This window comes from Paenibacillus rhizoplanae (genome assembly GCF_042684125.1).
GTDB lineage: Bacteria > Bacillota > Bacilli > Paenibacillales > Paenibacillaceae > Paenibacillus_AQ > Paenibacillus_AQ rhizoplanae.
The window spans coordinates 58,560-116,230 of sequence record NZ_JBHUKY010000068.1; the positions used below are offsets into that span (position 1 = coordinate 58,560).

Here is a 57,671-nt window from a genome sequence, read left to right on the forward strand (position 1 = left end):
TGCCGATAAGTCTGCCTCAAATAATACTTCTAATGGAAGCGCTGGCAATAGCGGCGCTGTGAAGACCGTTAAGATTTTCCAGTTCAAGACTGAGATCGTGGAAGGCCTGAATGAGCTGAAGGTGGAATTCGAGAAAGAGCATCCTAACATCAAGCTGGATATCCAGACCGTGGGCGGCGGCGCAGACTATGGTGCAGCGCTCAAGACCAAATTCGCTTCCGGCGATGCTCCTGATATTTTCAGTAACGGCGGGTATGCCGAAATGGCACTGTGGGCAGACAAACTGGAAGACCTGTCGGACCAGCCTTGGGTGAAGGATCTGATTCCACTTGCAGCAGAGCCTATGACCAAGGACGGCAAAACCTACGGGATGCCAATGAACCTTGAAGGAATCGGTTATGTATACAACAAGGACCTGTTCGCCAAAGCCGGGATTACAGAGACGCCAAAAACCATTTCCCAGCTTGAAGAAGCTGCTAAGAAGCTACAGGCCATTAACGTAACTCCATTCGGCAACGCTTATCAGGAATGGTGGCTGCTGGGGATTCAGGGGATTAGCGTAGCTTTTGCACAGCAGGATAATGTGGATGAATTCATCAAGGGCCTGAACGACGGAACCGCATCGATCGTGGGGAATGAGAAGTTCAAGGATTGGAGCAACCTGTTGAACCTGACGGTAAAATACGGCCAGAAGAATCCTCTGACCACGGATGCCAACACTCACCTGGCGCTGTTCGCTAAGGGCGAAACGGCTATGATGCAGGAAGGCAACTGGGCTCAGACGCTGGTAGACAACATTACGCCGGACATGAACATCGGGATGTTCCCGATGCCAATCAACGATGATGCGGCCATGAACGATAAGCTGTCGGTGGGCGTTCCGGCGAACCTGGTAGTGAACAAGGAATCCGGCTCCAAGGAAGAAGCGAAGACATTCCTGAACTGGCTGGTCACTTCGGATATGGGGAAAGAGTATATCGTGAAGAAATGGAAGTTCATTCCTGCGCTGTCCACCATTCCGGCAACTCCTGAGGATATCGGTCTGCTGGGTGCGGATGTCTGGAATTATGTAAAAGAAGACAAGGTCTATGGATTGCAGGCATCCAAATTCCCTGATGGCGTTACACAGGAATTCGCCAGCTCCATTCAGGAATTGATTGCCGGCAAAGTGGATGAAGCCGGCTGGGAGAAGGGCATGCAGGCTGCCTGGGATAAGCTGAAGAAATAAGCAGCAGCGCTTAAGTAAGCGAAGCAATGAAGGACGCTCCAGTCTCTCTCCGAATAGGAGAGAAGGCAGGGCGTCCTTCGTGTATCCGGTGGCGGAGGGCGATTCATCAGGCGGAAGGATAGCGTTTATTTCCAGAGGTGCGGGAGAGGGCAGGGGTAATCTGCGGAGTCTGGGACTGTGCTTGCCGCAGCCTGTCCAGCAGGTCATAGACGGTGGTAATCTGCTTCGTATCTATAGCTAATGCGGTATCTTCCGGGCTGCCGGGGATCTTGAAATTCCACTGTTTATTTCCCATGAGTATCACTCCTTCTTTGGTATTTTTATCATAAGCTGTGGAGCGGATCATGTATAATGAAGGGAAATGATGGTGGCCATCACTGCGGCTGATGGATGATCCGGGGGGAGCGATGCAGCATGGATACGGGTCTTCTCAAAGTGTTTCTAGCGGTTGCCGAAGAAGGAAGTATCTCAAAGGCAGCTCAAAGCCTGAACTATGTGCAGTCTAATGTGACCGCAAGAATCCAGCAGCTGGAGCAGGAGCTGAAGACTCCGCTGTTCTACCGGCATAGCCGGGGAATCACCTTGACCTCGGCCGGACGGACGTTCCTGGAGTATACGGTCAAGATTCTTAATCTGCTGGATGAGGCCAAGCTGGCGGTACTGGATTCGCCGGTTCCGACAGGCTCTATTAGCGTTGGCTCGGATACGACGGCGGCAGTGTGGCTGCCTGCTATCCTGTCCACATACCGCGGGTGCTACCCGGATGTGGAAGTTCATCTTAAGGTCGGACGGGCGGGAGAGCTTCTCGAGTCGGTTCTGCAGCATAACGTGCAGGGGGCCTTGATGGACGGACCGGTGGAGCACCCGGAGCTTGTTCAGGAGCTGCTCATCCAGGAACGGATCGGGCTGGTGATTCCCGATACGATGGACTATCAGGGTATCCGCTCTGTTCATGACAAGACCCTGCTGATGCTGAATTCAGAATGTCTGTACCGGAGCAGGCTGGAGAGCTGGCTGGCGGAAGAGGGCGGACGGCTGGGCAAGGTAATGGAGTTCGGGACAATGGAAGGACTGCTCGGCTGCGTAAGGGCGGGAATTGGCTATGGGGTGCTGCCGTTATCCTATTTCACGCGGATGAATGTCACGGAGGGTATCCGGATCTATCCGTTCCCCGAGCAGTATGCAGAGGTGCCGACGGTATTCATCCGGCGGCGCGACCTCTATATGACGAGCGCGTTCCGGATGTTCATAGAAGAGCTGAAGGCAGGGCTGCCGGAAGCGGTGAGCGGTACAGAAAGGCTGCAAGGCAGCGGCGGTGCCGTGGAGGAACAGGCGCAGTGAAATTATACACGTAGTATAAGATCATATATTCATGCCGCAAAAGACGGATACCCCACTTAGGTGGAGGGTATCCGTCTTTTGCATGTTCAGGGGTTAGTGCAGCTTCCGGAACTGCTCCGGCGTAACCGCCGACTGCTTGCGGAAGGTGGCGACGAAATGGCTGACATCGCGGAAGCCGACCAGCTGCGAGATGGCCTTGACGGTAAGCAGAGGCTGGGCGACCAGCAGTTCCTTGCTCTTGCGGATGCGTAGCCGGACGAAATAAGCATAGGGCGAGAGCCCGAAGGTCTGCAGGAACAGGCTGTTCAGATATCTGCCAGACACCTCAAGCCGGGAAGCGAGATCACTGAGACCTATCTCGGGATCGCCATAATGGCTGTCCATCCATTTCAGCAGCGGCTGAAGCTTGTCTACATTGCGGGAGATCGCCGTGTTGTTATGCAGCTGCCCGTATTTGTTCAGGGTCAGCAGGAACCGGTAGGCATCGCTGGATTCGCCGAGGCTGAACATGTCATTCGAAGCATCGTGGCGGTCCAGCATCTCCTTCAGCATCCATTGCAGCGGCGCCCCGCTCTCCCAGCGGTAGAACAAGCTGGTGTTCATGCCAAGCGACTCCAGAATATGCCGGGCTGAAGTCCCGCCGAAGGTGAGATAATAGGTGCGCCATGCCTCGGATGAGAGTGCTTCATAGCGGTGCGGAGTACCGGGCATCAGCAGAATGCCGCTGCCTTCGGTGAGGGTGAGCTTCTTGTTGTCGAAGTGGAGCATCCCTTCGCCATACGCCGTTTGCAGCCAGTGATAGGTGTGATAGCCTTGCGGCCGGGATACTTTTTCCTGATCGGGATTATAGCCCATACTATCCAGCGTGATGGGGAGCAGCTGGCCGCTCTCCTGGGCGAATACGATTCTGCGGACGGCATCCAGTGACATTCTGGTTCATCTCCTGTTGTTCCATATTATTATATTCAAATTCATTAATATTATATTTATAGCGATAGAGATAGAGATTAAAATAAGAATATACTTATACTATAAAGGATGTGCGTAGTGTGATCAACGAGAAGTTACCTAAGATCTGGTACGGTGGAGATTATAACCCGGAGCAATGGGAGGCCCCGGTCTGGGCGGAGGACGAGCGGATGTTCAAGCTCGCGGGCATTGACGTAGCAACCATCAACGTGTTCTCCTGGGCACTGATTCAGCCGTCTGAGGATACGTACGATTTCAGCGGTCTGGATGAGTTAATCGACCGCTTATATAAGAACGGCACATATGTATGTCTGGCTACGGGTACCGGAGCACATCCGGCCTGGATGGCTCACCGCTATCCGGAGGTAACCCGCGTGGATGTTCAGGGCCGGAAGCGTAAATTCGGCGGGCGTCACAATTCCAATCCGAACAGCGCAGTGTACCGCAAATATGCGGCTCTGCTGGCCGGCAAGCTGGCTGAGCGCTACAAGGATCATCCGGGCCTGGTGGCCTGGCATATCTCCAATGAATACGGCGGATATGATTACTCTGAGCAGTCCGAGGCTGCTTTTCGCGTCTGGTTGAAGGACCGCTATGGAACGCTGGATGCGCTCAACAAAGCCTGGAACACCCGGTTCTGGGGCCATACCTTCTATGACTGGGAGGAAATCGTTGTTCCGAATGAACTCAGTGAAGAGTGGGGCGGCAACCGGACCAACTTCCAGGGGATTTCTCTGGACTACCGCAGATTCATGTCGGATAGCCTGCTGGAATGCTACATCCTCGAATATGAGGCCATCAAGGAGCACAGCAAGGATATTCCGGTTACGACCAATCTGATGGGTTTCTACCCGGAGCTGGATTATTTCAAATGGGCCAAATATCTGGATGTAATCTCTTGGGATAACTATCCGTCCTTGGACACCCCGGTCAGCTATACGGCGATGACGCATGATCTGATGCGCGGCTTGAAGAACGGCCAGCCGTTCATGCTGATGGAGCAGACGCCAAGCCAGCAGAACTGGCAGCCGTACAATTCCCTGAAGCGTCCCGGCGTCATGCGCCTCTGGAGCTATCAGGCGGTAGCGCGCGGTGCTGACACCGTGCTGTTCTTCCAGCTGCGGCGGTCCATCGGCGCTTGCGAGAAATACCACGGAGCGGTCATTGAGCATGTAGGGCATGAGCATACCCGCGTATTCCGCGAATGTGCCGAGCTGGGCCGGGAGCTGGAAAGTCTGGGCGGCGAACTGCTGGATGCACGCAGTGCGGCGCAGATCGGGATTGTCTACGACTGGGAGAACCGCTGGGCGCTTGATCTCTCCAGCGGCCCGTCTGTTGCACTGAAATATGTGGACGAGGTCCATAAGTATTATGATGCGCTCTATCAGCAGAATATTGAAGCGGATATGATCGGCGTAGAAGAGGATCTGTCGAAATATAAGATTGTCATTGCACCGGTGCTGTATATGGTGAAGCCGGGCTTCGCCGAGAAGGTCGAAGCCTTCGTCCAGGCAGGCGGCACCTTCATTACGACCTATTTCAGCGGCATCGTCAATGAGAACGATCTGGTCACGGTTGGCGGTTATCCTGGAGAGCTGCGCAAGGTTCTCGGCATCTGGGCCGAGGAGATCGACGCCCTGCTGCCGGGCATGAGCAATGAGATCGTGATGAACAAGGAGTGGGGCTCCCTTAACCGTTCATATGGCTGCGATCTGCTCTGTGACCTGATTCATACCGAAGGCGCAGAAGTGCTCGCTGAATATGGTACGGACTTCTATAAAGGAATGCCGGCCCTGACCGTGAACCGCTTCGGCGCAGGCCAAGCCTATTATGTGGCGACAAGCCCGGATGCCGCCTTCCTGCGCGGATTCCTGGGGAACCTATGCGCTGATAACGGCATTGCTCCACTGGTCAGCGCACCGGAAGGCATCGAGTCTGTACAGCGTGTGAAGGATGGCGTATCCTACCTGTTCCTGCTGAACCACGCCGAAGAGGAGCTTAGTGCGGATATCGGCACCGGCGAGCGGACCGATCTGCTTACCGGCAAGAAGTTCAGCGGCTCCACTGTAGTTCCTGGCCGTGGAGTACTGATCCTCTCAGACAAACAGTAATCGACTACAACGACGTTAAAAAAGCAGCGATTCTCCCGTAATAGGAGAATCGCTGCTTTTGTTTTTGTATACTCCAGCATGAAAATGAGCAGCGCGCCTAAAAACAGAACGTCATCTGTTCATCTATTTAACAAATTTTAAGGAAAAACCGAACACAATTGGAGTGGGTGCACCGCGTAGGCCGAATGTAAACGAAAAACCGCTTAAACAGCGGAGAGGACGGAACGAATGTGGAAAAGCGATTGGAACATCGGTCCGTTCACGCAGCGTCCATCCAAGTGCTTAAGTTGTTGATCCTGCTTGGTGCTATAGCGTGAAGGAACCGAAGTCTGTAATCTTCAAATCCACTTCAAGATGAATGGGAGTCCGGCTGAACACCTCATCCCAGTGGTCCTCCAGCTTGCGCCATAGGGCGGGTTCCTGAATCTTGAGCATGCTGGAGAATCCGATGGCATCTGCTTTGTAATCCGACTGCAGCTTGTGAAATAGGCTCTGCATCATCTGCTCCAGCCGCTTATTGAACAGCTTCTCTGCTTTTTGGGGAAGATGTGTGGCCGCAGGGTATTCCTCTTCGTTCCAGGTCTCACTCAGCCGTCCTTCCGTGGTAAGCTTGACGTCGAAGGACAGATGATCACCGTCTACTTTGGCAGTGATTTTACTTTTCATGGCCTTGAGTTCATAGGTGATCGGCTCATTGCTCCAATCATAGGTTTTGATGACACCGCTCTTCCCTCTGTTGGTCAGCCAGGACAGGCATTCGGTATCCTCCTGATTCAGCGCTCCCACCCAGTGCCCGGTATCTCCCTTGATCACCCCGGCTCCAGAGAACTCCACCTCGCCGTTCGCCGTCACCAGGTTCTGCAGCGCATAACTGCGTTTGGAGTACATGAGGGAATCCAGCTTGGATAAAATAACCGGGGCCAGCACCTTGCTGGTTCTCTTCTGATTACGCATCATATCTCTGATGTGAAAGGCAGGGATTACACTCTTTTGATTGGAAATCATTGTATCTTTTGCCCGGCCCTGGCTTATGAATACCATTGTACTGGGGCGGATGTCATTGTCCCGAAGCACAAAATCCATTAGCTGGTTCATGCTCTGCTGCTTAAGCAGCTCGCTGGACACGACAATCACCTTAAGGTGATGCCCGATAATGGGCCGTTCCCGCAGGATGGAATACTGGCGGAAGATCTCCAATACAGAGTCTCCAGTTCCTGTTACATTCATATAAGGAGCTTCGCTGCCGTTTGTACTCTCTACACCTCCTACAGAATTAGCCGGAACCACCTGAACCGTGGCTGTAATCCTATTCCGCTTGGTATAAGTCGAGCCTTGTTCCTCCAGCTTCTGTTCTGTGGGAGACAGCTCCGCAGTATCCATAGCCAGCCCGGCGTATAGGGCCAGATCCTCAATCTCCTTGCTGCTCCAGCAGGAGGTCTGCGTAGCAAGGATCATCAGGCTGCACAGCAGTACCAGAATTCGTCTATACATGCTGCTTCAGCCCCTTCGCCCGGATGAGCCACACTATGGAGAGCAGGACAGGCACGAGCAAGAACAGTAGCGAGCCCAGCTTGCCGATGGCATCCCCGAGTGCAAACAGGTCGTTTAAGGACTTCGGCACCATCGCGGAGATGAACAGAAGCGGAACCAGTGCATAAATAACCGAATGGATCTTAAGCTTGAATATCTGTGAAAGGCCCAGTGAGGCCTGGAAGAAAAAGCTGCTGAAATTGCAGAACATCTGCATCAGCCAGATGACCATGAACGGGAATTCCATCCGCTCGAAGAAAAATCCCGGCACCTCAAAGGTACGCATCAGGTCGATGGTGGGCCAGGTGCTGGTAAGGGCGGAATTAATAGAAATCCCACCGATCACTATAACAACAGTCAGGAGGTAAATTCCCACCATAATCGCCAGACCTCCGAGAATAGCTTTGACAGCTTGCTTAGGGTCCTGCATGAATGCTATAAGCGTCATAGTAACTTCACAGCCTGTGAAGATAAGCACTGTGGATTTCAGGCCTGCGAATACGGGGGCCAATCCATTGCCGAGTACAGGCCGCAGATGCTCGATGTCAAATATCCGCAGGCTGAGGATGAAGGAGATCAGCAGAATCATAATACTAATTGGAAACACAATGGTGTAGACACGGGCTATAGAGTTGATCCCTCCATACACCAGATAGGTGCTCAGCCAGAGAAAAGGCAGAATCACCGCCCAGATAGGGGTCCCTTCCAGCAGGAAGAACAGGGTAACCTCAGCCAGTGTGCGGATCTCAAAGCCGGCGATCGTGATGAAATACAGAATGAGCAGCAGGGACAGGGCTGCCCCGATGAACCGGCCGGTGAGCCGGCCGGCATACTGGAAGACGGTTTGTCCCGGGAACTGCTGGCTGATCTTCACCATGACAAGTACTGCGAGCATTACAATCGCTCCGCCCAGCAGGACGGAAATCCAGCCATCCGGAGTTTTGACAGTCTGGCTTACACTGCGCGGCAGCGTAAGAATGCCCGCGCCCAGCAGCGTATTGTTCAAGAAAACGGCGGTTTGTGCAGCAGTGATTTTGTCATCAGTGCGTATGAACATGATACGTCCTCCTTACGCGCGGGCGCGGTTATGACTTACGTTTGTTCTGCCGGGTCTTCATCATGACGGGCCTGCGTTTCATCATAGCCATCGGGGCGCGCAGGAACAGATCCTTCCAGTCACTTATGCGGAAAGGGGAGATCGGCGACAGATAAGGCACGCCGAAGCTCTTGAGCTTGCTCAAATGGCAGAAGATCAGCAGGAAGAACAGAATGGTACCGTACATCCCCAGCACTGACGCAAACAGCATGCCAACGAAGCGCAGCATCCGCAGTGTGATCCCCGCGCTGTACATGGGAATGGAGAAAGAGGAGATGGCGGTTACAGCAACTGTAATTACCAGGAACGGACTGACGATTCCTGCCTGTACCGCTGCATCGCCGATGATCAGACCGCCGACGATGCCCATCGCCGGACCGATCGGCTTCGGCAGCCGGATGCCGGCTTCGCGCAGGATCTCGATGGAGATCTCCAGAATCAGCACTTCAATTAATGAAGGGAAGGGCACGCCCTGCCGGGTCTTGATGATCGTAATCGCCAGTTCCGTAGGAATCAGTCCCGGATGATAGGAGATGAAAGAGATGTACAGGGCCGGAGCCATCAGGGCCAGGAAGGAGGCGGTGAACCGCAGCAGCCGCAGCAGGGTGCCCGGAAGCCAGCGCTCATAATAGTCTTCCGGCGACTGCAGCAGCATACTGAAGGTCACCGGCGCAATGAGCACGAAGGGCGTACCATCCAGCATAATGGCAATCCGTCCTTCGAGCAGGGCGCTGATGACTCTGTCCGGCCGTTCGGTGTTCTGAAGCTGCTGGAAGGGACTGAGGTAATTATCCTCAATCAGCTGCTCGATATAACCGGATTCGGCCAGGAAATCAAAGTCGATTTTGCAGATCCGGTTCTTGACCTCCTCCAGCAGGTCAGGATTGACGATATCCTTCATGTAGGCGAGCACAATGTCCCGCTGAATCGTGTTGCCTGCCCGGTAAGACTTCATCTCAAGCTGGTCATTGAAGCCCTGGCGGCGGAGCATGGCCGTATTCTCGCTAAGCACCTCGGAGAAGCCCAGCCGGGGGCCGCGGAGCAGCGCTTCGGAGACCGGCTCGCCAATCGAGCGGTTAGCAGATCCGGGCAGCTCTACCAGGAGCCCGCAGGGCAGGCCTTCAATCAGCAGACCGCCATGTCCGAAGAGGAGGAGTTTATTGAAGTTGTCTATAGCCGCCTCTTCTTTAAGCTCACTGAAGGGGAGCAGCCGGCCGGCAATTTCTGCGGAAGACAGAGGACCGGCGGGCAAGTCGTACATCAGAAACTGCATAATTTGCATATTCAGCACCCGGTCATTCTGCATGCCGCTAATATGGATAAGCACGGCCCGTGCACCGGAATGGGCGATCGTGAATTCTCTGAAATGCAGATCGCTGTTGCCTCCGATGGCGGCTTTCACTGCAAGCAGGTCCGAATTGTAGTTACCGCTGAAGGAAGCCGGGCGTGGTGTGTCAGAATGCGCAGGAACGGGCGGCTGTGACTGGCGGGCGGTTTTGGTGCCATAGCCAATCTGCCCCCGGCCGCTTCCTACGAACCGGTAGAGCGATCTGTATATATATCTAAGGAACAATGGAACAAGCAGAGCCGCACCCGCCTGACCAAAGATTGCCCAGCCGGGTATAAACGATACAATGGTAGCGAACAGTGTGATCATCCCCAGCCGTAGAAATTAAGAATCCTTGACGCGAACATATCCTTGTTCATGAAGTTTTCCAAAGTTTGTTTGAATTTAGTCATTTTACCGAAAAATATAAATCAAAACCGGATGAGTTACAGGGTATATAATATTTAATAGAGCTAATTGTTCAGCACAGCGGAAATTATGCGTTCAGGAAAGAGGCAGCACATGAAAACTCTACTAGTCACAGGCTACCGTGCCCACGAGCTGGGTATTTATGATAGCAAGCATCAGGGCATTCCCTATATCAAAAAAGCGCTCACGAACAGGATTGTACCGCTGGTGGAGGAGGGGCTGGAATGGATCATCACGCCCGGCCAATATGGCGTCGATCTGTGGGCCTGCGAGGTGGTACTGGAGCTGAAGCAGCAATACCCCGGACTGAAGCTGGGCATCATTACGGCACATGCGGCGCCGGAGGAGAAGTGGAAGGAAGAGAAGCAGAATGAGTACCGCCGTATTGTTGCCGGAGCCGACTATTACGGTGCCGTAAGTAATGCGCCCTATGACGGAAGCTGGCAGTTCCGGGCCAGAGATGATCTGCTTTTCCGCAAAAGTGACGGGATACTGTTGTTCTATGACGAGGACGCCGCAGAAGGCAGTGCGAAGTTCACTAAGGAGCGTGCCATGAAGCTGCATGCCGAAGGCGAGTATGAGCTGTATCTGATGCACGCGGAGGAGATTCAGAACATCGCTGACGAAGAGAGCCAGCGGCACTATGAATAAGGGGGACCAGCTATCCGCAGCTACGAGCTGCGCACCTGGGGCCTGTCCCGTGAAGGCAACAGGCATATGGGGATAGCCGCAGATTAGGGCGGGGAAGGGTCAGATGAAGCTTTGGAGCGAGGGGGCCTTCCGCACCTTATAGTTCTGTTCATACGCGTAAGCGAGTCTGATCAGCACCGGCTCCTCATAAGCGCGGGCAGAGAAGGTTACGCCGAAGGGGGCACCGGCTGAGGTATAGCCTGACGGCACAACGATGGACGGATATCCGGCTCTTGAGGTAATTCGTGCGCCGAAGTCGGCGGGGAACAGCAGGGCATCGAGCTGATGCTCGCGCATAGTAGCGTCGATCCCTAACTCCTTGCAGAGCCTGAGATCCGTCATGCGGTCACGCAGATATTGCGGCTCAGTGAAGGTGCCGGAAGTCGTAAGTTCGGCATCGAGCAGGGTTGCTTGCCCGAACTTCAGCGTCTGGACCGGATGGGCATGATTGAAATCAATAATATCCTTCAGGGTACGCATGGGTGCACCTGGACCCAGGCGGGCCAGGTAGGCGTTCAGCGAGGTTTTGAATTCATTCAGCACCACGGACGAATAGCCGATCTCCCGCGCCGTGGTAATCTCTGCCGGATCTATGATGGTTGCCCCAAGCTCGCGCATTCTCTCCACAGAAGCATTGAACAGCGCCAACTGCTCCTCTGTCAGCTCCTCGAAATAATAATCGCGCGGAATTCCGATGCGGGCCCCTTGCAGTCCGTTGGCATCCAGGAAGACAGTATAATCCTCATGAACCTTGCCTCTGTTAGTGCCCATGGCGGCATCCTTCTCATCCTGCCCGAGCAGGGCGTTCAGCAGAAGCACAGCATCCCGGACCGTTCGTGCCATAGGTCCGGCGGTATCCTGCGTACTGGAGAGCGGCAGAATGCCGGAGCGGCTGATCAGCCCCACCGTGGGCTTAATACCGATAATAGAGCCGAGATTGCCGGGATTGAGGATCGAGCCGGAGGTTTCTGTTCCAACGGATACCGTGCAGAAATTGCAGGCGACCGCTACCGCAGATCCGGCGCTGGAGCCGCCTGTCGGAGTGGAGATATTGTAAGGGTTAAGCACCTGTCCGCCCCGGGAGCTGTAGCCGGAGGGCATGCCGTTCGTCATGAAGTTGGCGAATTCCGTCATATTGGCTTTGCCCATAATGATAGCTCCCGCCTCGCGCAGCCTGCTGACGATGAAGGCATCCTCTCCGGCAAAAGAATCCGCCAAAGCGAGCGAGCCCGCGCTGGTATGCATGTTGTCCCCGGTATTAATGTTATCCTTCAGCAGCACCGGTATGCCGTGCAGCGGTCCGCGCGGGCCTTGATGCAGACGCTCGGTATCCAGGGATTCAGCGATGAACAGCGCATCCGGATTAATCTCCAGCACGGAATTGACGGTCAGGCCGCTTTTATCATGATCGGCAATGCGCTCAAGATACATCAGGACTAATTGTCTGGACGTAATCTCTCCGGAATCCAGAGCAGCCCCAATCTCAGCAATAGTAGCCTCTACGATTTCAAAACTCATGCGGTCCACGCTTCTTCCCTTTAGGATTTATATAGATTGTTCTTGTAAGTTTTTCGGACCGGGAATGCGTGACTCCAAAGAATGTTTGGCCCTCCGGCCGCTGTTGTCCCCAGATTTCTTAATTTACACCGCTGTATGCGGTAGAAATCCGGTGACTGCTGATGCTTCCGAAGCGAGCTTTCCTGCGGAAAGCTTTCAGGCGGACGCTACCGCTCCTAAAGTTCCAAAATTCTCTTCTGTCACTTTCCTTGTCCTTGTGTTTCCAAATTCAATATATATATTGGTTTCTCCATATATAAGCATAGTTTTGCCTGTCTTCATAGTCTTCTTTTTTCACCTGGACGACCATGACTTTGGATGTAACTTTTAAAATGCTGATTAAAAGGGGTACTCCTGTGGTTAATACATCACAAGATTTAACAATACTACTTGCTGATATTACTAGGAGGAATCGAACTTGAAGAAATGGACTACGATATTTATGGGTGTTATGCTAACTGCTGCCTTGGCTGGCTGCGGCAATAATGAGGAGCTCAAACCATCGGAGGGGGCTGCAACGGCTGCGCCTGCTGGAAATGCAGCTCCGGAAGCGACCGCATCGGTTGCGCCTGCTGAACAGACATCGGACGGAGTGCCAAGTGTGGAAGAACTGATCCAGAAGACGGCTGAAGCGGGAGCTGAGCTGAAGGGCTTCGCTATGGATTCGCAGGTGAAGCAGAAGCTCGTGATGAAACAAGGGGATCAGAACACAGAGCAAGCTACAGATATGACTATTAAATCTCAATTCACGAAGGACCCGCTGCAAATGCATCAGGAGATTGAGATGAAGCTGGCAGGTCAAGGCGATCAGAAGATGGAGCAGTACGTGACTGCGGACGGCTTCTACTCCATGACGAATGGCCAATGGATGAAGATGCCTTCTTCCATGAGTGAGCAGGTCGTAACGGCTATGAAGCAGTCGGCTAGCCCCGAGAAGCAGCTGGAGCAATTCAAGGCGATTTCCGAAAAGACGAAGGTCACCGAGGATGGTGATAACTATATGCTGGAAGCAGAGGTATCCGGTGATGATGTCAAAGAACTGGCAAAGACTTATATGAACCAGGGCGGCAGTTCCGATCCGCAGATGGCTGCCATGATGGAGCAGATGAACATCAAGAGCATGAATATCGCGTATGCGGTGGATAAGAAGACTTACTTCCCGACCCGTACAGATGTTACCATGGTCATGGATATGACCAGCGGAGATCAGACCGTATCGATTGATATGAAGATGAATGCGACCATCAGCGATCACAACAAGGTGGATGAAATCAAGATTCCGCAGGAAGCACTGGACGCGAAGGAAGTTGAAATGCCTGCGGCTCCGGCTGCCCCAACCACTCCGTAACAGGCATACCCAGCTGAATACAAGTGCAACACATGCAACCGGCGCTGCCGCCCCTACTAAGGACGGCAGCGCCGGTTTTGGTGTGCGTTGTCATTTTACAGATTAAACGAGTTGCTTATCATACCAAAGGCTGCTCCGGCTATGACAGAGGTGATCAGCTTGTAGAAAATATATCCGGTCACAATGTTGGCGATGGCAATCGGGTATAAGGTATCAATTCCCCGGCTGCCGGCGGTGTTCAGCGGATATTGAAACAAAGTCGTGTTCATGCTGATGAAGACGAACAGGAAGGACAACGTCAGCATTGTGGTCGAGAAGGAGTACAGGCTGACAGCGAGCGACAGGATCGCCAGCACCAGCAGCGCTACCGCCGGAACCAGCAGCGTCCCCATCCGGGTAATCAGCAATTTGAAATCGAAGCTGACCTTCTCCAGCCGGAGAACGGCATAAGTGGCTCCGCAAGCAACGGCAAGACCTGCCGCCGTCAATAGCAGGGGCTTCAGGAAGCCGGGGCCGAAGATAGCCGAGACATCCCATTTGATGAACAAGGTGAGGAAATATAAGGCCGTCAGTAATGCCGTAAGCCCCATAGTGATCAGGCTGTTCATGAAATGGGCCACAGGAATTTCCCTCATTGTACTGTAAGGGCGGGTAAGGGCTCTCAGGTAAAAGCTCCAATACTGCTTGCCTACCGCCTGTGCCTGCTGTACACGTTCATCCTTGAGCAGGTTATTGAACTGTTCACTTACCTTGCGCTGGGGCTGCGGTTGCGGTTGCCCAGGTTGGTTGTTTGGCCCCTCAGGATTCGTGAAGGGTGTTCCGCCTTCCGGATTGTTCATTGTGATTCCTCCTTGTGAAATATATGGAAAATGCCATTGGCTCTAGTATAAGGGGACTCACCGGGAAATTCTATAAATTTGCCGGAATATGCAGAAATTCATGCCAAAAAGCCCGTAAATCGTCGATAAACGTCGATTTACGGGCCGGGGCCATTTCTATTCGTGTGGTTCGTCCGCCACCCGGGCAAAGCCCTCTTCAGCGAGATATTCCTCCGCTTCAGCCGTCGTCTCGAAGGCCATCTCAAGCTGCAGTCCGGCATAGAGATACCACAGATCCTCCTCGAATCTCAGGCTCAGCGTATGCCCGTCCTCATTCGTCCACAGCGACTGCGCTTCAGCTCCGCCAGTCTGTGCCTTTTTCTTTCTTTTGGAAGGGGTAGGGGCCTCGGGAATGTACATCAAGAGAGAAGTGATGGACGCATCCAGTAGCTCGCGCAGCGCAGCCTCCGAATAATCGCGGATATTAACCAGTCCTTTATCATCTGTCTCATAGCCCCGCAGCAGCCCGGCATACACGAAGCCGTTCCCGTTCGGGTGAATATGCGAAGCCACGGTCTTCTTATCGTGACGGCTCTGCTCCAGGTGATAATTCACCCGTCCCAGCGAGACCTGCCGCGCCTCCAGCTGGGGATAGGAATCAAGAATAGCTATTTTCTGTTCAAAAGTAAGCATATACGCCTCCGGTTTCCACTTGAAATATAAGAATTTATAGGTTTTACGCTATAAATTATCCTTCTATTTCTCGCTGAAACGGTCCCGTCCTCTAAAGGTCGGCAATGCCGTTTCCACTTGTAGTCAGTTGATTATACCATGCAGCGGGGTGCTGGACTACCACGCGCTTCCCCGGTTCATGACTCTGCCAGCGGGAGCCGCAGCACGAAGGAACAGCCCTGTGGCGGGTGGCTGCCCAGCTCGAGACTGCCGCCCATGGCCTCGGCCAGCAGTCTGCTGAAGGTCAGCCCCAGCCCGAGTCCGCGAAGCAGGCTCTGCTTGTCCGAGCTACGGTAGAAGGCTTCGAAGATCCGTTCCCGGCTATCCGGATGGATGCCCGGCCCGTTATCCGTAACGGTGATTTGGGCCTGTCCCTGCGGCGTAGCCGTAAGTTCAAGCTTCAATTGAAGCTTGCGGTCCGGCGTCTTAGCCTGCAGGCTGTTGCCCAGCAGATTCACGATAATCTGCTGGATGCGCAGCGGGTCTCCCCGCAGCACAAGCGGGGTCTCTGGCAGCAGCAGGATGGGCTTATTGACCTCCTCGCTCTGGGTCAGCATCCATTGATAGAGGATTTCCTCCAGCAGCGGTGCTGCTTCAAGATTATCTTGACGGACGGCAACCATGCCCGCTGTCAGTGCGTTGTAGTCCAGCAGATCGGCGACCATGTGCTGCAGCCGATCGGTCTCAAGCAGAGCGATGTCGAGGAATTCCCCGGCCTCCTCGCCTTCGACAACCCCCTCGCGTACCGCATGGAGCAGTCCTTTGATCGAGGTGACTGGCGTCTTCAGCTCATGGGATACGCCGGCCAGCATGATGGCACGCGATTGCTCGAACTGCTGCAGCTTGCCCGCCATCTCCTGGAAGGAGACGAGCAGCTCGTGAATCTCGCGCTCCCTGGCCCCGGTCTCAAGCACGATATTATACTGGCCGCTGCTGATCTGCGCGGCGGCGGCAGCCACCCGCTGAACAGGCTTGGCCAGCTTGATCGACAAGAGATAGATCGTCAGCCAGCTTAAAATAATCAGGAAGACGATGATAATCGAGAAGAAGGTGATCTCCTCCGTCGGAATGTGGCGCAGGGAGCGCTTGGACTGCATAACCAGCACTTGCCCCAGCGTGCCCTGATCCCCCTGGATCTGTGCGGCAGCGGCTTTGTATTCAGAGGTCCGTGAATCAGTCAGGCTATCATTGAGCTTGTACCGCATCTCCTCGTCTGTCATCGGGGGCTGGGAGTACAGCAGCTCGCCTTCAGGTCCGGTGATAATTACACACATCTCCTCGGTTACCTTGAAAAAGCGTTTGCGGTCCTCCACCAGCTTATTCAGGCCCCCGGTAATCGCTAATTGACCGTCTGTGTCCACGCTGCGGTCAGCGATCTCCTGCGCCAGCAGGCCGGTCGTCTGCATCCGGTTGTTCATCGCCTCCTGCTGAATCCACCAGAAGGTGAACAGCGCCGTCACCAGCAGCCCGATGCTGATGATCAGCAGATACCGCAGAGTCCAGTAAGTGAGAATGGAGGTGGTCTTCTTCTTTTTGTCGTCGTTCTTCTTACTCTTATTTATGTTGTCCATAATTGATAACCTGTTCCTCTCAGTGTGCGGATCTCGCCTTCACGGTCCGGCCAGTGCGACAGTGCCTGACGGAGCCGCTTGATGGAGAGATCAACGGCCCGGTCGCTCCCATCGTAATCCATCTCCCACACATGCTCCAGCAGCTGGTCACGGGTGCAGATCTGATTCGGGCGCTCGGCCAGGAACAGCAGCACCGACATGTCGCGCGGGCTGAGGCTGACCTCCGCCCCGTTCAGAAAGATGCTGCGCGCCGAGAAATCGATGAACAGGCTGCCGAAATGGCGCTTGCGGCTGCCGTCCGACCACTGCGAGGGACGGCGCAGCACGGCCTTCACCCGTGCGACCACTTCCTCGGGAATGAAGGGCTTGGACATATAGTCGTCGGCCCCTCCGTCCAGTCCCGCGAGCCGGTCGTTGATGCCGTCCCGGGCGGTGAGCATGATGACCGGGCAGCTGCTCCGCTCACGGATGAGCCCCAGCAGCTCGAAGCCGTCCATCTCCGGCAGCATAATATCGAGCAGGACCAGCGAGGGAGGCGCCTCCTCGAAGGCGTCCAGGGCACTCCGGCCGTTTGCGGCCCGGGTCACGTGGAAGCCTGCTTTTCGCAGATAGGCACTAAGCACCCGTGCGATGGCTTCTTCATCCTCTACGATGAGTATCGATTTCATGAGCTTCAGTCTCCTAGTTAAAATTACGACAATTCTATCACATTGCAGGCCGGTGTGCTTTGACTTATTCCCGACATATTCCTTTGTTAGAATGGGAGCCAAGCCAATAGAGCAGAGATACGAATATGGAATGGAGGAGATCGTATGAAGAAGAGAACCATCGCTATAACCGCAGCCATTGTAATTATTGCAGGAGCCATCACCGCCTTCATCTTAGTGAATAACAGTCTTGGCAATAAGGTGGAGATTGAATCGGTAATTCCTGAGCAGGCCCAGGACAGCGGAGCCCAGAAGGAAGGAACGGCCAATGCGGCTGTGGCCGCTGCTGCTGTAACGCCGGAGCAGTTGAACGGAACCTGGAACATTACAGAGCCGTCCAAGGTCTACTTGTCCGTGACCACATCCAAAGAAACCGTGAACTTCGTAGACCCCTCGGTTAAGGGAACCTGGAAGGTGAATCTGGAGGATGCCTCCGCGATGACCGGGGAAGGGTCGGTCGACATGAGCGCGCTTGATTCGGGAACCGCCCAGCGGGACGAGCATGTCAAGGGAGCAGACTTCCTGTCTGTTACGGAGTTCCCGCAGTCCACCTTCGCAGTCAAATCCTTCTCGGAGCTTCCTAAGGAATGGACAGAAGGCACGGCGGTGCCGGTGAAGCTGCAGGGTACATTGACGGTTAAGGGCATCGAGAAAGAGGTTACCTTTGATGCACAAGCCTTATACAGCGGCGGACAGCTGAAGCTGTCAGGTACGACCATGGTTACCTTTGAAGATTTCGGCATGAGCAATCCGCATTCGATCGTGCTGGATACCGAGAATGACCTTGAGGTGCGTCTGGAGCTTACACTGAGCAAATAAGATACGCTGAGCAAAAAAGATTAGCTGAGCAAAAATAATACAAGACTCTCCCTGTTACCGTGGATTTGCGGCGGCGGGGGGAGTCTTTTTGTTTTTAGAAAATACCTGGCGAATTTGTTCTGACGGTGCAAATCCCCGCCTCCAGGTTAAGTATAAGAGATACATAATTAAGGATCAGGACGGGAGCTAGTGAACTTGGATAAAAGAGCCAAAACTATACTGCAAAAATCATTCTGGAGCGCGAACGGCTGGAAGGGGACGTCCGGGCCTTTTTCCGGTGAGGATTTCGACTATGCCAAGAGCAAGGGGGTCATGTTCGATCCCCTGACGATCACCCATGATGAGCTGGTGGAGAAACTGCGGGAGCTGCACAGCGGAATTGTGACTCGGGACAAGGTGGCGGCCGCCTTCCTGCACAGTCTATCTACCCGGAAGGTTCATCTGCGGAGCGCCTTGTCCAGTTGGGCCTTGACCTCGGAGCTGCCAGCGCATGCCTACGCCCAGCCTCCTGCTGAGCAGCCAAGGTATAGCAGCTGTGCAGCCTGTGATGCCGGGCATCTGATGTCTGATCAGCAGTACAACGCTGTAGATCTGAATGTGCTCAATTTCGAGCGGGTCAAATGGGGCGGCATCCGCCTCAATAAGCTGCTGTATTGCTGGCTGGATCTGGAGCTGTTCAGCCGGGAAGAGGAGGTGGAGGCTACTCCGCAGGATCTTCGTATTTTGCAAGACATGGCCGAGGCCGTTAAGCTATGCGGCAGCAAGGACGGGGCACGGAAGCTGGAGAAGCACTGGAAGAATATTTTCCCTTCTAATCAATATGAGCGGGATGTGGTGATGGAGATCTGGGGATATGCTGGTATTCTGGTTCCGCAGGAGGAGCCGCGTCAGGGCCGGGGCGGAGGCAATGACTTCAATGCTGTAGCCAACTGGCGCGGTGAGGACGGTTATTCGGAGGAACGCCTGAATTTGTTGTTCGGGCTGTAATACACACTTGTATGGAGCTGGAGGGTTCTGGCGGGAGGCGGACATGTACACACCAGGGAGATTTTGATAGAATCAGAGGGACCTGAGCTTCATTAAGAGGAGGATATTACTATGGCAGAAGATAACGCTTACACGATAAAATGGGGCATTCTCAGCACAGGCTGGATCGCCCATCAGTTCGCAACGGATCTGGCCCACGCCAGCAATGGGGTGGCCTATGCAGTCGGCTCGCGCTCACAGGAGAGCGCGGATAAGTTCGCCGCGGATCACGGCATTCCTGTGGCATATGCCACCTACGAAGATCTGGTGAACGACCCGGAAGTGGACGCGGTCTATATTGGCACACCGCACCCGTTCCACCGGGAGAACGCGCTGCTGGCGCTGCGTGCAGGTAAAGCTGTGCTGTGCGAGAAGCCTTTTACCGTTAATAGTGCTGAACTGGAGGAAGTCGTGGCCTATGCCCGGGAGCATAAGCTGTTCCTGATGGAAGCGATGTGGAGCCGATATATCCCGGCGCATGTGAAGGTGCGGGAGTGGCTCGCAGCCGGGAGAATTGGTGAAGTGCGGCTAGTAAAAGCGGACCTGGGCTTCCGCGCTGACTGGAACCCGGAAGGACGTCTGCTGAATCCGGCCCTTGGCGGTGGAGCGCTGCTGGATGTCGGCATCTATCCGGTCTCCTTCGCCTCAATGGTCCTTGGACCCCATCCTGAGAAGGTCAGCAGTACCGTTCATATCGGAGAGACTGGTGTGGACGAGCACTTCTCACTGCTGTTGTCCTACGGCGATGGCGTGTCCGCTTCCCTGAACGGGGGCGTGCGCCTGAATATGCATGAGGAAGCCTATGTCTACGGAACGGAAGGGCATATCGTGGTCAAAGGAACTCTTGTGAATCCGAAGTCTGCTGAGCTGTACGTGAACGGCGAATTAGCAGAGATTTTCGAAGATGACCGCGCTTCGGTCGGCTATGCCTTCGAGGCGGAAGAGGTGGGCCGCTGCCTTCAGGCTGGGCTTACGGAAAGTCCGGTAATGACCCTGGATGAATCCTTAGCCATAATGAAGCTGCTCGATACTGTTCGGGCACAGTGGGGGCTGAAATACCCTGGGGAATGAGTGTAGGGATGAAGCTTCCGGGAAGGGGGATACACAAGTGACATTGATGATTGACCGTTATCAGGGCTGTCTACAGGGGCTGGCCGCCGGAGATGCGCTGGGCACGACTGTAGAATTTCAGGCGCCCGGCACCTTCAAGCCAATGACGGATATTGTCGGCGGTGGGGTATTCGCTCTGCAGCCGGGTCAATGGACGGATGATACCTCCATGGCTCTCTGCCTTGCGGAGAGCTTGCTGGCGGTGCAGGCCTTCGATCCGGCAGATCAGATGCAGCGGTATGTGAAGTGGTACCGCGAAGGCGCACTCAGCAGCACTGGCAGATGCTTCGATATCGGGAATGCAACGCGCGAAGCGCTGCACCGGTATGAAGCAAGCGGGGAGGCGTACAGCGGTTCAGAGGACCCGTTCTCTGCCGGGAACGGCTCAATTATGCGTCTGGCTCCTGTAGTAATGTACTACGCGGAGCAGCCCGCTGAGACGATCCGCTATGCAGCAATGAGTTCAAGAACCACACACGGGGCCGCCGAGTGTCTTGCTGCCTGCCGCCTGCTCGCGGCGTATATCCTTGCGGGGCTGCATGGCTGGAGTAAGCGGGAGATGTTGGCTCCAGAGGCTTTTGGCGAATGGCTGGATGAAGATACGCTGACCCCGCATATGCTGAACATCAAGCAAGGCTCCTATAAGGTGAAGGAGCCGCCGCAGATTCAAGGCTCGGGTTATGTCGTGGAGTCGCTGGAAGCGGCGCTGTGGGCGTTCCATAAGTCGGCCAGCTTCGCGGAAGGTGCGCTGCTCGCTGTGAATCTCGGCAATGACGCCGATACCACCGGGGCCATCTACGGCCAGATCGCCGGAGCCTACTATGGCCTCAGCGGCATTCCGGCCGATTGGAGCCGCAAGCTGGCAATGCGTGAGCTGATCAGCGACTATGCGGGGCGGCTGTTCACGGAGCGGGTGCAATAAGCGGGGGTAAGCTATGTTAGATAGGCTGTGTGTGTTTGTTGAGCGCCCAGCCTATTTGTTGTGCAAAGTATGAGGTTGCGTTCGAAGTGTATTTCCAGAGATAGGTGTATTGTGTACGGTTAAAAACCGTGAAAAGACAGGATTTCCTCTTCTAACTGTAGTCTGCGCTTGAATTGAAAGTCGCTGATTGTATTTCCTGCAATAGAAAACGCATTTTTGACTGTGAAATGAGATTCTGTTGTATTTCGTACAGCAGAATGTTGCGTAATGGGCGAAAAATGGCTTTTATTCAACATTCAAATGTACCGAATACAATAGAATCTATTTCGATGCCATTTTTACAGCATTCCATTGTACAAAATACAGTTACTACTGTTCCAGCGTCTATAGCATACATATGACTGCTGTGGGAATGAGGCGCTAGTTATCTTTTTCGGAACAAGGCCGTCCATAGTAACCCATAATACACTATGAGACCATCCAGACAGTAACCCTCCTAAATTATGTTATAATATTCCGGAAATATGTTCTGTGCGGTTGGTTGCAGGGAGCGGGAATTTTATGAGAGGGAGGGAAAAGTGTGCTATGGACGGCAAGCCTATCCAGTCTGCTGCTGAAGCCGGACAACCGGTAGCAGCATAGCGAATTACTTCAGGAAATCGCCAGTTATATTAGCATCCATATCCTGAATCACCCGCTGCTTGCGGAGGATTGCCGGCATATCAGCATCCTGCTGGATGGATCAACGGCCTTGGGGATTGTAGACGACAGCTCGGACATCGATCTGATCCTGGTCTGCCGGGATGAACACTATGAGCCGATTACGAGCCGGTTTGCACGGGCGGGGCTGATCCCGGAGAGAAGCAGCTTGTTTGTAGATGTACATCTGCCCAGCGGCAAAATCGGACACTACACCCTGCTCAAATTATCGGAGCTGGAGCAGGCGCTGGGGAAGGGGCAACTGGACTGGCTGTGGAATGCATCCGTCTCCTGTATCTATCATGATCCGCTGGACCTGAAGGCGTTGTTCGCGCAAGCGGTTCCGCTGCCCCCGGACCTTCTGATGAAGCTGCGGAAGAAGACATACATAGACCTTCGGAGTGCTGCCAAAAGCCTGGATAATCCCGTGCGCCGGGGAGAGGCTTTTCCGATTCTTTTTCAGGCGGTCGAGGTGTTCAAGCAGGCCTTACGCTGCGCCATCACGGTGGAGGGCTACCCCTATCCGTATGACAAGTGGCTTGTACAGGTAGCAGAGCAGCTTCCAGTAGGGAGCAGGGTGCTTGATTGCATGAAGGACTTCCGGCAATACCTATCAGAAGATCTGTCCTACGCGCCAATGTACCAGGAGGATAACAGCTTTGTGAAGATGGAGAAGCGGGTCCGCCAGGTGCTGCTGGAGGAATTCCGCCTGCGCGGCGTAGATGAGCCTTGGCTGGTGGAATGGTGGAAGTACTTCGAGGATTAAATGGAGTTAGATAAATGGGAGAGGTGAAAAGATGAAGGACAAGGTGTGTATTCTGGGAGTCCCCTTCTCCAAATTGACGCTGGAACAGACGACTTCGCTGCTGGACGAGCAGATCATGGACGGGCAGGGAGGGCTGTTTCATCTCATTACGGCGAATCCGGAGATTACCCTGGCGAGTCAAACGGACGAACAGCTGCGGGAGATCATCGACTCGGCAGATCTGATTGTCCCTGACGGGATCGGCATTGTGATGGCGGCGCGAAGACAAGGCAATCCTATTGCGGAGCGGGTGACCGGCTACGACCTGCTGCTGAGTTTACTTGCGAAAGGGAATGAGCGGGGCTGGAGTTTTTATTTTCTGGGAACAGATGAGCCTACTAGCAGACTGGCGATGGAGCAGATTAATCTGCGCTATCCGCAGGTGAAGATTGCCGGGAGGCATCACGGGTTCTTTGCACCTGACGAAGAGCCAGGGATTATCGCCAGTATTCAGCAGTCCAAGCCGGATGTGCTCATTCTTGCCATGGGTGCTCCGTACTCAGATAAATGGCTGTATAAGCACAAGGAAGAATTACAGGGGATTAAGCTTGTTTTTGGCGTGGGCGGAAGTCTGGATGTGATCTCCGGGAAAGTACGACCGGCACCGGCCATCTGGAAAAAAATGAATCTGGAGTGGGCGCACAGACTGTTGTTCTCACCCGTCGCCAAAGGCCAGAAGTCACGCTGGCGCAGACAATCTGCGCTGCCGAAGTTCGTCTACCGGACGATGATCCGTAAATGAAGTCTGCAAGCTTTAGAGAAAGGGGCTAAACCCATGTCCAAGAGCTTTGAAGTAACACTCCAAAAAGTAGTCGATCACTCTTACTTAATTGAAATTGGTGAGCATCTGTTTGCCTCATTGATCCGCGATTTGCAGCAGGGGCTGCTTACGGGGATTAGCAAATATGCGATCATTACAGACTCTACGGTGGAGCCGTTATATGGCCGTCCTTTACTAGAGCTGTTACGTCATGAGGGATTCCAAGTGGAATTGTTCTCCTTTCCGGCGGGCGAAAGCTCGAAGACCCGTGAGACCAAGGCAATACTGGAGGACCAATTGCTAAGCCATGCCTACGGCAGAGACTGCTGTATTATTGCGGTGGGGGGTGGAGCGGTGACGGATCTGGCGGGCTTTTTGGCAGGAACCTTTGGCCGGGGAGTACCTTCTCTGAATTATGCCACCACCTTGCTGGCAGCAGCAGATGCCTCTGTTGGCGGCAAAACAGGCGTGAACACCCCCGTTGCCACCAACCTGATCGGCGTCTTTCACCAGCCCCGTAAAGTATACATAGACTTAGCTGCCTGGCGCACACTTCCGTCCCGTGAGTTCAGAAGCGGTCTGGCCGAGACCATCAAGCACGCCTGTCTGAGCGATGAGCAGTTCTTTGCCTATCTGGAAGCGAACATGGACAGAATTGTTACGGAGGATGGGGAGCTGATCCTGGATGCCGGGGTGTGCGAGCATATTGCGCTGACGAATTGCCGGATCAAATATGAAGTGGTGGAGCAGGACGAGCATGAGCATAATCTGCGGCAGATTCTGAATCTGGGGCATACGGCAGGCCGGGCGCTTGAGGCGCTCAGCGGTTACCGCTTGCTGCATGGTGAAGCCGTTGCCGTGGGGCTGGTCATCCAGGCGAAGCTGGGTGTGAAGTTTGGTTATATGACGGAGGAAGAGGCTAACCGGGTAGTGGCTTTGCTGAAGAAGGCGGGTCTGCCAACAGAGCTTCCAGAGTACATTTCAAACCGGGCGTTAGTGGACAAGATGTACACGGACAAAAAAGTACGCAACGGCCGCATCCGCTTCGTCTTCCAGGAAGGCATCGGGAGGATGAAGCTTTTCGCTGACGGCTCTTATTCGGTTCCAGTTGAAGAATCGGAGGTCATGGAGCTGCTGGAGGAGATTCGTGGGAGCTGAAGCTGAAGCCGCATCCCTCCATTCTGGGTAATATAGAGAAAGAGAGCTTAGGAGGGACGAACATGGGTAACCCGCTGAAGGAATTCAAGAACAGCATCGATGGGCTGAAGCAGTCACTGGATGGAGTGAAGCAGTCAGTCGATGGACTGAAGGCTCCGGTCGAGGAGTTCAAAGCGAATATGCAGGAGACGGTGGAGTCGGCAAAGCTGCGGAGTGACGGGGTGAAGTCGGAGCTTGGGCGGATGAAGCAGTCGGTCAAGGATACTCAGGAGGTGCTTGGCGAGGTGAAGGAGACGCTGAGCGCATCGGCGGAGGTGCTGTACAAGAGGAGGCGATATCTAAGACTGTTCAGCCGCAAGAAGGGACGTCCGATGGCCGCCAAGGCCCTCCGTTTGTAATCTACACCCCACTTGTGCTGGGACATATTCCACGCGCCAAAAGAAAACGCAAGAGTCATGCGGCATCCGTACCGTGTGGCTCTTGCGTTTTTGGTATTCCGGTCCATGCGGACTGAAGGGCCGTTTCCGCACATCAAGGCGGCGTCAAGCTTAAGCTTCCCATCGAATCGGCTACAAACACAGGCACAGACTCCTCACCAAGCTCCGTTTCCACCGTTCCATAACCGTTCTCGAACTGGCCGTTGACTGTGGCTAATCCAGTGATTTGGTTTATCTCGCCCTGAAGCAGCAGATAGCGGCCGTTCGAACGGGCGACGGCTCTTCCGGCAGCGTCAATAGAGATATCGCAGGACAGCGTAACCTTCTCATAAGGAAACAGCTCAAGCTGTGTAGCATCTATAGGAGTGTATGTGAACTCCTGATAGAGTTCCGAGAATTCATAGGCCCCGTTTACCTGGCGGAAGATAGCAATCCTGCCCTCGACACCATTGGCCAGATCCGTGTTCATTACGCGGATGGAGCCATCCTCCGCCATCAGCTCATAGCTGCTGCCTGTGAAGCTGAACAGCAGGGAGATTCCTTCCGGCCTGATGGTATAACCTGTGAAGATGCTGCGTCCGTCAGCCTCACCGCCGTTAGCTACAACTACGGGAGCTTCGGAGTAAGCAGACAACGGCTCGTCAAAAGAAAGAGTGCTCAGCATCCCCGAACCCTGGATCACCTCCCCGGTCCGGGTGGAGACCGTGCCGTCCCCGCTCATCTCGGCGTAGACCAGCTTGCCGCCAGCGTCTATTCCGGCTACGGCTACCTTGGCACCGTGCTTGTCAGTAACGGAGGCTGTAAGGGAGTAGCTGCCCTGCACTTCGCCGCCCGGCAGCAGCCGGACAGGTTCGGCCGTATTCCAGGCCAGCGTTGCGGCAGCGGTCTCCTTGGAGGTATCCTGCACTGGAGCCAGCTCCGCATAGAGCCTGATGGCATCCGCATACTGGCCGCCGCGCACATGGCGCGTGCCCTCGCGGAGCAGCCGGGCAATGCTGTTATCGATCAGCTTCAGCACCTTGGAGGAGGTAATGCCGGCTGATGCCGCATAGCTGCGGTAGGCTACCGCATGTCCGGCGAAGGCTGTGATATTGCTGCCGTCCAGATCCTTGTTCAGGATGAGCGAAGCGCTCTCCTTAACCTGCTTGCTAAGCCAGGGCGCGGTATAACTATGATTCTTATAAGCTTCTTCCATAGAGAGGGCGCTCTCCAGCATAGGCCCGAAGCTTCCGGCTGCGGCCAGAGCCTTGAGCCTCGCGGTATCATGGGCCTTGAAGCTCGCAGCCAGCAGCTTATCCTTGGCGGCGGTTCCCCCGTAATAGTCTGCCGGAATCTGCAGCAGGCTCCATTTGAGACTGTCCGTACTGTCGCTGCCCGTACCCGAATCTGCGCTCTTAGACGAACCTGCGGCGAGTCCGGCCAGATACTCACCCTTGAACTGCCGGAACCCGGCCGTCATCTTGTCTGAGAGGCCTGAATCCGCCGAGAGCCGGCGATAATAGGCTTCATAGGGACCGCCCGGCGTCATATACTTGCTCTTCAGGCTGAGCAGGGAGGCATAGCTCTCCATCATCCCTGCGAAATCCTTCACAGTCAGCTGGTCCTCCAGCGTTAAGGACAGTCTGCTTAGGCTGCTGCGGATGCTCGTGATGGGGGCCAGCTCTGCCAGTCTTGCATTAATTTCTTCTTCTTTATAAGATATCGCGTGATTGGCCGCTGCTTGGCGGTACCGGTTCTCGGCAGCGATAAGCTCCCCGGCAGCATACAATTTTCCGGCTTCTTGTACATCCTGAAGCTTGTTCTTAATCCCCAGCGCCTTCTGTCCCAGCGGGAGCAGCATCAAAATACACAGAATAATCATAATATTCCGCAGGGTTACAGCCCGTATGATCGTCATATAATATAGCCCCTTTATTTCATAGATAAGGATTAGAGCGACAGTCCGCTTCTAACCTTATACTTCAGGGTCCCAGCGGTACTTAAGCTCACGGATCTCCTCCACCTTGGCATCCAGGCCGTTCCACGGCTCATAAGGGTTCGCGGCAATGAGTCTGGATAAGCGCAGGAAGCGGTCCTTGGGCAGCTCCTGCACATAGCGGCCGATCATGCCGGAGTAGAGCAGCGCGTATCGCTTCATGCGGACCGCAGCACTGGCAACGGCGGCCATAATGACCAGCCCCGTATCCATTTCGAGAATCTGCACCTCGTAATTCTTGACATAGCGCAGGGTGCGGTCTTTGATCAGCTCGGGGCGGACCTTGGCGATCTCACCGATATATTCAGCCAGCAGCGGCTCGAAGTCCTTCAGCAGCAGCTGCTCCAGCTCCAGCGTCATGTCCTTGCGCAGCTGGAAGCCGTGCAGCAGGGCGACACGCTGGCGGGAGATCCGGTCTCCGCGCAGCAGCACGGAGATCTCGCGCAGCTTCTCATAAGCGAGCACATCATTCTCGCGCAGTACCGTCACGGCTTCCTGGCGGTTCAGCTCCAGATCTTCCTTGATGCTGAAAATATTGCGGCCAAGCAGTTTATTCAGCGCATACAGATTTTCGTTCTGACGTACTTTCCGCTGCGTATAGTAGACCAGTCCGGCTAATATTAGGCCGCCTGCGCCGCACAGCACCATCTGCTGCAGATTCTGCCCGAAATAGATTCCAGCCAGGGTCAGCAGGAGAATAACGAGCAGCCGGGTCTGTACCCTGCGCCCGGCCTGAGACACTGCATACTTCTCTACCGGAGTCAGCGAGGCGCGGCCGCAGCGGGTGCAGCGTTCCTCGCCAAGAGCCGTGTAACGGTGACAGCGGCGGCAGATGCGCAGCTTCTCGAAGGAGTAACGGGGAGCCTTGAAGGGACGGAAGATCACCGGTTTCTTTTTACTCACGGGCCGTATCTCCTCCGTTCAATGCAGCCAGCAGGCGCTCGTCGATATCCTCACGGGTGAGCGGCTTCCGCTGGCGGGAAGCATATAGAATAATCTGAATCACAGCATAGAGAAACGTTATCCCGAGTATGGCGTATGTAATCATGGAACTCTTCCTTTCTGCTCTGGTTACGGTCTTTTAATCAAATATTCAGGAATGCGGCGTATACTTAGAATAGTCTATCCGGCTCAGGATGGCGATTGCCACTAGCGGAAGTGCCGGTCCAGCGGTCACTATGTTGAAGTTTACAAGGTTTAATTATATCATAATGGCATACTATTGACAGAATTTAGCTATGCGTTACGGATCTGCCATATCCGCCTAATTTCACACAAGAGGAGCCCAATTTATGCTTCGTAACGAACGTTATTTCAGCAAGGCCAAGAATAGACTGCAGCGCATATTGCCTGTATTGCTCATGATCTTATGCATCACTGTATCTCCATATGCTGCTTCGAGAGCCAGCGCGGCTTCGGCCGCACCCTCACATATCGATGCTGTGCTGCTGATCGATGTCAGTAACTCGATGAACAAGAGCGACAAGAACAAGATAGCCAATGAAGCGATGAAGATGTTCATAGATATGCTGTCCACCCAAGGCGATAAGGTAGGCATTGTGGCCTACACCGATAAGGTGCAGCGCGAGAAGGCGCTGCTCGGCATCAAATCCGCCGGTGACAAGGAGGATTTGAAGAATTTCATCGACGGGCTTAGCCGCGGACCCTACACGGACCTGGCGGTCGGGATGGAAGAGGCGGTGAAGGTGCTGGAGAACGGCAGCGATCCCGGCCATGAGCCGATGATCGTGATGCTGGCGGACGGCAACAATGACCTGAATGAAGCCAGCGGCCGGAAGCAATCTGATTCCGACAAGGAGCTGAAGGCGGCAGTAGAGGCTGCTAAGCAGAAGGGGTATCCCATATATACCATAGGGCTGAATGCGGACGGCAAGCTGAACAAGAATATTCTGGCCGGACTGTCCAGCGAGACAGGCGGCAAGGCGTTCACCACGAATTCTGCCGATGATCTGCCGCAGATTCTCAGCGAGATTTTTGCCAGCCACTTGAAGCTGAAGGTGGTGCCGGTGCCGTCCATTACGGCAAACGGCGATTATCAGGAAGTTACGGTCAATGTGCCCAACGGCAGCGTACTCGAAGCGAATATCTCCATCATGTCCTCTAAGCCGGTGACCGCAAAGCTCAGTAATCCTGCAGGGAAGGAAGTAGCAATTCCCTCCGATAAAGTGCTGTTATCCAAGTCGTCCAGCTATACGCTGATCAAGCTGCTGTCGCCGGAGGAGGGGGACTGGAAGCTCCAGGTCAAGGGAGTGCCGAAGGATAAGATCGATATCAATCTGGTATTCAACTACGATCTGGAGCTGAAGCTGGATGCCCTGCCCGCCAACTCTTACGGCAAAGGCGACACGGTGGATATCTCCTCGCATTTGTTCAGCAACGGGACAGAGGTAACGGAGAGCAGCCTGTACCAGGATATGAAGGCTGTGCTGCTGGCTACAGATAAGGACACCGGCCAGGTCCAGGAGATTCCGCTGGATAACTCGGGTGCCGAGTTCAAGGGTGCTTTTGAAATCAAGGATAATCATGAATACGAGCTGAAGGTCCGGGCCGAAGAGAGCAGCTTCTATCGGGAGAGCGATGTGCTGACCATCAATGCCAAGACGGGAACAGTGGCGACCACCCCGCCGTCAGCAGGCACTCCTGCGGGCGAAGAGCCTGCTGAGGAGAAGACCTCGAACACGCTGTACTATATCATCGGCGGGATTGTACTGCTGCTGGCTGCGGCTGCCGCATTCTGGGTGCTGCGCAGTAAGGCAAACCGGGGGTTCGTCGGACAACTGGTAGTGGAAGTGGTGGACGGCAACACCGGAGAGAAAACCTATCCGCAGTACAAGAAGCTCGCCGCCTTCCGCGGCAAATTCACCCTGCATCAGCTCCTGCAGCTTGCTCCTGAACTGAAGGAGAGCGAGAAGCTGATCTTCACCCCGGGAACCCATGACCGGCTCCTGCTGCGCGGGGGCGAAGGGATCTCGGTGGAACGCTCGGGGCGTGCTGCTGATACCTCGCGGGGCCTAGAGATGAAGAGCGGGGATCGGGTAACGGTCTCTCTGCAGACGGTAGACAAGACGATTCTATTGGAATATTTGATCTGATAAACAGGCTAAGTGTATGCTCCCGAAACGATTATGCGAAGTGATTCGGGATGCATAGGCTATCACAACTTTTGGGGGAGAACCTATGAAACCGGTAGTAAGAGAACATATTCAACAGCTGGATGTATCGCTTGGCGGAGGGATCGTCAGCGACAAGATTAGAGTGGATACCATCGACAATCCGATCCTCATTATTGGGCTTGGCGGCACGGGCATCGATGCCCTGCTGCGGCTCAAATACCAGATTAACCGCCGCTTCAAGCTGCCTGAAGATCCATTGTCCAAGAAGAAGCGCGATAAGCCCGACAACGTGGAATTCCTGGCGTTCGAGACCAATGAACAGGACCGCGGCAAAAAATACAAGGGCATCGGCCTCGACCCGCAGAATGAATTCGTGCTGCTGGCCAATGCCGAGATCGGCGGACTGCTGCAGAACCGCAGCATCCTGGATTCTTACATTACAGACTGGCTGTCGCCGGAGCTGAGCATCACAGACGGGATGAACGGTGCCGCCGGGGTGCGCCAGGCCGGACGCCTGCTGCTGTTCACGAAGATCAACCAGGTGGTTGCCGCCATCGACAAGAAGATCAAGACGCTGTCTGTCGGCACCAGCAAGAAGCTCATGGTCTTCCTGCTTACCGGTCTGTCCGGCGGAACCGGCAGCGGGGCGTTCCTGGATATTGCCTATATCGTGCGCGGCATTATTGAACGTGACTACGGCGCAGCCGGGATCGACCGTGTCAATACGCTGGGCTATCTGTTCACACCGGACGTCAATCTGTCGAACAAGAGCCTCAGCGAGCATACCCGCGAGTATATCCGTAAGAACGGGTATGCCGCGCTCAAAGAGCTGGACTACTGGATGAACGTCGACAGCCGGGGCGAACGCTTCCGCCAGAAATACGGCAATATTCTGAGCGTTAACTCGCCGCTGCCGCCGTTCAATCTCTGTCATCTGATCTCCGCAACCAATACGGAAGGCAAGCTGCTGGAGAATGCCTACGATTACTGCATGAACGTGACGGCTGAGAACATCACCAACTTCATGGCCAGTGAAGAGAAGGCCTCCGGCGAAGAGTTTGCTATCCATGACTATATCAGCAACATCCGCACGAATATTGCCCAGATGAACAAGACCTATCCTGCCAACTATGAATACAACATTATCGGAGCATCCTCGGCCGTGCTGCCGATTGAGGAAATGACAACCTACCTGGCCTACCGCCTCTTCGACAAAATGGACAAGATGTTCCATCACGCCCCGAATCAGGAGGATGTGGAGAAGATGGCGCGTAAGCTCGGCATTGATCTTGATACGATGATCAAGACGTTCGAGTCCCGTGTGCCGGAGCCGCTGCCGGGCTATCAGAACAGCGAGCGCCTCAGCCATGCGAATGTGGTCAAAAATCAGGTCGTCAGCATGGATACGGAGCTGGAGCAGAACTTCCTGGCCCGTGCGCGTGAGGAATATATCAAATCCAAGAAGCAGCTTCCGGGCGAGATTGCCGGACAGTTCGGCGAAGAGCTGGAACGCATCTTCCTTCATCCCGAGCAGGGGCCGTTCTATGTGTCACGGCTGCTCTACACTGAGAAGGGCTTCTGCATCCTGAAGCTGATCCAGTCTTATATTGAAGCGCTGCGCGAGAGTCTCTTGCGCCTGCCGCGTGATATTGAGACCGCACAGGAGAGTGCAGAGGATAAGCTGGGCGATGCGCGGAGCGCTTTTGTGTCCAAAGAGAAGAAGAAGAATGCCTATATTGAAGCCAAAATCAATGAATACTGGCTGCATGCCGATGTGGAGCGCACCGAGCAGATGATCCAGTTCTATGAAGATCTGTATGAGCTGCTGAATGAAGAGAACAGCCGGATCTACGGTGTGTTCACCGAGATTCTGACCGCGCTCAGCTCGATCTTCGAGAAGAACGGCGACATTCTGATTAACGGCGAAGAGCAGGCAGATCACAAGGGCAACAAAACCTACTACTGGAATATCGTCAATGTGCCGGATATTTCGGCAACCATCTCCAAGGTGATGGACCAGAAGGACGGCGACGATCTGATCCGTGACTTCACACGCGAGATGCTGAAGCATTCCGGACGCTGGGTCAAAGAGCAGGAGATTGATATCGTCCGTTCGATCTCTGAATTCCTCAGCGACAAGTTCGGGGATCTGATTACCCGCTCGATGGAGGATTTCCTGGTGATGAAATACGGGCACGAGGAGCCGCTGGATAAGTTCGTGGAGCGGATTATTGCCGGACGTCTGGATGAGGATGCGGTACCGATTTTCCACCTCAGCAACAGCTCTGGCAGTCTGCACTTCCCGTCCTGGGGCTTCGTCTCTGTGCCGGTGAAGGCGCCGGGGATTCTGAAGGGTGTGCGGAATTATCAGAACAATGCACTCGGCAAATCGCAGTTCACGATCAAGGAGAGTCAGGTGAAGAACCGGATTTTCTGGCTGAATACACGCAACGGGGTACCGCTGTTCGTATACACGCCGCTGCGGGTATTCGAGGAGAACTATGAACGGACCATCCTGGATAAAGAAGGTATCGGACGCCATCTGGTGATGACCGATAAGGACAACTGGACCTATCTGCCTTCACCGATTCCGGAGAAGTCATGGGGCGATACTTACGTGAATCCGCGCGTCCGTGATTATAATGCCAGAGTGCGTGCAGATTTCGGCCGGGCGCTGGAGTCCGGTGTCATTATAGAGAAGGGTGTGGATGAGAACACCAGCAGCCGCTTCTCGGTGATCTTCACGAAGCCGCTGGATCTGGGCAAGCTGCTGGGTGCTTATGATCTGCAGCTGGATGCGCCGCGTCCGAATCTGGGTGAAGTGCGCAAGGCTGCTGAAGAGCTCAAAGCGCTTCGCACAGGAGGTCTTGAACGCGAAGCCGTGAAGGATATCTTCGGCAGCATTAATCTGGAGCTGGCCCAGGAGAACCTGATCCGTTCCCCGCAGCTCATCGCCCGTGTCCGTGAGGAGCTGGCGAAATATGATGCGCTGGCAGCCAAGTCACAGGAGCTGGAGGCGCTGGTGCATCAGCATCTGGATGAAGACAAATGGCTGGACCAGTTCATTGAGGCGCTGTACACCGATACCATCGCCAAAAAAGGTGCGCTCTATGTCTATGACCGTGACGAGGACGAGGATGCCTGGGAGCCGTTCGCCAATCTGATGAAGGAACGCAGCTATGTGGAGTATGCCGTCTACCGCCATTTCCGTGAGTTGGATGAGAAAAGCCGCAGTCTCCTGCTCCGCAAGGCAGCGCGCCGGGCCGGAGAAATGACCGCAGCCGAAGATGTAACTCCGCTGCTGTATAAGCTGGAAGGGATGTATGTCTCGTTCCTGGAGGCACGTGACTCTCTGGAATATGAGCGGGTAGAGCATGCCAACGGAGATGAAATGTACGGCTTCTACAAGAGCCTGACCGGCAAGCTTGGCAGCATCCGCAGAAAGCTGAAGTAGGCCTATGATCAGAGATCAGGCCTTACAATATGCGGAGCAATACGCTGCCCAGGAGGAAGCACAGCATAATAAGGGGGATGGGCGCAGCAGTATCCATTACCCTGCGCTGTTCCTGTTCCTGGGCGATAAGGTGACCCCGGCCATCGGTCCGGTGCTGGAACGCTGCCAGCGCAAATGGGACAATGCAGGCGGCGTCATGGCACTGCATGCCGGTTCGCATAACGGCAGCGGCAGTACGCAGGAGAAGGAGGGGGTCAAGGGGCGGATCGGCAGCGGAAACAGCAGCGTCCATGAACGCGTGATGCACATGACCCTGCCGGATACGGCAGGGCGTGATCCGCGTACGGTCCGGCGTGAGCTGTACCGTGAATTTCATGAGGATAGCCAGTATTTGGCCGGAATGAACCGGACGTTGCGTCAGTTAAGCAACAGCATAGCGGATTACGGAAGGCTGTATTCTTCTTTTGACGTCATCCATCTATCTGTCATTACACGGGTCGATGACCCGCAGAATGTTCTGTTGCCGGAGATCGTGCTGCTGGCCCGCGCAATTCTCAGCCAGTCGTTCAAGTCGGTACAGATTGATCTGTACGCGCTGATTAACGAACGTGAGCAGGGGGATAACTTCGGCTATTCCAGCTCGGTCGGGCTGGCCTTTCTGCGTGAGCTGGACGGGATGCAGGCGGCAGAGTATGCCTTAAACGCTCCGCTGCTGGTGACGGAGGAGGGGCTGTCCATTCCCGTGACACATGGCCCTGCTCCGCTGTTCGACCTGGTCTATCTGCTCTCGGACAAGAACGAGCGCGGACTGATGTCGGTCCATGGCATGGACGACAATTACGAGATTATCGCCCACATCAGCCTGCTGAAGAACCGGGTCCGGCCTGCGGCCGATCAGGCCTCCGGGCACGGCGGCTACAATAATATGACGTTCAAAAGCGGCATCCGAGGCAGCACAGGCAGACAAGGCTACGCGTCTGCCGGCTTCTCGGCGGTGCGGCGGCCGAACCGCCAGATTGCGCTGGCGGTGCTGTACCATGCACTGCATTATCTGTCCGGGCGGCTGCGTACAGGCCATACCCGGAGTCTTAAGGAGCGGCAGGCGATGCTTGGCCTTGGAGCGGATACCCTGCGGGACCGCGCGGCGGAATTGCTGCCGGAGCAGTCCGCTCTCGCGGAGATGACCGGGCTGATGAGCCACGGACGCCCGTCCTATTCACAGCTGCGGATGCTCTCGCTGCGCGAGGCTGAGGAGCTGCTGTTCGGGGAAGGGGCGCAGGCTTACTTCCGCAGTAATTTTGCGGAGGTGTCTGCTCGCAGGGCTGCCGGGATTGATCCGGCCCGGGAGTGGGCCGGAGTGCTGGCTGCCGGGGAAGCGGGAGCCTCCCCGGTCACCTTCTACCAGCTGGCGGAATGGACCAGCGAGAAGACGGGTGAGGGCAGCGTGCTGCAGGCCTTGCGCCAGCATATGGGCGGATTGCGTTCCGCTCTGCTCTCCGCGCAGGAGGAGCTGGAGCGGCTCTATGCGGAGAGCGTGGAGCGCCAGCCGTTCCAGCGGGTGCCGCTGCTGGACAAACGGACGGTGCGCAATTTCATTCATTACCTGTTCGAGTCCGTCTACGGCAAGAAGTATGAGATTCTGCTGCTGGAGAGCGAGCTGGCCCTCTGTCTCCGCTATGACGCTGCACTGGAGCAGCTGCACGCAGACAGCAGAACGAAGGTTGCGGCGATGGACGCTTTGGAGGAGGAGCTGCACAGCGTGGCCCTCGTCAGCATCGGCCGCAGCAAAGATACGGTGGATCAGAACATCATGGAGTATTACCGCAGTGTGACGGATGAGGTGATGAAGGATATCGAGACCCGGCGCGGTGCGGGGATCTTCTTCAGCGAGCGGTTCATGGGGAGCTTGTCGGAGCTGCTGCACGGCGGCGGCCAGGCGGTGGCCGAGCGGCTGATCGAGCTGTGCCGCCGGGAGCTGCTTACAGCGGGACCGTTCACACTTCCGTTCGAGGAGGAGCTGCTGCGGCGCGCCAATGTTGCAGCAGCTTACGAGAACCGGGACATCGTCTCCAAGGAGGAGCTGTTCAAGCAGCTCTACCGCAGCCTGGAGGAGGAGGCGGCGATGAATGTCCGCCTGTTCGAGTATACGCAGGAGCACCGCCACGAGGAGAAGTACTTCTTCGGCGACAGCTCCTCCGAATTCCTGCGCTATGCCTTCAGTGCAGACGAGACCACCCGAATCTACCGGCTCGGCTTCGTGCATGAGCAGCGCCGCAGCGGCGTGGAGAAGCTGAACCTAATGGGCGGCTTCCACCTGGAAGACCTGCTCTACCACCGCAACGGTAAGGTCTATTACGAGACATATGCCGGCAACGGATACCAGCTCCACGGTCTGGAAGAGGAGCAGCTGCCGGAGATGAGATGAGTGGAGACTAGATGAGTGGAGTGCTGATGTGCGGAAATGAGATTAGATGAGTGCTGTGACTAACTATTATATTTGGTCAGGCTACCACAGCCGCAGGATTTATAGTTCTGGTGAAAGTGGGCCGGATGGCGGGAAAGAGAGGGATAAATCCCTTTAATGCTGGTGGAAATGGGCCGGATGGCGGGAAAGAGAGGGATAAATCCCTTTAATGCTGGTGGAAATGGGTCGGATGGCGGGAAAGAGAGGGATAAATCCCTTTAATGCTGGTGGAAATGGGCCGGATGGCGGGAAAGAGAGGGATAAATCCCTTTAATGTTGCAGAAAGTGGGCTGGATGGTGGAAAGAGAGGGATAAATCCCTCTAATGTTGCTGAAAGTGGGCTGGATGGTTGAATGAAGGGGATAAATCCCTCTGGTGCTGACGTGTGTAAGTAATAGTGATCTCGATTTCGCCGTACGCGCGCCAGATGAGCAAATGATGAGCACTAGTGCCCCTGATTTCAGCGAAAGTGTGCAAAACCACCAAATGAGGAGCATTAATGCACCTGATTTCACCGAGAGTGTGCTAAACCACCAAATGAGGAGCACTAGTGCCCCTGAATTTACCGAAAGTGCGCCGAACCACCAAATGAGGAGCACTAGTGCCCCTGATTTCAGCGAAAGTGCACCAAACCAGCAAATGAGGAGCATTAGTGCTCCTGAATTCTCCCGAAAGTGCGCCGAACCAGCAAATGAGGAGCACTAATGCCCCTGATTACAGGGGTGCGGCCGAAATCCCAGGGTTCACCATAATAATGCCCATGCTTCGGGTCCCGGACCTGGGTGCGGGCCTAACCAAACAGGCTTCGTAGGACAATTCTCATTCATTCCACTGGCGGATGTGCAATAGAATGGAATGTGAAAGTACGTGATGATCAAGCTTTTCCCGGAAAGGATGAAATGCAATGCAGCGAAAAATCAATCTGCTCCTGCTGCTGTTCAGTCTGCTCGGCGCGGGTGTAGCGTTTGTGCTCGGTGAGCTGCTGCTGGACCGCAGGCCGTATGATTTACCTCAGATGGTGCTGGTCGGCATTTATTTTGCCATCGTGGCCTTATGTGTTGGAATAGGCGCTTTGGTCGCAGAGACGATCTCGCCGAGGCTGAACGGACAGTCCTGGAAGCTGCGTTACCTGGGCACCTCGTGGAAAATGTTCCCGCTCATGGTCGTGCTGCTGCTTGGCGTGGGCACGCTGACCGAGTTCGTGTACGAGCTGAACTTCGGCGGCAGCAAGCCGGTTAAGAATGTCGTCATGGTGATCGATGATTCCGGCAGCATGTCGCAGAGCGACCCGTCAGACCGACGCTACGCGGCGGCCAAGAATCTGGTGCAGCAGCTCAAAAAAGACAACAAAGTCGCTGTAGTCACCTTCAGCAATGAAGCTTCCGTGATCCAGCCGCTGCTCCCGCTCTCCAAAGCGGCGAACCGTGAGAAGGTTATGGAGGTCATCAGCAGTCTGAAGACGACTGAAGGCGGAACGAATATCAGCGGCGCGCTGGCCGAAGCGATGAAGGTGATTCATGAAGACGGCGCGGACCGCGGGGCGATGGTTATTCTTTTATCCGACGGCGTCAGCCAGTTCAATACCTCTACGGAGCTGACAGACTATGTGGCGCGGGGAATAAAAGTGAATACGATCGGGCTGGCCCTGGATGATCCATCCGGCGCAAGTTTGCTCCAGAATATCGCCAGCGGTACCGGCGGACAGTATTATGATGTGGCCGATGCGAACCGGCTTGGCGATGTATTCCAGCAGATTTATGACCGTCTGGGAGACCGGACACTGCTGACCGAACGCAGCGACCAGACCGCGGACAGCCCATATTATGCTGTGGTGCGTGTGCTGGCCTTGATGCTGCTTGGTACGGCGCTGGGTCTGGGCCTTGGCATTGTGTTCGATAACCGCCATCTGGCCCGGAGCTTCAGTATCGGGGGCGCGGTATCGGGACTTATTGCGGGGCTGATTCTGGAATCCGGCCTGAATGGCGATACACTCTGGGACCCTATGACCCGGCTGCTGGCGCTGCTCGTTCTGGCGGCCATTCTCACCTTGTTCACGTATATCGTGCCTGTAGGGGAAGGGCGCTTGTCGCGCCGGGGAAGAGCTGCCGGAGCTGCTAATGCGCCGGCGGACAGTGTTCATTCACCCCGCCGTAACCGCGGCAGTAAAGGGTTCTAAAGCCAGATGCAGGGAAAGGGGCAGGTTGCCATGAAGTATGCCGAGGCAGACGCTGGAGCACCGGTGATTACCGAAGTTGTATCCAGAGTGGAGGACCGGTTCTGTACGCTGCGCTGGCGCTGGCCGGACGGTGTACAGGCGGTATATATTCATAAGGCCTCTGCGGAGGCACCGGACAGTCAGGAGCATCCGCCCCCGGGCATGAAGCTCTATACGCGTGAAGAGTACAAAGCGAATAACGGGTACCGGGACCGGCTGGACGAGATCGGGATGGTGGCTTATACCATTTACGTGCGGCTTAGCGGTAATGGGGAGACGCTGCTGGTCCGCCAGCAGGATGGCGGTAACCGGGCGCTCGTCAGCGCGGGCAAAGCGAGGATCTACTACGCGGTCCAGCACAAAAAAGGGTTGTTCAGCAAGCTGAAAACCGTGCAGATGACGATTACTGCCGAGGTGCCGGTGCCGAAGGAAGTGCTCTGCTACGTCAAAAAGCGGGATGCGCACCCATCCTCCAAGGAGGACGGCGCAAGGTTCCCGTTCGTCCAGGACTTCGCTCCCGGGCGCAACCAGCTCCCGCCGATTGAGGTCGGCAAGGACGACTTTATCCGTATTTTTTTCACCGATGGGCCTAAATACGGGACGTATTATGAGCTGGTTCCCGAGTGAGCGGGAGCAGCATACCGGGTGCTGACACAACCCTGAGGAGGATGAGAGATGTCTTTTTTTAGCCGTTTCATGAAGAAGAATCAGCCCGCAGCGAGGCCGCTGTATTACGATATTGTCTGCCCGTTCTGCTTCACGCGCTTTGAGCCGGAGCAAGTGGTGTTCCGGGCCATGCACAGCCGTGAGGATGATGAGAATTATGCGCTCGGTGAGGATGATCTGCTGAATAAATACCGGGAGCGCTTCGGCCTCGATACGGTGGATGATATGGAAGCGGTTCTGCAGCCGGCGGATATCCCGGAGGAGTACCATCATTATACGGACCATGTGCTGACCGGGCTCACCGACCGCTACGGGGTGATGACCCGCAGACGGCTCTGTCCGTCCTGCCATAACGAGCTGCCTGTAACGGCCGGCAAGGTGCCAAGCAATATTATCTCGATTATCGGGGCTTCCCAGGTCGGGAAGTCTGTCTATATGACCTCGCTGATCCATACGCTCCAGCATACAACGGCAGGGCATTTCGACGCAGCCTGTATGCCGCTGAATGCCGAGATCAGCCGCAAATTCCGCACCCTGTATGAGGAACCGCTGTTCGAGCGGGGGGATCTGCTGGCGTCTACCCAGAAGGAGAAGATGCAGGAGCCGTTTATTTTCCAGTTCGTGTTCAAGGATGAATCCAAGCCCCCGCTGACGCTGGTGTTCTTCGATGTAGCCGGTGAAGGCATGGTCGATCAGGATTATCTGGGCCTGCACGGCCAGCATATCAAGAACTCCGCAGGGATTCTGTTCATGGTCGATCCGCTGCAGATCCGTTCCGTCCGGGAGAAGATCCGCATTAATTTCGGTGACCGCCCAGGGGAGTGGGTATCGCAGTATGATGAGCCGCGTGATGTGGTGCTGACCATGTTCGGTGATTTCATCGCTTATCAGGAGAAGAGCAAGACTGAGATTCCGACCGCAGTCGTCTTGGCCAAAAGCGATATGCTCCACTCCCTCAAGGATGAGGATGGCGACTATATCAAGTCGAACAGCAATGTGTTCAACAACTATGTGCACCGCAAAACGCTGAACCTGGACGAGTTCCACAACATCGACGGTGAAATCCGGCGCTTCATTGAGAAGGTAGACCGTCCGTTCAAGGATACGATGGATGTTTATTTTGCCAATACGGGGTATTTCGCCGTGTCTGCGCTGGGCAGCAATCCGGTCAATCAGAAGGTGGAAGGCGTGGTCAGTCCGATCCGGGTCGATGAGCCGTTCATCTGGCTTCTGCACAAGCTGAATTATATTGAGGGGAGCGACGGGCCGTGAACAGATTGTCAGGGTCCATGATCACCCAGCAGATGTATACCCGCGAGCGCCGCGGTGTATACCGTTCGACAGAGGGCTTCGATACGGTGGCGAAATCGGAGAGTCTCGATAATAATTTTGTCAAAAAAATCCTGCACCCCTTCTGCCTCTACGATGCCCCGGCTGAGCTTACGGCACGCGGCGAGAAGGATGAGGAGCTGTATCCGGCTGCGCTGCATCTGTTCCATACGGAGAGCAACGAGACAGTGATCGGAGAGAGCCGTTATCTGGCGGCGGATTTCACGGGGCAGCGGAGCGCTTTTTTTGCCCATAATTTCGTGGTGCCGCCTATCCGCTCCGAAGAGATTGTCGAAGGGTATGGAAGCTGGCTGCACGCGGGGGTTGCCCGGAGCTATGAGGGGGAGCCTGGCGGAACCCTGCCTGAGCTGGAGTCGATTCCCGTGGCAACCCGTTCGCTGGACGAGCCGTCAGATCCGCGTACGGTGCTGTCCGGTCTAGGATTCACAGAAGTGCTGTTCAAAGCCCTGCTGCAGGCGGTGATGCTGTCCGTAGCCGGGAAGAAGAAAATCTATGTAGCGCTGGATGTGCCCATCAGTGAGTTGTCGCAGCATGCGGTCCGGCTGACGGAGGTCATCTTCGCTGCGCTGCCGTATGACTTCCGCCGCAGGCTGGGAGTGATCACGTATGCCAAGGAGCCGCAGAGCCGCAAATATATTCACCTGACCTTCGTGGAGAAGGGCTCTCTGCGTCCGGGCGACCGCAATATCGAGAAGGATTATATCTTCGATCTGGCAGGTGCAAGGTTTCTGAATACCGACTTCGGCGAGTCGCGGCAGATCTATGCCGATCTGGCCTGGAAGACGCTGGTGGAAAAGGGCGGAAGCCTCCGTGATTTCGCTAAGTTTGCCGACAGCCTGCTGCTCGGGGAGAGTGCGGACCGCAAGCTGTCGCTGGCGCTCTACAATGAGCTGGCGGTTTTTTATGAAATCGAGCAAGGCAACGAAGCCTTATATACAGACAACAAGAATGCTATACTCGGCGGCCTGCTGTCCTATCTGAAGCCGGAGGGGAAGCTGGACTCGCGGGTGCGGCTGAATGATATGTTCCTGGAGCGGTTCGACCGCGAATATGATCTGATCCGTAAGAAGGGGATTCCGTCAGTGGAGATCCTGGAACTGTTCAAGTCGTATTACGCGCTGCCGGGCCATAATTACCGGGTGAAGATCGTCGATTACTTCATCAACGGGATGCTGAACTGCCAGTCCGGTGGCCGGGAGGATGTGCTGGCGGCGGCTTACGGGATTATTGAGAGCAATGCGGAGCTTAGTGAGGCGTTTTTCAAAAAAGTGCTGTCGCAATCGCTCTTCCGCAGAGCGCTGTTCGAGCCGTATCTGGAATCCCGGCTGGCGGCCGCTGCCGGAACGGCAGATATCCTCCGCCTCGTGGGCCACTTCGGCCGGAGCCTTCCAGAGGTGCTTCAGCAGGCAGCGGTACGGGATACCTTCAAGGAATATCTGCTGGAGAAGCTGCAGCGGGAGTCCGATCCGGTATCGGCGGTAACATCTGTTCATGAAGCGGTTCAGCAGGCAGAGAAGCAGCGCCGCAGAGGCGGCGTATACCCGGAGGCCTTGTCCGTTATGGAGGAGCTGGGCACGGTTGCCGACCGCTTCCTGTTGAACCGGCTTTCGCTGGACGAGCTGACGATGGAGCAGCTGCTGGAGATCTCGTTCTTGCGTTACCGGGATACGGCAGACTGGCAGCCGCCGCTCGACGCGATTGCGAAGCGCAAAGCGAATGCGCTGCGCGCAGCCTACCGCTGGTTCGGGGAGGAGTCGCCGGACGAGGAGATTTTTGCCGGACTGACGCCGCGTGAGCTGGACGATGTGCAGCTGCTCGGTGCGCGGTGGCTGAAGGAAGCGAGGAGCCTTGAGCCGTTCGACCGGCTGCCGCTGGCCTTCTATCACAGCAGTGAACGTGAAGGCGGGCCGCTGGATTATGATGCGCTGCTGGATCTGGTTGCCCGCAAGGCGGGCAATGATAAGGAGGCGGTGTACCGGTTCCTGGACTGGTCGCAGCATAGCTGGCTGTTCGCAAGCTCTGGCAAGAAGCTGTGGCCGAATTACAAGCGGGCCGTGCTGAGATACTTCCTGAAGAGCGACCGCGAGGCATTCAAGAACCGTGAATTCCGCAAAACCCATCTCGACACAGCAACGCCTGCTATGCAGACTGTCTACAATGAAGCCCGCGCCCAGCTGGCTTCGCCGCTGGCGCGGTGGGTCAGCCGCAGCCGATTTCAAATCCTGATCTCAGGGAGCATCCTCGGGATCATTCTGATTGCGGCGGTTATCCTGCTGAGCCAGCTAGGGGGACGCGGCAAGGATACAGCTGCGCCGGTGGCCAGCCCCAGCCCGCTTCCGGCAGTGACCGGACAAGCCGCTGTAGCGGCCCCGGTCTCTGTCCGGCTTATCGGCGGGAATAGCAGCGGTGATGTAGGAACTGGCGGGAACGTGGATGGAGGGGCAGGAAGCGGAGAAGCGGGAAAGAATAACGGCGTTAAGCTATTGTTCAGCTTCACTGATGCGGCGGAATGCTCCGCCTTCAAGCCGGAGCGGATTGGCGTGGAGTCCGCCAGCGGCGTTACGGACTACGAGGTTAAGGCAACGGTTAACAGTTGCCAGGTTGCAGCAGGCGCCGGAGTAGACGGCGATGCGAAGGGCGAGACAGGCGCCGGAGTGGATGGCGATGCGAAGGGTGAGACAGGCGCCGGAGTGGACGGCGGTGCGAAGAGTGAGGCAGGCGCCGGAGTGGACGGCGCTGCAAAGGGTGAGGCAGGCGCCGGAGTAGACGGCGATGCGAAGGGTGAAACAGGCGCCGGAGTGGACGGCGATGCGAGCGGTGAAGTGGGCGCCGGAGCGGACGGTGGCGCGGACAGTGGAGCCACCGCCTCTCCAGCGGCGGCGGGGACTCCTCCGTCACGCGTATACGAGGTGACGGTGGAGCTTTCAGCCGGCGCGAAGCTGGCGGCAGGTGATATGATCACCGCTGGAAGATACTCGCTGCAGCTGGCGGCAGATCCGGGCAGCGCCCCGGAAGCTACAGCCACCGCCGCGCCTAGCACGGAGCCATCCGCTTCCGCAAGCCCGGAAGCGGACGCGGAATAACACAGCGGCCATAAGCAGGCCGCGTAAGCTTGTAACTAATGTGATCGGGTAACATTGCTTACAGAGATAGGTGTACTCTATACAACTAAAAACAGTGAAAAGGAAGGCATACCTCCCCTAAGTGTATTCCATACAACTAATTTTGCTCGAATGGGCGAAAAGCTGGGTACAGAAGCATTTTAGGTGTACGAAATACAGCTAAAAGTACATTTGGTGGTAAATCAGACGATTTAGTTGTACAGATTGCATTTAAGAATAACGTTTGGAGCTAGAATAGCACCTTAATCGGGGTACGGCAGAGCCTCAGCAAGCGAGGGGATTAAATTAATGCTGATTAGTTTAAACCTGATGAACGACTAGCTGCTCGATTGTACTTTGTACACTAGAATGAGGCATATTGAGCCTTATATGGTGTTCTGTTGTATTCGGTACATTAGATTTTGGGAATTTGGCCCGGCGGAGGGGTAGTTGCCACAATCGATTGTATGAAATGCAGCAGAATGCGTTATACGCCGCTTTTACACGAATTCTAATGTACATAATACAATCGCCTGCTGCCCTGTCTCCGCTAGTACCGCCAACGTCTTAATTAACAGCAGAAGAATGACTCCATAGTCCTGAATAGTACGATGTGCCGGGGGAGCGGGCATGTGCTGTTCAGGATTTTTGTGCAGAATGGGCTGAGCCTTGGGGGAGCTGGAATAGATATAGCTTGTCTATAGACATACAGGGGAATAGTCGATATGATGGTTTGAGAATATTATAATTTAATAAGCTTGAGGAAAAGGTGCAGTTTGCCTTAGAGACCGCGCGCTGTCGCTAGCAGATGCTGGCAGGGCTATGTCTAATAGAGGAATCTGCTTAAAAGGGAAGCCCGGTGCAAGTCCGGCGCGGTCCCGCCACTGTAAATACGGAGCAACTCCTGAGGAGCCACTGTCTGCTAAGCGGATGGGAAGGCGGGGGAAGCGGTGAAGTATGAGCCAGGAGACCTGCCTTTTTCGTTGTTGTTTCTATTCTTCGGGGGTAAGAATGTGGAAGCAGATGCTGATATTGGCGAGGGCTGTATATTGCTGCATTGTATGTAATGTGGGAGAGCAATCGACTCCTTCAGCCGCCCTGTATTGTATTCTTCCCCGGCCGCCCTGCACAGGGCGGTCTTTAGGTTGTCGCTCTATTTGCGGAGGAAGCAGGATTCATCCATTCTATTTCAGGAAAGAGGTTAGTTATGAAGAACCATTCTCTATCATCCAGGTTCACACGGCTGGGACTTGCTGTGGTTATGCTGTTCGCAATGCTGGGAGCAGCCGTAGCCCCGGCAGGACAAGCTGCTGCTGCACAGGCAGGCGGGACTTCCGCACCAGCGGTATCCGCTCTGCCCGCAAAAGAGGCAGCCAGCGTAACCGCTGCAGTCTATGCTACTGCGGAATTCATGCTGAAGAACGGAGTCCAGTCGGACTGGCAGGCAATTGGCCTTGCGCAAGCGGGCTATAAGGTTCCTGTCAGCTATCTGAAGGCGCTTGAAGGTAAGGTGAGTGAGGCTAAGGGTGTTTTTGCCAGAGCTACGGACTATGCCCGGATTACGCTTGCCGTTAAGGCACTGGGCGGCGACCCGGCGAATGTGGCAGGCTATAACCTGATCGAGAAGCTCTACAATCACGATGCAATTACCGGCCAGACGCTGAATAATCCAGTCTATGCCCTGCTGGCTCTGGATTCCGGCAGCTATACGATCCCGGCAAATGCAAAATGGACACAATCTAAGCTGCTGGCAGAGATTCTGGCAAAGCAGAACCCGGACGGCGGCTTCACCCTGACTACGGGTGCGAGTGATCCGGACATGACAGCGATGGTGCTGAACGCACTGGCTGGACACAAGCAGGAAGCAGCAGTGAATACTGCCGGTCAGCGGGCAGCAGCCTGGTTGTCTAAGGCACAGGACAAGAACGGCGGATATGGCGACAGTAGTGAGAGTGTAGCTCAGGCCATTATCGGTCTGTCTGCCTTCGGCATTAATCCGGCAGGAGCAGATTATACCAAAGGCCAGATTAATCTGGTCAGCAAGCTGATGAGCTTCAGCGCAGCTGATGGAGGATTCGTCCACACTGCGGGCGGCAGCTCCAATGCTCTCTCTACGGAGCAGGCACTGGAGGCTATGGTAGCGTACCAGCTGTTTGGTACAGGCGGTAAGCTCTTTGATTTTAGCGGCACACCAGTGAAGAATCCTCAGGTAAGTGTCTCGGTTACTGTTGAAGGTCCGAATGGAACCTTGGCTGAGGGCAGCGTGTACGCCGGCAATGTGCTTAAGGCACTGGAAAAGACAGCAGCAGCCAAGCGCCTGGCCCTGGTCAATGAAGCAGGCAATTATGTGACGGGGATCGGCGGCGTGATTGCGGGTACTTTTGGCGGATATGATGGCTGGATGTATGTGGTTGCACGCGGCGGAGCATGGATCTATCCAAGTGTAGGGATGGGCGACTTCGCGCTGGAGGAGAATGACCGCATCGTGGTCTATTATGGCGGGGACAACACGCAGGTGGTTGATGCCGTAACGGTGACTCCCGCACAGCCGCAGCCTGGACAAGATCTGAAGGTGCAGGTGAACCAGAAGAAATGGGTCTGGAATGAGGCGACCTTCACCTCCGATCCGGTAACCTCACCGGCAGCAGGCGTACAGGTAACTATCGGCGGAAAAACAGCAGTTACAGATGCTGCGGGCGTGGCTGTTGTGGCCGGCGGCTTGACAGCGAATAAATATACCCTGACGGTTACGGGATATCTGAAGGATAAGACCCCTGCCATCGTGCGTCATACGGTCCCGGTAACGGTGGCTTCTGCGGCGGCGGACCGTCCTGCTTTTGGCGATGTGAAGTCGATCTCGCCTTGGGCGCTGGAGTCGGTATACACGGCGTATGACCGCAAGCTGATGAACGGTGTGAGTGAGGGCAGCCTGCTGTTTGCACCGAAAAAGAATATTACCCGTGCTGAATTTGCAGCGCTGCTGCTTCGTTTAACCGGCAACGAGCCGTCTGCGGCGGCTTCCGCTGGGGCCTTCAGTGATGTTAAGGCCGGTACATGGTATTATGGAACAGTGAACCGGGCGAAGGAGCTAGGAATCATCAGCGGCGTGACGGCCACGACGTTCAAACCGGACGGACTGGTTACGCGCCAGGATATGGCTGTGATGATGGTTAGAGCTTTTAAGCTGGATGCGGCATCAGCTGGAGCAGGGGCTGGTAAGTTCAGCGACGAAGATAAGATCAGTGACTATGCATTGTCCGCTGTCCGTACGGTGACGGGACTTGGATATATGAGCGGCACCGGGGGCGCATTCGAGCCTTCCGCTGTGGTAACCCGTGAGATGGCTGCTGCTGTGGCGGTTAGATTGCCATAGTTCTTAGTTGGAGTTGGGAGCAGACAGTACTGCACGCTGGGGCCGACGATAAGTGGATAAATGACATCTAATTTGGCTGGATTTGCTGCAGAGCGGGAGCTAGTTGGATAAATGACACTTATTCAGGTCTGAAGCTGCAGAAGGATGAGGTATGGGCAGAATTAGATGCCTTAATTCCAACTAATTTCTGTACAGATGCGTAACCGGGAGAATTAAGTGTAGAAAATCCAACTAACGCACCCGTGCCGATGAGCCGTTGAGGCGTATAGGGTTGCCTAAGCGCTGGAGGCTCGTTAGATGGGCGGATTTGGTTGGAATTCGTTTGGATATGTGTTGAAAAGTAAGCATAAGGTGTATGAAGGAACGGGGAACAGGCTGACTGCCCCCGTTCTTTTCCCTTTTTGTGGAGGTGTGCAGGTAATGTTCAATCTATTTAAAATGGGCCGTGGAAGGCTGGCTCCGCTGCTTCTCCTGCTGATGGTATTGCTGCTCCCCGGCTGCTCCTCTGCGCAGCCGGATCAGGCAGGCGGCGGCCCGCAGCTGCCCGCCGGGACCCCGGCCGCGCAGACGCCGCGGCCTGGAGACGAAGCGGCTCCGCTGCCGGGAGTCGCTGAGGGCACTGCCGTACCATCCGCCCCTGCGGAAGGTACGGCAGCTCCAGCGCAGGCGGGCGCGAGCGAGCCCGCCAAGCCCCCGGCGTCGCCAAGCGCAGCCGCGACGCTGCCTTCGGCGGGCACAAGCGAGCCCGCCAAGTCCCCGGCGTCGCCAGGCGCAGCCGCGACGCTGCCATCGGCGGGCGCAAGCGAGCCCGCCAAGCCATCAACGGCGGCCACACCCAAGCCGCCGACCCCCAAGCCCGCTCCGGCGGCTACGGCCAAGCCGCCAGCCGCAACGCGCTCCCCGGCCGCTACACCCAAGCCGGACAACGTGGTCACCCTCTCCATTACCGGAGATGAGGAGCATGGCGTGATTCTGGCTGCCGCCCAGTATGAGCTCAAGAAGGGCGAGAGTGTGCTGGAACTGCTGAAGCGGATTACGCGGGGGCAGAAGATTCAGATGGAATATCAGGGCCGCGCAACATTTGCTTATGTGGAAGGTATAGATAATTTATACGAGGGTGATCACGGGTCAGAGAGCGGCTGGATGTACAAGGTGAATGGAGAATTTCCGTCCAAGGCTGCGGGCAGCTGGATCGTGGAGCCCGGGGATACCATCGAGTGGCTGTATACGCTTGATCTAGGCAAAGACCTGGGGGCCAAAGCGCCATGAGCAGCGGCTTCCGTTCCATGCATCCTGTAGTAGCCCTGCTGTATTATGCAGGGCTGCTGCTGTTCGCCCTGCTGGTTTTCCATCCGTTATTTCTGGCTACAGAGATAGCCGGACTGCTGGCGTTGCTGCTGTTGCAGGGCCAGGGGCGGCTTCTTGCGCGCAGCTTGCCTTTTATGCTGCTGATGGCAGCCTCAGTAGCCTTGCTGAACCCGCTGTTCTCACATCGAGGGGCGCATATTCTGTTCTACTGGCTGGATCAGCCTATTACACTGGAAGCTGTGCTGTATGGACTGATGATGATGACTATGCTGCTTACTATTTTTATCTGGTTTATATCCTACAATTACACGGTGACTACAGATAAATTCATGTATCTGTTCGCGGCGGCTGCGCCGAGAACGGCGCTGCTGACGCTGATGGCCATCCGGTTCGTGCCGTTGTTCCAGCGGCGGCTGCGCCAGATTACCATGATCCAGCGTCTGCGCGGGGTAGATACCGGTACGGGAAGCCTTAAGAAAAGAATGATAGACGGAATGACGCTGCTCAAAGTGCTGCTGACCTGGTCGCTGGAGGAAGCCCTCCAGACTGGAGACTCCATGACAGCCCGCGGCTACGGCAGCACCAAACGCAGCACTTACACGATATACAAGGCCGATTCGCAGGATAAGCTGGTGATGCTGCTGTTAACCGTTAGCGGTGTGGTTACGCTGCTGTTCTGGGTGCAGGGCTACGGCAAGCTGGAGATCTATCCCCGGATGAGACCGGCGGACTTCGGCTGGCAGGAGGCCGTCATGTACGGCAGCTTCTGCCTGTTCGTGCTCATTCCTGCGGGGCTGGAAGGAAAGGAGAAATGGTTATGGAGATCCTCAAAGCACAGCAATTATCCTTCAGATACCCTGAAGAAGACAAAGACACACTCCATGAGCTATCGTTCGTCATAGGAGAGGGTGAATTTGTCGTGCTCTGCGGCCCGTCCGGCAGCGGAAAAACCACCCTGCTGCGCCATCTGAAGCGGGAGCTCGCCCCGGTAGGTTCAACCAGCGGAACTTTGACCTACAAAGGGCAGCCGCTGTCCGGGCTTCCGGCAGCGGTGGCCGCCGGGGAGATCGGGATGGTCTTCCAGAACCCGGATGCACAGATCGTGATGGATACGGTCTGGCATGAGCTGGCCTTCTCCATGGAGAACCTGGGGCTACCGCCTGCTGTCATGCGGACCCGGCTGGCGGAGATCTGCGGCTTGTTCGGGCTGGAGCCGTTGCTCTATCGTCCGGTACATGAGCTGTCAGGCGGACAAAAGCAGCTCATGAACCTGGCTTCAGTACTGCTGCTTCAGCCCAAGGTGCTGCTGCTGGATGAGCCAACCTCCCAGCTTGATCCTGTTGCTGCGCGGGAATTCATTATGGCGCTGCAGCGGCTTAACGAGGAAATGGCGGTCACTGTGATCATCAGCGAGCACAGGCTGGAGGAGGTGCTGCCGCTGGCAGATCGTGTGCTGATGCTGGAAGACGGCAAGCTGCTGGCAGATGCTGCTCCCCGCCTGTTCGCCCGGCAGACCGGCAGCGGGGCCTTGACCTCTGCTGCGCGTTACTTGCCAGCCGCCGCACGCCTCTATTTGTCTCTGTCCCCGGAAGCGGATTCGGCTGCGCCGGAGAATATTCCGCTGACCGTGCGTGAGGGCAGACGCTGGCTGCATTCCCTGATGGCAGGTACGGACGCTGCCGCAGGCGCTGAACTGGTTAATAACTTGAATAGTCCGGAAGCACCAGCTCCCCTAACTTCCCGCATACTATCTGCTCCAGGGGCGTCTGTACCTCCAATCCCCGCCGCATCGTCACTGCTTACCTGCCGCGAAGTGACCTTCCGGTATGAGAAGGAGGGCAGGGAGGTCCTGAAGAAGCTCTCGCTGACGCTTAACCAAGGCGAGTTCCTGGCAGTCATGGGCGGGAACGGTGCGGGCAAGTCCACCCTGCTGCATGTGCTGAACGGGCTGATGAAGCCGCAGCGCGGCAAGATAGAGCTGACCAAGGGCAAGACAACAGGTCTGCTGGCGCAGAATCCGCTGCTCTATTTCAGCTATGATACGGTGGCCGAGGAGCTGGAGCACATGGGCAGCTACGCCGGGTTATCTCCTGAGGCAACAGCAAGCCGGATTGAGGCTTTGCTCGAAGTGTTCCAGCTCCGGGAGGTGCTGCAGAGTCATCCGCATGACCTCAGCGGCGGGCAGCAGCAGCAGACCGCTCTGGCCATGATGCTGCTGATGAATCCGGATGTTCTGCTGCTGGATGAGCCGACCAAGGGGCTTGATCCGGCAGCCAAAGACAGGCTGGCCGCCTTGCTTCAGCAATTACGCGGGCAAGGGATCAGTATTCTTATCGTAACGCATGATGTAGAGTTCGCAGCGAAGCATGCTACGCGCTGTGCGCTCTTGTTTGACGGGGGAATTACGGCAGAGGGCACACCCGCTGAGTTCTTCAGCAGCAATTACTTCTATACCACGGCAGTCAACCGGATGGTGCGGGACTGGCTGCCGCAGGCATTGACCATAGAGGATGTGATTCACACATGGCCCGTTTCCGCATACCGCTGCTAGTTGCCCTGGGACTCTTCACCGCCGGGCTTGCGCTTACCGCAGCATTCACTGACCGGCATTATGTGCTGCTTAGCGTGGTGCTGCTGCTGGCCGCTCTCCTGCCGCTGTTTATCCGTTTGGAGCGCCGCCCGCGCAAGTCCCGTGAACTGGTACTGCTGGCTGTGTTGTCCGCTATTGCTGCGGTCAGCCGGATTCCTTTTGCCGCGTTGCCGGGGGTCAAGCCTGTGTCAGCCGTTGTCATCCTCTCGGCTTATGTCTTCGGGGCAGAGGCGGGGTTCGTCATCGGAGCAGTCGCTGCGCTGGTCTCCAATATTTACTTCGGGCAAGGGCCGTGGACGCCATGGCAGATGTTCGCCTGGGGCATGACCGGACTTACAGCCGGGTGGCTGCGGAAGAGTTGGCTATTGCGCCGGCGCGCCGGGTTGCTGGTTTTTGGCTTCATCTGGGGGTTCCTGTTCGGCTGGATTATGAATATCTGGGTCCTGCTCAGTCTGCCGGATGCCTTTAGCTGGCGGCTGGTTGCCGTTACGTTTGCTGCAAGCTTTTATTTCGATCTGGCCCATGCCTTGTCGAATGTATTCTTCTTAGCGGTGCTGGCCGGAGGCTGGACCAAGGTGCTGCAGAGATTCCGCAAGAAATATGGCTTGCTTCAAGAGTGAATGGAATTATAATTAATAGATATCGCTCTGCCAAAACGATAATTTTCTTCTTTTTTCGACAAATTTCTTAGCAGGGCCATCAACAATTCGATGTTATTCTCCGATAATTAAGGTTACAGCTAGATTCGATAAGGCGGGATAACGGGAAATGAGACATCTGAAGATTAAGCATAAAATGATTGTACTGATCGCAGCGGTTATTCTTCTGCTGATCGGGATTGGAACAACAGGTATTCTGACTACAACCAGAATGGCTGACAGGTCTGAAGAGACGTACAAGCAGAACCTGCAGCCTATTTATTTCGTAACGGAGATCCGCGGGAATAACCGGGCGATTGAGTCTTTTCTGCTGGAGGATCTGATCACCACGGATGACGCGAAGAAGCAGGAGCTGAAGGCGAGAATTCAGGAGAACATCCAGACGAACAATGAGCTGATGGCTGAACTGAGGAAGATTGATTTCAACAATGAGAAGATTGCTGCTTATGTGAATGAATATACCCTGCTGCTGCCGGATTACCGCTCACAGCGTGATAATATTATCCATCTGGCCGATAACGGCCTTAACGATGAAGGATATCAGGTGTTCACGGGCAAGACCTTTAACGAGCTGCGCGACAAAATGGTCCGGCTGCTTGAAGAGACAGCGACGTTATTCATTCAGGATGCGTCTGCCCATAATACACGGACGGCTGACAGTGCCAAGAGCTCTGTTACGCTTAGCAGCATTCTGATTGCGCTGGCTTTGCTGCTCAGTATTGTCCTGAGTGTGATCATCACACGGTTGATTACGAGACCGCTGAAGGAGTTGCAGGGGCTGATGAAGCGGGCGGAAGAAGGGGATCTGACGGCCTCTGCCGCTTACCGGTCCAAGGATGAGATCGGCCAGATCAATACATCGTTCAATACCATGCTGGACGGGTTGAAAAATATGATGCGCGGCGTTTCGGAGAGCGCCGAGATTCTCTCGGCCTCCTCCCAGCAGATGAGCGCCAGTGCCGACCAGACAGCGCACGCCTCACAGATGATCGCTGAGACCTCAGGCGAGATCGCAGCCGGATTCGATGTGCAGGCGGAGAGCATTACCCTTACTACGCAGTCTGTGCGGACGATGTCCTACGAGATTGCCGAAGCCCGGCATAGCGGAAAAGAAATGACCCGCTTGATGGAGCAGGCCGCCTCCTCCACGGAACGCGGTGTGGACGCAGTGGAGCAGATTCTGACCCAGATGCGGGAGATTGATTCCAGTGTCTCGGCGAGCCGGCAGATTGTCGGCAACCTGGGCAGCCTGTCCGAAGAGATTAATACGATTATTACAACCATTAATGAGATTGCAACCCAGACCAATCTGTTGTCCCTGAATGCTTCCATCGAGGCGGCACGGGCGGGTGAGCATGGCCGTGGCTTCGCAGTAGTTGCCGGTGAGATCCGGAAGCTGGCGGAGGCTACCGGAACAAGCTCGCTGCAGATTACGGAGATCATTAACCATATCCGTCAGCAGACCGCCAGTGCCGTTGAATCGATGGAGCAAGGCTCCGGGATTGTCTCTCATGGCGTAGCGCAGAGTGAAGTGGTGTCGGCAGCCTTTACGGCGATCCAGACCTCCATTCAGGCAGCCAGTGAGCAGACAGAGCAGATTACAGAGGTCATCGGCCATGTCGCGCAGGAATCGGAGGAAGCAGCCAAGTCCATGTCGACGGTGAATGAAATCTCGCGCAAAGGCGCCGCAGACGTTCAGGGTACCAGCGAAGCAAGTCTGGAGCAGCTGACCGCGATGGGAGAGATGTCCTCCTCTGCGCAGTATCTGGCTACCCTGGCCGAGGACCTGCAGAAGCATCTGGCAAGGTTCCGGCTGTAACACCCCAAGGAGGCGGTCTCTATAATGAACACTCGAACATGGAAGCTGGCGGTAGTTCCAGCTTTGTTAATGACACTTGCAGCTTGTAGCTCGAATCAGGCTAGTACACCGGCGGTTAGCCCCAGCCCACAGCCAACAGCGGCTCCTGTAGAAGCGTCTGCTCAGCCGACGGAAGGGCCGAAGATTACACCTGCACCAACAGAAGCTGCCGGTGTAACGGTAGGGGAAAGTAAACAGTATGAGAAAATAGCAATTTCCGACTGGAAGGACGATCAAACCGTTGTCGTGTCCAAGCAGAACGATAAGCTGGGGCCGATCAGCTCGGGAGAGCTGAAGGGTTCCTATCCGCAGAGCCTGTATTTCTTACATCTGGACACCGGCGAATACGAATTGATTACAGAGAAGGCGAACATGATGCTGGGGGATGCCAAGCTGTCCGCCGATCAGTTGTTTCTGCTCTATAGTGAATTCTCCCTGGGTGATCCTGCCTACAATGTAATGGACCTGGGTTCCAAAAAGACCTTCACCATCAAGGGCGATACCATTGCCGGAGCGATGGGTGCCGATTGGGCGGATAAGGATACGGTAGTGGGTCCGGCATACAGCGGCGGTGCTTATACAGCGACTACTTCCATGAAGATTGCGCCGGTGGAGGGACTGGGCGGGGAAGGCCTGATTGTTGTAAGACAAATCAAGGATAAGATCTATTACACCAGTAATTCGAAGGACTCGCTGCAAATGCTGGACCTGAAAACTAAGGCGAAGGCTGACTTGGATATTCCAGGTACCACTAGCGTAATCCCTTCAACGGACGAAGAACAAATGCTGATCCTGCAGTATAAGGAGAATACCCAGGCGCTGCTGCTCAGCGGCACAGACGGTAAAAATCCGCGGACCCTGGTGGAAGGCGCCGAGCTTGGGGCTGTCTCCTGGTCCCCGGATCAGCGGCTGATAACCTATAGTGTAACTATTGAGGAGAAGGGTACAACGAATAATACCTTATATGTCTACGATCTGTCTTCTGACAAGTCCGTCCAGATTGCGGAGAGCAACGGGACGATGACCACCTCATGGAGCCCCTCGGGCAAGCAGCTCGCTTATACGGAGCGGGATGACAGCGGCAGCAGCAGCAGTATAGTTCAGTTAAAGTATTGATCAAAAAAAGCGGTCCGTACCGGTAAATCTACCGGATACGGACCGCTTTTTTTATAGATTACTAGAAGGAGCATAACGCCCCTCTGCTTCTTACGTTCTAAGCATACCAGCCCCATACGAAGATGAACAGGGTGCCGAAGATGGTGACCAGAGCCACGAACATGGCGTATGCGATGTTGATATACAGTTCTTTTTTGGAATCGGCCGATTCTCCGATGTGCATGAACACAAACAGCTGCAAGGAAGCCTGGATCAGCGCTGTGATTAGCAGCACCACCATATTGGCAGTGGAGGACAGGTCTCCGTAAATAACAATCAGTGCAGCGGCAGAGAGGACCAGAGAGGCTACATAACCCATCACATGCTTCATTGGGAATAGTTGCTTCATCATGTCACATCAGTCCTTTCAGGTAGACGAAGCTGAAGATAAAGATCCAGACCACGTCTAAGAAGTGCCAGAACAAGGAGAAGATGAACGTTTTGTTGGCGGTAGCGGGAGTAATGCCGCGCTTCCACAGCTGAATCATAATGCCAATTCCCCACAGCAGACCGAAGCTGACGTGAAGACCATGCGTTCCCAGTAGTATGAACAGACTGGAGAGGAAGCCGCTGGTCTGCAGGGTAGCTCCTTCATGCACGTAAGTGAAGAACTCGTCGATTTCGATACCGACAAAAGCCAGACCCATCACCAGCGTAATCGCCATGAAGACCATCATGGCTTTCTTGTAGCCATGCCGCATGGCATGGACAGCCAGACCGATGGTGAAGGAACTCGACAGCAGGAGGAAGGTCTCCATCAGCACAGGGCCGATCTCGAACAGCTCGCTGCCGCTCGGTCCGCTGGCGAAGCGGTTAACCATTACGAAATATACAGTGAACAGCGTTGCGAAGAGAGGAATCTCGGCTCCGAGAAAGACCCAGAAGCCGAAGATCTTGTTACTGTTCTCTTCTGTTGAATATTCGAGCGGCTTGGACGCATCTATTTTCATACAGTCTCACCCCGCATCAATTTCTTTTCTGTAGCGATAACCTCTTCTACAGGAATGTAGTAGCCCTGGTCCTTATCGAAGGACATGAAGGCCAGCACGACCAGGATTCCAATCCCGGCGACAATTGCCGGAATCCACATGCTGAATACCAGGAAGAAGCCAAGGAAGAAGAAGACTACACCCAATATGAACGGCTTGCCGGTATTGCTTGGCATATGAATCTTGGTGTATTTGGTGTCTGTATACAGCGGAATATTCTCCTGCTTCGCAGACCATAGAGCATCACGCGTCTCAACCTTAGGCACAATCGCAAAGTTGTAGAGCGGGATCGGGCTGTGCGTAGCCCATTCGAGCGTCCGGCCATCCCAAGGATCGTTGGTTGTATCTCTTGGCATGTAGCGGGTACTCCAGTAAATATTGTAGACCAGGATCACGAAGCCGATGGCGAGACCGACAGCCCCGACGAAGCTCAGCATATTGAGCGGACCGAAGCCTGATTCCTTAGAGTAAGTATACAGACGGCGTGTCATTCCCATCAGTCCCAGGAAGAACATAGGGAAGAAGGTTACGTTAAAGGAAATGATGATCCACCAGAAGGCATGCTTGCCCAGCCGTTCATTCAGGCGGAAGCCGAACACTTTAGGGAACCAATAGTGGAACCCGGCGATGACCGCGAACACGGCACCCGGAATCAGCACGTAGTGGAAATGCGCAACCAGGAACATCGTGTTGTGATACTGGTAATCGGCGCTGGCCATCGCCAGCATGACACCCGTTACTCCGCCGATCGTAAAGATCGGGATAAAGGCTAGAGTATATAGCATCGGGGTCGTGAAGGTAATCCTGCCCTTTCGCAGGGTGAATAGCCAGTTGAATATTTTGACCCCGGTAGGTACCGCTATGGCCATCGTTGTGATTGAGAAGAAGCTGTTGACCATGGCACCTTGACCCATTGTATAGAAATGATGCGCCCATACAAGGAAGGACAGGAGCGAGATGATCAGCATACTGAATACCATGGAGGTATAGCCGTACAGATTCTTCTTCGAGAAGGTAGCGATAATCTCACTATAAATACCGAAGGCAGGCAGGATAACGATATAGACCTCCGGATGTCCCCAGACCCAGAACAGGTTGGCCCAGAGCATATCCATCCCGCCGCTATCCATCGTGAAGAACTGGGAGCCGAAGAGTCGGTCGAACATCATCATCGCCAGCGCTATGGTAAGAACCGGGAAGGCGAAGACAATAATAACGTTGGTGATGAGTACGGACCAGGTGAACATCGGCATCTTCATCAGCGTCATGCCTGGTGCGCGCATCTTTAGAATCGTTACGATAAAGTTAACTCCGGTGATCAGCGTACCGATACCGGATATCTGCAGAGCCAGAGAGTAGTAGTTGTTCCCTACGGTCGGGCTGAATTCAAGACTCGCCAGCGGGAAGTAGGCTGACCAGCCCGCATCCGGCGAGCCGCCGATGACGAAGGAAATGTTCAGCAGCATGGCGCCCATGAAGAAGAGCCAGAAGCTGACGGCGTTCAGCCGCGGGAAGGCAACATCCCGTGCGCCGATCTGCAGCGGAATGATCACGTTCATCAGACCGATGATGAACGGCATGGCCATGAAGAGAATCATGATCAGACCGTGGGTGGTGAAGACCTCATTGTAATGCTGCGCATCGAGGAATTTCATTTCCGGCGCAGCTGTCTGCAGACGCATCATCATCGCATCTACACCGCCGCGGAACAGCATCAGCAGCGCCGCGAGGATGTACATGATCCCGATTTTTTTGTGGTCAACCGTGGTCAGCCATTCACGCCACAGATAGCCCCATTTCTTGAAATAGGTAAGCCCTACGAGAATCCCGATGGTTGCCAGTGCAATACTTATCATGGCCCCGTATATCAAGGGTTCGCCGTGAACCTTAAATTTGTCCAAATCCATTAGGGTAGCTCCTTTCAGTGTGTTGCATTAGGCTCTTCAGAGAGCTAGTGTCCTTCATGTGTGCTTTCATCCACCGGGGAGCTGGGCAGCGGCTGATCGACTTCTGGATCAGGCTTGCTGTCGAATTCCGTTCCGCTGGACGGCTCGGGAGACGGATGGATTTCCTTGTTATCCTGATGCTCCTGATTGCCGTTGTCCATATCCATCTCTTTGCCACCACCGCTCATATGCTCGCCGTGGTCTCCAGGAGGCGGGCTGAACTCCAGATGAGTGGAGGAATACG

44 protein-coding genes and 1 riboswitch (2 of these 45 cut by a window edge) are annotated in these 57,671 nt (G+C 55.1%); of the genes, 27 read left to right on the plus strand and 17 right to left on the minus strand.

The features are described 5' to 3' along the window. Positions 1-1,228: the 3' portion of an ABC transporter substrate-binding protein gene (locus ACFSX3_RS26575; protein WP_209992180.1), read on the plus strand. It extends 77 nt beyond the left edge of the window; the window shows 1,228 of its 1,305 coding nt (coding positions 78-1,305); its start codon lies beyond the left edge, outside the window; its stop codon occupies positions 1,226-1,228. Positions 1,229-1,334: 106 nt separating this feature from the next. Here ACFSX3_RS26575 and ACFSX3_RS26580 read toward each other — a convergent pair whose 3' ends face one another. Further along, positions 1,335-1,523, minus strand: coding sequence for a hypothetical protein (locus tag ACFSX3_RS26580; protein WP_209992179.1), 189 nt, complete (start codon positions 1,521-1,523; stop codon positions 1,335-1,337). 119 nt (positions 1,524-1,642) lie between these two features. Here ACFSX3_RS26580 and ACFSX3_RS26585 point away from each other — a divergent pair, with 119 nt between their 5' ends. Continuing rightward, entirely contained in the window at positions 1,643-2,569 is a 927-nt protein-coding gene (locus ACFSX3_RS26585; RefSeq protein WP_209992178.1) for a LysR family transcriptional regulator, read from the plus strand. A gap of 93 nt (positions 2,570-2,662) precedes the next feature. Here ACFSX3_RS26585 and ACFSX3_RS26590 read toward each other — a convergent pair whose 3' ends face one another. After that, positions 2,663-3,499: an AraC family transcriptional regulator gene (locus ACFSX3_RS26590; RefSeq protein WP_209992177.1), complete on the minus strand. Its 837-nt coding sequence runs from the start codon at positions 3,497-3,499 to the stop codon at positions 2,663-2,665. Between the two features lie 119 nt (positions 3,500-3,618). Here ACFSX3_RS26590 and ACFSX3_RS26595 point away from each other — a divergent pair, with 119 nt between their 5' ends. Then, entirely contained in the window at positions 3,619-5,649 is a 2,031-nt protein-coding gene (locus tag ACFSX3_RS26595) for a beta-galactosidase (RefSeq protein WP_209992176.1), read from the plus strand. Positions 5,650-5,955: 306 nt separating this feature from the next. Here the strand turns inward: ACFSX3_RS26595 and ACFSX3_RS26600 are convergent, their stop codons facing one another. Genes ACFSX3_RS26600 through ACFSX3_RS26610 form a run of 3 tightly spaced genes read right to left on the minus strand, consistent with a single transcriptional unit; the run spans position 5,956 to position 9,932 of the window. Further along, the gene (locus ACFSX3_RS26600) at positions 5,956-7,140 is read right to left on the minus strand and encodes a Ger(x)C family spore germination protein (protein WP_209992175.1); all 1,185 of its coding nucleotides are present in this window, start codon (positions 7,138-7,140) and stop codon (positions 5,956-5,958) included. Then, on the minus strand, positions 7,133-8,236 hold the full coding sequence (locus tag ACFSX3_RS26605) for a GerAB/ArcD/ProY family transporter (protein ID WP_209992174.1): 1,104 nt from the start codon (positions 8,234-8,236) through the stop codon (positions 7,133-7,135). Before ACFSX3_RS26605 ends, ACFSX3_RS26600 begins: the two co-directional genes overlap by 8 nt. A gap of 28 nt (positions 8,237-8,264) precedes the next feature. After that, complete coding sequence (locus ACFSX3_RS26610; protein WP_379257862.1) at positions 8,265-9,932, minus strand: spore germination protein; 1,668 nt, start codon at positions 9,930-9,932, stop codon at positions 8,265-8,267. A gap of 192 nt (positions 9,933-10,124) precedes the next feature. Here ACFSX3_RS26610 and ACFSX3_RS26615 point away from each other — a divergent pair, with 192 nt between their 5' ends. Beyond that, the gene (locus ACFSX3_RS26615) at positions 10,125-10,682 is read left to right on the plus strand and encodes a DUF1273 domain-containing protein (protein ID WP_209992173.1); all 558 of its coding nucleotides are present in this window, start codon (positions 10,125-10,127) and stop codon (positions 10,680-10,682) included. A 99-nt stretch (positions 10,683-10,781) separates the two neighbouring features. On the opposite strand, the gene ACFSX3_RS26620 is transcribed toward ACFSX3_RS26615, so the two are convergent. Continuing rightward, on the minus strand, positions 10,782-12,239 hold the full coding sequence (locus ACFSX3_RS26620; RefSeq protein ID WP_209992172.1) for an amidase family protein: 1,458 nt from the start codon (positions 12,237-12,239) through the stop codon (positions 10,782-10,784). A gap of 457 nt (positions 12,240-12,696) precedes the next feature. Between ACFSX3_RS26620 and ACFSX3_RS26625 the strand changes: the two genes are divergently transcribed. Continuing rightward, a complete protein-coding gene (locus ACFSX3_RS26625; RefSeq protein WP_209992171.1) occupies positions 12,697-13,626 on the plus strand; it encodes a DUF6612 family protein in 930 nt (309 codons plus the stop codon). A gap of 95 nt (positions 13,627-13,721) precedes the next feature. On the opposite strand, the gene ACFSX3_RS26630 is transcribed toward ACFSX3_RS26625, so the two are convergent. From ACFSX3_RS26630 to ACFSX3_RS26645, 4 genes are all read right to left on the minus strand, one after another. Further along, positions 13,722-14,465: a hypothetical protein gene (locus ACFSX3_RS26630; RefSeq protein ID WP_209992170.1), complete on the minus strand. Its 744-nt coding sequence runs from the start codon at positions 14,463-14,465 to the stop codon at positions 13,722-13,724. A 156-nt stretch (positions 14,466-14,621) separates the two neighbouring features. Next, positions 14,622-15,137: a hypothetical protein gene (locus ACFSX3_RS26635; RefSeq protein ID WP_209992169.1), complete on the minus strand. Its 516-nt coding sequence runs from the start codon at positions 15,135-15,137 to the stop codon at positions 14,622-14,624. A gap of 176 nt (positions 15,138-15,313) precedes the next feature. After that, positions 15,314-16,747, minus strand: coding sequence for an ATP-binding protein (locus tag ACFSX3_RS26640; RefSeq protein ID WP_209992168.1), 1,434 nt, complete (start codon positions 16,745-16,747; stop codon positions 15,314-15,316). Continuing rightward, entirely contained in the window at positions 16,735-17,415 is a 681-nt protein-coding gene (locus tag ACFSX3_RS26645; protein WP_209992167.1) for a response regulator transcription factor, read from the minus strand. The genes ACFSX3_RS26640 and ACFSX3_RS26645 overlap by 13 nt, the downstream gene beginning before the upstream one ends. Positions 17,416-17,559: 144 nt before the next feature. Between ACFSX3_RS26645 and ACFSX3_RS26650 the strand changes: the two genes are divergently transcribed. From ACFSX3_RS26650 to ACFSX3_RS26685, 8 genes are all read left to right on the plus strand, one after another. Continuing rightward, complete coding sequence (locus tag ACFSX3_RS26650) at positions 17,560-18,273, plus strand: YceI family protein (RefSeq protein WP_209992166.1); 714 nt, start codon at positions 17,560-17,562, stop codon at positions 18,271-18,273. A gap of 195 nt (positions 18,274-18,468) precedes the next feature. Beyond that, on the plus strand, positions 18,469-19,260 hold the full coding sequence (locus ACFSX3_RS26655; RefSeq protein WP_209992165.1) for a hypothetical protein: 792 nt from the start codon (positions 18,469-18,471) through the stop codon (positions 19,258-19,260). 111 nt (positions 19,261-19,371) lie between these two features. Further along, positions 19,372-20,370, plus strand: a complete 999-nt coding sequence (locus tag ACFSX3_RS26660) for a Gfo/Idh/MocA family protein (RefSeq protein ID WP_209992164.1) — start codon at positions 19,372-19,374, stop codon at positions 20,368-20,370. A 37-nt stretch (positions 20,371-20,407) separates the two neighbouring features. Next, entirely contained in the window at positions 20,408-21,331 is a 924-nt protein-coding gene (locus ACFSX3_RS26665) for an ADP-ribosylglycohydrolase family protein (RefSeq protein ID WP_209992163.1), read from the plus strand. Positions 21,332-22,082: 751 nt separating this feature from the next. After that, positions 22,083-22,796: a hypothetical protein gene (locus ACFSX3_RS26670; RefSeq protein WP_209992162.1), complete on the plus strand. Its 714-nt coding sequence runs from the start codon at positions 22,083-22,085 to the stop codon at positions 22,794-22,796. Positions 22,797-22,827: 31 nt separating this feature from the next. After that, positions 22,828-23,577 (plus strand): WecB/TagA/CpsF family glycosyltransferase, encoded by a 750-nt coding sequence (locus ACFSX3_RS26675; protein ID WP_209992161.1) that lies wholly within the window; start codon positions 22,828-22,830, stop codon positions 23,575-23,577. A gap of 33 nt (positions 23,578-23,610) precedes the next feature. Next, positions 23,611-24,753, plus strand: coding sequence for a 3-dehydroquinate synthase (gene aroB, locus ACFSX3_RS26680; RefSeq protein WP_209992160.1), 1,143 nt, complete (start codon positions 23,611-23,613; stop codon positions 24,751-24,753). Between the two features lie 62 nt (positions 24,754-24,815). Next, positions 24,816-25,151, plus strand: coding sequence for a hypothetical protein (locus ACFSX3_RS26685; protein ID WP_209992159.1), 336 nt, complete (start codon positions 24,816-24,818; stop codon positions 25,149-25,151). Between the two features lie 133 nt (positions 25,152-25,284). On the opposite strand, the gene ACFSX3_RS26690 is transcribed toward ACFSX3_RS26685, so the two are convergent. The 3 genes from ACFSX3_RS26690 to ACFSX3_RS26700 are packed head-to-tail and all read right to left on the minus strand — an operon-like array spanning position 25,285 to position 28,213. Continuing rightward, the gene (locus ACFSX3_RS26690; RefSeq protein WP_209992158.1) at positions 25,285-27,087 is read right to left on the minus strand and encodes a hypothetical protein; all 1,803 of its coding nucleotides are present in this window, start codon (positions 27,085-27,087) and stop codon (positions 25,285-25,287) included. A 57-nt stretch (positions 27,088-27,144) separates the two neighbouring features. Then, a complete protein-coding gene (locus ACFSX3_RS26695; RefSeq protein ID WP_209992157.1) occupies positions 27,145-28,068 on the minus strand; it encodes a hypothetical protein in 924 nt (307 codons plus the stop codon). Further along, complete coding sequence (locus ACFSX3_RS26700) at positions 28,061-28,213, minus strand: hypothetical protein (RefSeq protein ID WP_155991665.1); 153 nt, start codon at positions 28,211-28,213, stop codon at positions 28,061-28,063. Before ACFSX3_RS26700 ends, ACFSX3_RS26695 begins: the two co-directional genes overlap by 8 nt. A gap of 244 nt (positions 28,214-28,457) precedes the next feature. Between ACFSX3_RS26700 and ACFSX3_RS26705 the strand changes: the two genes are divergently transcribed. From ACFSX3_RS26705 to ACFSX3_RS26770, 14 genes are all read left to right on the plus strand, one after another. Further along, the gene (locus ACFSX3_RS26705) at positions 28,458-30,278 is read left to right on the plus strand and encodes a vWA domain-containing protein (protein ID WP_209992156.1); all 1,821 of its coding nucleotides are present in this window, start codon (positions 28,458-28,460) and stop codon (positions 30,276-30,278) included. Between the two features lie 85 nt (positions 30,279-30,363). Continuing rightward, complete coding sequence (locus tag ACFSX3_RS26710) at positions 30,364-33,753, plus strand: tubulin-like doman-containing protein (protein ID WP_209992155.1); 3,390 nt, start codon at positions 30,364-30,366, stop codon at positions 33,751-33,753. Positions 33,754-33,757: 4 nt separating this feature from the next. After that, a complete protein-coding gene (locus tag ACFSX3_RS26715; protein ID WP_209992154.1) occupies positions 33,758-36,178 on the plus strand; it encodes a transcription initiation factor TFIID in 2,421 nt (806 codons plus the stop codon). A gap of 943 nt (positions 36,179-37,121) precedes the next feature. Continuing rightward, on the plus strand, positions 37,122-38,393 hold the full coding sequence (locus tag ACFSX3_RS26720; RefSeq protein ID WP_209992153.1) for a vWA domain-containing protein: 1,272 nt from the start codon (positions 37,122-37,124) through the stop codon (positions 38,391-38,393). A gap of 30 nt (positions 38,394-38,423) precedes the next feature. After that, on the plus strand, positions 38,424-39,059 hold the full coding sequence (locus ACFSX3_RS26725; protein WP_209992152.1) for a beta-mannanase: 636 nt from the start codon (positions 38,424-38,426) through the stop codon (positions 39,057-39,059). Positions 39,060-39,107: 48 nt separating this feature from the next. Continuing rightward, positions 39,108-40,370: a hypothetical protein gene (locus ACFSX3_RS26730; RefSeq protein WP_209992151.1), complete on the plus strand. Its 1,263-nt coding sequence runs from the start codon at positions 39,108-39,110 to the stop codon at positions 40,368-40,370. After that, complete coding sequence (locus ACFSX3_RS26735) at positions 40,367-43,531, plus strand: GAP1-N2 domain-containing protein (protein WP_209992150.1); 3,165 nt, start codon at positions 40,367-40,369, stop codon at positions 43,529-43,531. The genes ACFSX3_RS26730 and ACFSX3_RS26735 overlap by 4 nt, the downstream gene beginning before the upstream one ends. 818 nt (positions 43,532-44,349) lie before the next feature. Continuing rightward, positions 44,350-44,542, plus strand: a riboswitch (cobalamin riboswitch). Positions 44,543-44,756: 214 nt separating this feature from the next. Then, positions 44,757-46,922: an S-layer homology domain-containing protein gene (locus ACFSX3_RS26740; RefSeq protein ID WP_209992149.1), complete on the plus strand. Its 2,166-nt coding sequence runs from the start codon at positions 44,757-44,759 to the stop codon at positions 46,920-46,922. A 420-nt stretch (positions 46,923-47,342) separates the two neighbouring features. Beyond that, positions 47,343-48,191 (plus strand): DUF4430 domain-containing protein, encoded by an 849-nt coding sequence (locus tag ACFSX3_RS26745; protein ID WP_209992148.1) that lies wholly within the window; start codon positions 47,343-47,345, stop codon positions 48,189-48,191. Then, entirely contained in the window at positions 48,188-49,132 is a 945-nt protein-coding gene (locus tag ACFSX3_RS26750; protein ID WP_209992147.1) for an energy-coupling factor transporter transmembrane component T, read from the plus strand. The genes ACFSX3_RS26745 and ACFSX3_RS26750 overlap by 4 nt, the downstream gene beginning before the upstream one ends. Beyond that, positions 49,048-50,781, plus strand: coding sequence for an ABC transporter ATP-binding protein (locus tag ACFSX3_RS26755; RefSeq protein WP_209992146.1), 1,734 nt, complete (start codon positions 49,048-49,050; stop codon positions 50,779-50,781). The genes ACFSX3_RS26750 and ACFSX3_RS26755 overlap by 85 nt, the downstream gene beginning before the upstream one ends. Continuing rightward, entirely contained in the window at positions 50,754-51,440 is a 687-nt protein-coding gene (locus ACFSX3_RS26760; protein WP_209992145.1) for an ECF transporter S component, read from the plus strand. Before ACFSX3_RS26755 ends, ACFSX3_RS26760 begins: the two co-directional genes overlap by 28 nt. Positions 51,441-51,588: 148 nt before the next feature. Beyond that, positions 51,589-53,298 carry a methyl-accepting chemotaxis protein gene (locus ACFSX3_RS26765; protein ID WP_209992144.1) on the plus strand — a complete coding sequence of 570 codons (1,710 nt, stop codon included), beginning with the start codon at positions 51,589-51,591 and terminating at the stop codon, positions 53,296-53,298. Between the two features lie 24 nt (positions 53,299-53,322). After that, entirely contained in the window at positions 53,323-54,453 is a 1,131-nt protein-coding gene (locus ACFSX3_RS26770; protein WP_209992143.1) for a hypothetical protein, read from the plus strand. 97 nt (positions 54,454-54,550) lie between these two features. On the opposite strand, the gene qoxD is transcribed toward ACFSX3_RS26770, so the two are convergent. The 4 genes in view from qoxD to qoxA are tightly spaced (at most 44 nt apart) and all read right to left on the minus strand, a layout consistent with a single transcriptional unit that may run on beyond the window. Next, positions 54,551-54,844 carry a cytochrome aa3 quinol oxidase subunit IV gene (gene qoxD, locus ACFSX3_RS26775; RefSeq protein WP_209992142.1) on the minus strand — a complete coding sequence of 98 codons (294 nt, stop codon included), beginning with the start codon at positions 54,842-54,844 and terminating at the stop codon, positions 54,551-54,553. Position 54,845: 1 nt separating this feature from the next. Next, a complete protein-coding gene (gene qoxC, locus ACFSX3_RS26780) occupies positions 54,846-55,442 on the minus strand; it encodes a cytochrome aa3 quinol oxidase subunit III (protein WP_209992141.1) in 597 nt (198 codons plus the stop codon). Then, positions 55,439-57,388: a cytochrome aa3 quinol oxidase subunit I gene (qoxB, locus tag ACFSX3_RS26785; protein ID WP_209992140.1), complete on the minus strand. Its 1,950-nt coding sequence runs from the start codon at positions 57,386-57,388 to the stop codon at positions 55,439-55,441. Before qoxB ends, qoxC begins: the two co-directional genes overlap by 4 nt. Before the next feature lie 44 nt (positions 57,389-57,432). Next, positions 57,433-57,671: the final stretch of a cytochrome aa3 quinol oxidase subunit II gene (gene qoxA / locus ACFSX3_RS26790; protein ID WP_036693562.1), read on the minus strand. 778 nt of this gene lie beyond the right edge of the window; only the last 239 of its 1,017 coding nucleotides appear in the window; its start codon lies off the right edge, out of view — the gene reads right to left on this strand; its stop codon occupies positions 57,433-57,435.

Bases quoted from the DNA above. Each gene is read 5' to 3' on its own strand.
- ACFSX3_RS26610 (WP_379257862.1), bottom strand. From the start codon at position 9,932: ATGATCACACTGTTCGCTACCATTGTATCGTTTATACCCGGCTGGGCA.
- ACFSX3_RS26685 (WP_209992159.1), top strand. From the start codon at position 24,816: ATGGGTAACCCGCTGAAGGAATTCAAGAACAGCATCGATGGGCTGAAG.
- ACFSX3_RS26630 (WP_209992170.1), bottom strand. From the start codon at position 14,465: ATGAACAATCCGGAAGGCGGAACACCCTTCACGAATCCTGAGGGGCCA.
- ACFSX3_RS26755 (WP_209992146.1), top strand. From the start codon at position 49,048: ATGGAGATCCTCAAAGCACAGCAATTATCCTTCAGATACCCTGAAGAA.
- ACFSX3_RS26690 (WP_209992158.1), bottom strand. From the start codon at position 27,087: ATGACGATCATACGGGCTGTAACCCTGCGGAATATTATGATTATTCTG.
- ACFSX3_RS26580 (WP_209992179.1), bottom strand. From the start codon at position 1,523: ATGGGAAATAAACAGTGGAATTTCAAGATCCCCGGCAGCCCGGAAGAT.
- ACFSX3_RS26615 (WP_209992173.1), top strand. From the start codon at position 10,125: ATGAAAACTCTACTAGTCACAGGCTACCGTGCCCACGAGCTGGGTATT.
- ACFSX3_RS26620 (WP_209992172.1), bottom strand. From the start codon at position 12,239: ATGAGTTTTGAAATCGTAGAGGCTACTATTGCTGAGATTGGGGCTGCT.
- ACFSX3_RS26720 (WP_209992153.1), top strand. From the start codon at position 37,122: ATGCAGCGAAAAATCAATCTGCTCCTGCTGCTGTTCAGTCTGCTCGGC.
- ACFSX3_RS26745 (WP_209992148.1), top strand. From the start codon at position 47,343: ATGTTCAATCTATTTAAAATGGGCCGTGGAAGGCTGGCTCCGCTGCTT.
- ACFSX3_RS26675 (WP_209992161.1), top strand. From the start codon at position 22,828: ATGAAGGACAAGGTGTGTATTCTGGGAGTCCCCTTCTCCAAATTGACG.
- ACFSX3_RS26725 (WP_209992152.1), top strand. From the start codon at position 38,424: ATGAAGTATGCCGAGGCAGACGCTGGAGCACCGGTGATTACCGAAGTT.
- qoxB (WP_209992140.1), bottom strand. From the start codon at position 57,388: ATGGATTTGGACAAATTTAAGGTTCACGGCGAACCCTTGATATACGGG.
- ACFSX3_RS26650 (WP_209992166.1), top strand. From the start codon at position 17,560: ATGAAGAAGAGAACCATCGCTATAACCGCAGCCATTGTAATTATTGCA.
- ACFSX3_RS26770 (WP_209992143.1), top strand. From the start codon at position 53,323: ATGAACACTCGAACATGGAAGCTGGCGGTAGTTCCAGCTTTGTTAATG.
- ACFSX3_RS26715 (WP_209992154.1), top strand. From the start codon at position 33,758: ATGATCAGAGATCAGGCCTTACAATATGCGGAGCAATACGCTGCCCAG.
- ACFSX3_RS26765 (WP_209992144.1), top strand. From the start codon at position 51,589: ATGAGACATCTGAAGATTAAGCATAAAATGATTGTACTGATCGCAGCG.
- ACFSX3_RS26730 (WP_209992151.1), top strand. From the start codon at position 39,108: ATGTCTTTTTTTAGCCGTTTCATGAAGAAGAATCAGCCCGCAGCGAGG.
- ACFSX3_RS26590 (WP_209992177.1), bottom strand. From the start codon at position 3,499: ATGTCACTGGATGCCGTCCGCAGAATCGTATTCGCCCAGGAGAGCGGC.
- ACFSX3_RS26635 (WP_209992169.1), bottom strand. From the start codon at position 15,137: ATGCTTACTTTTGAACAGAAAATAGCTATTCTTGATTCCTATCCCCAG.
- ACFSX3_RS26705 (WP_209992156.1), top strand. From the start codon at position 28,458: ATGCTTCGTAACGAACGTTATTTCAGCAAGGCCAAGAATAGACTGCAG.
- ACFSX3_RS26660 (WP_209992164.1), top strand. From the start codon at position 19,372: ATGGCAGAAGATAACGCTTACACGATAAAATGGGGCATTCTCAGCACA.
- ACFSX3_RS26585 (WP_209992178.1), top strand. From the start codon at position 1,643: ATGGATACGGGTCTTCTCAAAGTGTTTCTAGCGGTTGCCGAAGAAGGA.
- ACFSX3_RS26740 (WP_209992149.1), top strand. From the start codon at position 44,757: ATGAAGAACCATTCTCTATCATCCAGGTTCACACGGCTGGGACTTGCT.
- ACFSX3_RS26605 (WP_209992174.1), bottom strand. From the start codon at position 8,236: ATGTTCATACGCACTGATGACAAAATCACTGCTGCACAAACCGCCGTT.
- ACFSX3_RS26750 (WP_209992147.1), top strand. From the start codon at position 48,188: ATGAGCAGCGGCTTCCGTTCCATGCATCCTGTAGTAGCCCTGCTGTAT.
- ACFSX3_RS26640 (WP_209992168.1), bottom strand. From the start codon at position 16,747: ATGGACAACATAAATAAGAGTAAGAAGAACGACGACAAAAAGAAGAAG.
- ACFSX3_RS26600 (WP_209992175.1), bottom strand. From the start codon at position 7,140: ATGTATAGACGAATTCTGGTACTGCTGTGCAGCCTGATGATCCTTGCT.
- ACFSX3_RS26710 (WP_209992155.1), top strand. From the start codon at position 30,364: ATGAAACCGGTAGTAAGAGAACATATTCAACAGCTGGATGTATCGCTT.
- ACFSX3_RS26700 (WP_155991665.1), bottom strand. From the start codon at position 28,213: ATGATTACATACGCCATACTCGGGATAACGTTTCTCTATGCTGTGATT.
- aroB (WP_209992160.1), top strand. From the start codon at position 23,611: ATGTCCAAGAGCTTTGAAGTAACACTCCAAAAAGTAGTCGATCACTCT.
- qoxD (WP_209992142.1), bottom strand. From the start codon at position 54,844: ATGATGAAGCAACTATTCCCAATGAAGCATGTGATGGGTTATGTAGCC.
- ACFSX3_RS26645 (WP_209992167.1), bottom strand. From the start codon at position 17,415: ATGAAATCGATACTCATCGTAGAGGATGAAGAAGCCATCGCACGGGTG.
- ACFSX3_RS26760 (WP_209992145.1), top strand. From the start codon at position 50,754: ATGGCCCGTTTCCGCATACCGCTGCTAGTTGCCCTGGGACTCTTCACC.
- qoxC (WP_209992141.1), bottom strand. From the start codon at position 55,442: ATGAAAATAGATGCGTCCAAGCCGCTCGAATATTCAACAGAAGAGAAC.